Here is a 57,671-nt window from a genome sequence, read left to right as displayed (position 1 = left end):
CAGTTCTGTCGATTTTTCAAAGTAATTCTTGATTACAACTTCAAGAGCATTTGTTGTTTTTCCCATAGCCGAAACTACAAGAATCACGTCTTCGTAACCTACTTTTTGTAAAACGTCGTATACGTTTTTAATTCCATCTGCATCTTTTACAGATGCTCCTCCAAATTTAAATACTCTCATTATTAATTTATAGATTTTTAGATTTTAGATTTCAGATTGGGGCGAAATCTTATGTTTTTTATTTTTATAATTTTTCTAGAAATGCATTAACGCCTGCTTCATCCATATGAACAACTCTCCATTCGTCAAGAATTTTGGCACCCGAATTTTCATAGAATTTTACTGCCGGTGTGTTCCAGTCCAAAACATTCCATTCAACTCTTCTTACGTTATCTCTTTTTCCTTGTTTCATGATTTCAGCATAAAGTGCAGAACCCAAACCTGTTCCTCGCATCTTTTCTTTTACAATCAAATCTTCAAGATGGATTGTTTTTCCTTTCCAGGTAGAATAGCGATAGTAATACAATGCAATTCCAACAATTTCTTTTTGTTTTTCTTCGTTTTCAATCTCTGCTACAAAAACGTGAAACAATGGTTTTTCTCCAAAACCGTCACGTACTAAATCTTCCTCTGTAATGACAACCGCATCAGGTTCTTTTTCGAATATTGCCAGCTCCTGAATAAGCCCTAACACCGATTTCATGTCTTCAGGATTTCCTTTTCTAATATTCATATAGATAAACTTTAATTTTTTTTGGTCCTATATGGTATTGCCTTTTCTTTTATGGAATTTGCTTCGCAAAAGTTTATTGTGGCAATTTCATATATTCCTATTTTTAACTATTTAATATCTAAAAAAGCTTCATTTTATGAGATGCTTTTTACAGATTATTAGCAAATATACAATAGTAACAAACTAACAAAATAATTTTTGAATCATTCTCACAAAATAAGCGATATTTGTGACTTAAAAATAAAACTATAACGATTTAGAAATGGAAGAACGCAATAAAACACTGGGAGAGTTTATTATTGAGAACCAAAAAGCATTTCAGTATTCGTCGGGAGAACTCTCGCGAATTATCAACTCTATACGTTTGGCGGCCAAGGTCGTCAACTATAAAGTAAACAAAGCAGGTTTAGTAGACATTATTGGCGCCGCAGGCGAACAGAATGTTCAAGGAGAAGACCAGCAAAAATTGGATGTCTATGCCAACGAAGTATTTATCCAGACGTTAATAAACCGTGAGATTGTCTGTGGTATTGCTTCTGAAGAAAACGACGATTTTATAACTGTTCAGGGGAGCGACAACAGTCATAATAATAAGTACGTGATCTTAATGGATCCGCTTGACGGATCTTCAAACATTGATGTGAATGTTTCTGTCGGAACTATTTTTTCTGTTTTCAGAAGAATTACTCCAATAGGAACCCCGGTAACTAGCGAGGATTTTTTACAGCCGGGAATCAATCAAGTGGCAGCAGGCTATGTAATTTATGGCACTTCAACTATGCTTGTGTACACGACTGGACATGGGGTAAATGGTTTTACACTAAATCCGGCGATTGGTACATTTTACCTTTCGCACCCCAACATGAGATTTCCAGAAAATGGAAATATTTACTCAGTAAACGAGGGAAATTATGTTCATTTTCCGCAGGGAGTAAAAAATTACATCAAATACTGTCAGCGTGAAGAAGAAGATAGACCTTATACTTCAAGATACATTGGAAGTTTGGTAGCCGATTTTCATCGAAATATGATTAAAGGCGGAATTTATATTTATCCAACAAGCTCAAAAGCACCAAAAGGAAAATTGCGTTTGCTTTACGAATGCAGTCCAATGGCGTTTATAGCAGAACAGGCGGGAGGAAAAGCCACAGATGGTTTCAACCGAATTATGGAAATCCAACCGACAGAATTGCATCAAAGAGTGCCATTTTTCTGTGGAAGTTATAAAATGGTAGAAAAAGCCGAAGAATTTATGGCTGAAGCGAATTAATTTTTTTGTTTCAAGTTTTAAGTTTCAGGTTTGTTTAACCTATAAAAATAAAAACCCGACAGTTTTTCAAAAACTTGTCGGGTTTATAATTTTAGTTAAGTTTCAATTTTTTGAGTTTCAGTGAAAACTGACCACTAAAAATCTGACCACTGAATACTATTTATGCATATTCTGCATTTCGTAGATAAAAGTATCAGCATCTACTTTTTTATCCACTAATGATAAAGCTTTTGCAATAATATAATCTACGTTGCTAGGTGTAAATCCAAGGGCAACACTTATCTTTTTTAGAAGCACTTCTTGTTTGTCTTCTAGATGATGGTCAACATGTACCATACGAGTTAGGTCATATAAACGCTCCAAACGCTGTACATAAGAGTAAGGCGGATTAATAGGATATTTTAAAGGATCGCTAAGAATTTCTTCGTACTCAGACTCTGTAATTTCTAAACGAGAAGCCAATTTGTCTAAGAACTCTTTTTCCTCTGGATATACAACACCGTCGGCCAATGCTACACGAACAATAGCAGAAAAGTGTCCTTTGTTTCTTTGTTTAAATTCGCTATCAAATAATTCTGAAAATGACATAATTGTAAAGTTTTTGTTAAACAAATATAGCCTTATTTTTAAATTATCAATTTTAAAATTCTCATAAAATTTAACTTATTTTTATTGCAGGATTTAGTATCACGAATCTTTAAGTATGAAAATTAATCGTAAGTTTACAACCCCTAATTATTTAATTGCAATACACCTATGTCACAATTTTGGATTTATTTTCAAATAGGATTAAAACACGTTTTAGATATCAATGCTTACGATCACGTTCTTTTTTTAATCGCCTTAACTGTTCCGTATCTTTTTAAAGACTGGAAAAGGATTTTCTTATTGGTTTCTCTTTTTACAATTGGCCATACCTTGGCTTTAATTCTTTCCGTTTATGGAATTATTGCCATAAAAGTAAATATTGTAGAATTCCTGATTCCGATAACAATTCTCATAACAGCTCTTTATCATCTGTTTACGGCAGGGAAGACCTCAAAAAATGATGGCGTAAATCTGGTATTTTTCATAACTTTATTCTTTGGAATTATTCACGGACTAGGTTTTTCCAATTATTTCAAAACAATTTTAGGAGGTTCTGCAACCTCAAAATTGTTACCTTTGGGAGAGTTTGCCTTAGGAATAGAAGCTGCTCAGCTAGTAGTGGTTTTTGTTGTCCTGGTAATTTCATATATAGTGCAGACCGTTTTTCGTTTTTCAAAACGTGACTGGGCACTTGTAATGTCGGCTTTTATTATTGGAGTTGTAATTCCGATGATTATTGAAAGCCCAATTTGGAACAGATAAATTTAAATGGAAGTAAAAAAGCTGAATAAATACGATAAAGCATATCTGCGAATTGCAAAAGAGTGGAGTCTGCTTTCCTATTGTAAACGTAAACAGGTTGGTGCCATTATTGTAAAAGATAGGATGATCATTTCTGATGGCTACAATGGAACTCCATCGGGATTTGAAAATTGCTGCGAAGACGAAGATGGGCTAACGCGCTGGGATGTTTTGCACGCTGAAGCGAATGCTATCCTGAAAGTGGCCAGATCAACGCAATCTTGTGAAGGCGCGACATTGTACATCACGCTTTCGCCTTGCAAAGAATGCAGTAAATTAATCCATCAGTCTGGAATAAAAAGAGTGGTTTATCATAACGGATACCGTGACGATTCGGGAATTCAATTTTTAATAAAAGCAGGTGTAGAAGTAGAACATATTCCTGTTTTAGAAGAGTAATGAAATTTAATTCAAAATATTTGCCAATAGTAATAGGAGCGACTTTTGCTCTTGGAACAATTGCCGGAAGCTTTATGAATGCTCCCGCAAGTGACCAGCTTTTGGCTAAAAATTACTCAAAAACCAAACTTAATAAACTGATTGATTTTATCAATACCGAATATGTTGATAGTGTCAATACCGATTCGATTGTAAATCTTACGGTCGATAATATTCTTTCCAAACTAGATCCGCATTCTGTTTATATTCCGCCAAGCGAGCAAGCTGAGGTTGCCGAAAGCATGAAAGGTGATTTCGTCGGAATCGGAATCAATTTCTACATGTATAAAGATTCGGTGGCGATTATAAAACCAGTTGAAAACGGACCTTCAGCAAAAGCGGGAATAAAATCTGGCGATCGCATTTTATTCGCAGGAAAAACTAAATTATACGGGCGAAAACTGCCTTCAGATAGTTTGTTTTCTAAATTAAAAGGGCTTCAAGGTTCAGAAATCGAGTTGACTGTATTTAGAAAATCAGAACAAAAGAAATTAAAGTTTAAAGTAAAGAGAGATATTATTCCAATTAAAAGCGTTGACGCTTCCTTATTAATTGGGAATAATGTTGGCTACATCAAAATAAACCGTTTTGCAGAAACGACTTTTAACGAATTTAAAACCGGTTTAACGAGACTAAAACAAAAAGGAATTCAGTCGCTTGTAATTGACCTTCGCGATAATGGAGGCGGTTATATGGAAGAAGCGATTGCTATTGCCGATGAATTTTTGAAAGACAAACAATTAATCGTTTTCACCAAAAGCAAAAACGGTTCTACTGAAAAAACATACGCAACAAAAGCAGGAAGTTTTGAAACTGGAAAAGTGTATGTTTTAATTAACGAAAACAGCGCTTCAGCGAGCGAAATTTTAGCTGGAGCCATTCAAGATAATGACCGCGGAACTATTGTTGGAAGACGTTCTTTTGGAAAAGGTTTGGTTCAGCGTGAAATGGATTTTAATGACGGATCTGCAGTGCGATTAACTGTGGCGCGTTATTATACTCCGACTGGAAGATCAATTCAAAAACCGTATAAGAAAGGAAATGAAGAGTATTTTAAAGAATCAGAATCTAGAATTGCTACTGGCGAATTGTATGCAAAAGACAGCATCAAAGTGGCCGATTCATTAAAATTTAAAACTCCAAAAGGTAAGATTGTGTACGGAGGAGGCGGAATCGTTCCTGATGTTTTTGTGCCGATGGAAGCGGAGCATGGAAATGAAAATGTGGCCTATTTACTGCAAACAGGAATTGTGGGACATTTTGTTTTTGAAGAATTAGATAAAAATAGAAATGCTTTTGCAGGCGATAGTTTTGCTGCATTTTTGGCCAAAATGAAAACCTCAGATTTATATTTCAAGAAATTCAAGAATTACATCTTGATGACAGGTTTAGATTTGAAATTGGATAAAACAAAAGCGCTTGTCAATCGTTATATCATGGCTGAATTTGCCCGACAGCTTTATGGAGAATTGTATTATTATGATGTAATCTTAAAAGAAGATGCCATGATAAAAACAATTCTGACTCCGAAGAAATAACTTCAATCTTTATATCATGAAAATAGAAACCGTTGTTGATGCAGAAATCGAACTTTTAACTGCCATTAAAAAATCGGATGTTTTGGCTTTGGAAACCATCCTTCATGATGATTTATTATTCAACATGCCAGATGGACAAACGATAACCAAAGAATTTGATTTGCAATCGTATCGTTCAGGAAAACTGAAAATAAATTCCTTGGAAGCATCAGATCAAATTGTGAATATAATTGAAGATTCGGCTGTGGTTGCTGTTACAGTAGCTTTAAAAGGAGCTTATGACAATAATCCTATTGAAGGAGTTTTCAAATACATCAGAGTTTGGAAAAAGGCAGGCAAAAATTTGAAAGTGATTGCAGGAAGCTGCGTTCAGCTGGCATAAAGTTTGACGCTGAAAAAATAATATTAACTTAAAACAAAATTGAGCTATAACTATTAAAGTGAGCTTAATTTGCGCTTCAAATCAAATCATATGAAAAATTTAAAAAGAATAAGTCTGCTAGCAATTTTAATGGCTTTTGTAATCTCTTGTAAAACGATGAAAAACGATGTGAACGCTGTAGTTTCTGGTAAAGTAGATGCTATTGAAGCAGGAAAAGACGGTTACACGGCAAAAATTACTACAGACGCTAAAGAAGTCTATTTTGCTACAATAAGTATTGTAAACGTTGGCGGACCTCAAAACTACAAACAATTAAAAATTGGAGATGTAGTATCTGTAAAAGGAGAAAAATGGAAAAGTGAGGACGAAAATCACATTAAGGTAACAGAAATCGTTTCGGTTAAATAGAAACCAAACTGTATAAAAAATAAACCATATAAGTAATGTAAGTTCATATATGCTTTGCGCATAGATTAAATGAACTTATATCACTTATATGGTTTAATAATTTTATGTGGTAATCTCTTATCGAATACTATCGTGAGAGTGAGTTTGCACTCCGTTATTCCATAAAGTAAGAATATCTGTGGCTACGGCAGCGCCGCTTCCGGCAGCAATGGCCAATTGACTTCTCCATCCAGCCAAAGTTCCGATTACATAAATGCCGTCAGCAACTTTATGATCTTCGTTTTTAAGCTGAATTCGTTGTTTTTCTGGAAGTGCTTTTTTGTGAGGCTCAACAAATTGCATTAAGCCTTCAATGTCAAAAGTATTGGCAGAACCAATTCCGACCACGATATTTTTTGTTTTGTATGAGTTTTTGTTGGTCACTACGGTAAATTCAGGATAACTGCCCTCAATTTTCATTACTTTCTCATTTGGAATTTGAGTAATATGGGGGTATGTTGCGGCTAAATCCTGTGTGCTTTCAGTTAAAAGTTCAGAGCCTAATTTTCCTGGAGTAATTCCGTAAGCGTTATAAAAGATTGCTTCTTGTAAAGAAGAATTTTTCTGATGGGTAAAAATTCCGATTTTTTTGTCAGTAACAAAAGTTTTGTTTTTTGCGGATCCTAAGACAAGAGCACAAGACATTCCAGATACTCCTCCGCCAATAATTAAAACATCAAACATATTATCTGTTGTCATTCATTTTTTCTTCAATTCTTTTTGAAATTCTAAAAATCAAAAGAATCAAAACAGCGCAAAATGAAGCGGCGATTCCAATAAAAGCTACCATACTATCACCTTGAAAAGGGTTTTTGAAGTCTAATAGCGTAATATTAAAAACGATTAAAGCTAATGCCAAAAGCACTAAGATTGAAGTGAAAATTTTCATACGATTGTTTTTGTTTTTGTCTAAAATAATAAAGTAAAACTTTATGGGGAAATAGCCTAAAGTTGTATTTTAGAAATTTTACGGGGTAAATGTATAAAAATAAATTTTAGACAAACAAACCTTTAACATTAGCAGCGAATAATTTAACAGCAATTGCTAAAAGTATTACTCCAAATGTCTTGCGAACTACTCCAAGTCCGTTTTCTCCTAGCAGATTTTCAATTTTTTTAGAAGACTTTAAAACAATGTAAACCAAGATAATATTTAGCAATATTGCGATAATAATATTAATGGTATGAAACTGAGATCGAAGGGATAATAAAGTCGTCATTGTTCCTGCTCCAGCGATTAAAGGAAAAGCTAAAGGCACAATTGATGCAGATCCTGGTTCTTCGTCACGGTAGATTCTGATTCCTAAAATCATTTCTAAAGCAAGGAAAAATAAAACGAAAGATCCCGCAACGGCAAACGAGTGAACGTCGATACCAATTAAGTTCAGTAAACCTTCTCCAACAAAAAGAAAAACAATCATTATGGCACCAGCAACAATAGAAGCTTTTTCAGATTCGATGTGTCCGACTTTAGCTCGTAAATTCACAATAATCGGAATCGAGCCAACAATATCAATTACGGCAAAAAGCACCATACTAACGGTAATGATTTCTTTAAAATCGATTTCTAACATATCGCTTTGATTTTTAGGGTTTAAAAAACTGCTGCAAAAGTAGTTAATAAAGTTAGGTGTTTTTTCGTTACAATGTATTTTTGTTATAAAAACATGTTTTATTGGTTAAAAAAGTGATATTTGTAACAATTGTGTTTTTTGACGCCGAGTTTCACAAAGATCTACCGCAAAGATTCACGAAGTAATATTTTTTAAAATGCTTAAAAATCTTTGCGAAACTTTGTGTTTACTCTGCGAATCTTTGCGGTATATTTTTTATGTCTATTCTTTGACTATCTTTGCACTTTAAAAACAACAGTATTAGAATATCATGTTTCAGTTAGGTAAAACTATTATTTCAGAGGACATTCTGGAAAAAGAATTTGTGTGCAACTTGTCTGCTTGTAAAGGAGCTTGTTGTGTTGATGGAGATGCGGGTGCGCCTTTGAATGAGGCTGAAACTAAAATCTTAGAAGAAATCTATCCTAAAGTAAAGCCTTTTTTAAGAAAAGAAGGTATAGAAGCAATCGAAGCGCAGGGAACTTGGGTAAAAGGAACCGATGGAGATCTTGAAACGCCGCTTATTGACAATAAGGATTGTGCTTATGTAATTTTTGACGGAAAAACGGCGCTTTGCGGAATCGAGCAAGCTTACAACCAAGGAGTGGTTGATTGGAAAAAACCTGTTTCTTGTCATTTATATCCAATTCGAGTAAAAGACTTCACAGAATTTGCTGCGGTTAATTATGACAAATGGGATATTTGCGATGATGCTTGTTCGTTAGGAAAAGAATTAGAAGTTCCGGTTTACAAATTTGTGAAAGAGGCGCTTATTAGACGCTTTGGCGAAGATTGGTATTTGGAACTCGAAAAAGTAGCAGAAGAGCATAAAAATTCATAAAAAAAATCAGCCTATTTAGTAGGCTTTTTTTATGCGCTTTTTTGACTCAAAAGAATAAAGTTTTGACCCAAAAAAAACTTTGTAAAACTATTCAAAATTTCTTGTTTTTTATATTAAAAAGTCTATATTTTACGGGCTGTTAGATTTAATTATTTGATATAAATAATTCATTTACAGGAAATTGATTATTGTATGAAAAATGTTTCAAAAAATTAGCGTTGTTAAAAACTACAGCAAATTGTGAATAAGTTTGACTTTCATTTTTGGCGTTAATTGACAATCTTTGTAGTCTATTGAATTAGCAAAAAATTCGGTATAAAAATTAAATAAAAATTGTCATGTCTCAAGTAGAACCAATCTTACAAGAAAATAAAAATCGTTTCGTTATTTTTCCTATCAAACATCATGATATTTGGGAATGGTATAAAAAAATGGAAGCTAGTTTCTGGACTGCTGAAGAAATCGATTTGCACCAAGATTTGACAGATTGGAATAATAAATTGAATGACGATGAAAGATATTTCATTAAGCATATTTTAGCTTTTTTTGCGGCTTCTGACGGAATCGTAAATGAAAACCTTGCAGAGAACTTTGTAAACGAAGTGCAATATGCTGAAGCTAAATTTTTCTATGGTTTCCAAATCATGATGGAAAACATTCATAGTGAAACCTATTCTTTATTAATTGATACTTACGTTAAAGACGAAGCAGAAAAAACAGAATTGTTTAATGCTTTGGAAGTATTTCCTGCAATTGCTAAAAAAGGAGAGTGGGCTTTAAAATGGATCGAGTCAGATTCGTTTGCTGAAAGACTTATTGCTTTTGCTGCAGTTGAAGGAATCTTTTTCTCAGGAGCTTTCTGTTCAATTTATTGGTTGAAAAAACGTGGATTAATGCCAGGTTTGACATTCTCTAATGAGCTGATTTCTCGTGACGAAGGCGTACATTGTGATTTTGCTGTTCACTTGCACAATCACCACTTGGTAAACAAAGTGCCAAAAGACAGAATTAAAGAAATCATCGTTGATGCTTTAGACATCGAAAGACAATTTGTTACAGAGTCTCTTCCGGTAAGTTTAATTGGTATGAACGCTGCTTTAATGACCCAGTATTTAGAATTTGTTGCCGACAGATTATTAGTAGAATTAGGTTGCGAGCGTGTTTATGGATCAGCGAATCCGTTTGATTTCATGGATATGATTTCTCTTCAAGGAAAAACTAATTTCTTTGAAAAACGTGTTGCAGAGTATCAAAAGTCAGGTGTGATGAACAATGACAGCGATGCTCAAAAAATTTCATTCGATGCAGATTTTTAGACAACAAAAATACTTTTAGTGTCTATCTTCAAGAGACACTAAAAAAAGATTACAAGAATATTTTAAGGTTGAATCTCTTTCCCCAAGTCGCAGATTCAATAGCAATTTTTGACGCATTTAAATTCGATTTTCGAATTTGAAACCAGTAACTATTGAGAATTTGGTAATTCTCTAAAATTAATTTAAAAACACGCAATGTTTAAGTGCTAGAATTCGTTTTCTAGTTACTTTCATTTTTTCAATAACTATAAAAGGTAAGCTTATGTATGTAGTAAAAAGAGATGGCCACAGAGAGCCCGTAATGTTTGATAAGATTACAGAAAGAATCAAAAAATTGTGTTACGGCTTAAATGAGCTTGTAGATCCAGTGAAGGTAGCCATGAGAGTTATCGAAGGATTGTATGATGGGGTTTCGACTTCTGAGTTGGATAATCTTGCGGCAGAAACAGCGGCTTCTATGACAATTGCGCATCCTGATTATGCTCAATTAGCAGCTCGTATAGCTATTTCTAATCTACATTCAAATACTAAAAAATCTTTCTCAGAAACGATGAAAGATATGTATCACTATGTAAATCCGAGAAATGGACAAGATGCTCCATTAATTGCAGATGATGTTTACAAAGTGATTCAGGATAATGCTGCTTTTTTAGATTCTCATATTATTTATACAAGAGATTTTAATTACGATTACTTTGGTTTCAAAACCTTGGAGCGTTCTTATCTTCTTAAAATAAACGGAAAAATCGTTGAGCGTCCGCAGCACATGTTAATGCGTGTTTCTGTTGGTATTCACTTAGATGATTTAAAATCAGTTATTGAAACTTACGATTTAATGTCTAAAAAGTTCTTTACGCATGCAACGCCAACGTTGTTCAATGCAGGAACTCCAAAACCTCAAATGTCTTCTTGTTTCCTTTTGGCAATGCAAGACGATAGTATTGACGGTATTTATGATACATTAAAACAAACAGCAAAAATCTCGCAATCAGCAGGAGGAATTGGACTTTCTATTCATAACGTTCGTGCAACGGGATCTTATATTCGTGGTACAAACGGAACTTCAAACGGAATTGTTCCGATGTTGCGTGTGTTTAACGATACAGCTCGTTACGTAGATCAAGGCGGAGGGAAACGTAAAGGTAGTTTTGCGATTTACATCGAAACTTGGCATGCTGATATTTTTGATTTCTTGGATTTAAAGAAAAACCACGGAAAAGAAGAAATGCGTGCAAGAGATTTATTCTTTGCGATGTGGACTTCAGATTTATTCATGAAACGTGTTCAGGAAGATTCAACTTGGACTTTAATGTGTCCAAACGAATGTCCAGGATTATATGACGTTTATGGAGATGAATTTGAAGCTTTATATACTGATTACGAATTTCAAGGAAAAGGAAGAAAAACAATCCGTGCTCGTGAATTATGGGAGAAAATCCTAGAATCTCAAATCGAGACTGGAACACCGTATATGTTGTACAAAGATGCAGCAAACCGTAAATCGAACCACAAGAATTTAGGAACTATCCGTTCTTCAAACTTGTGTACAGAGATTATGGAGTTTACCTCTAAAGATGAAATTGCAGTTTGTAACTTAGCTTCAATCTCATTACCGATGTTCATCGAAAACGGAAAATTCGATCACCAAGCACTTTACAATGTTACAAAACGTGTAACTCGTAACTTGAATAAAGTAATCGATAGAAACTACTATCCCGTACAAGAGGCTGAAAATTCTAACATGCGCCACCGTCCAGTTGGATTAGGAGTACAAGGTTTGGCAGATGCGTTCATTATGCTTCGCATGCCATTTACAAGTGACGAAGCTAAAGCTTTGAACCAAGAAATCTTCGAAACATTATACTTCGCAGCTGTAACGGCTTCTATGGAAATGGCTAAAGAAGAAGGACCATATTCAACTTTTGCAGGTTCACCAATGTCACAAGGAGAGTTCCAATACAACATGTGGGGATTAAAAGATGAGGAATTATCAGGTCGTTGGGACTGGGCTTCTTTAAGAAAAGAAGTAATGGAACATGGAGTTCGTAACTCGTTGTTAGTTGCGCCAATGCCAACAGCTTCAACTTCTCAAATTTTAGGAAACAACGAAGCTTTCGAACCATATACTTCAAACATTTACACGCGTCGTGTACTGTCTGGAGAGTTCATTGTAGTAAACAAACATTTACTAGAAGATTTAGTAAAATTAGGTTTATGGAACGAGTCATTGAAACAGGAAATTATGCGCCATAACGGATCTGTCCAAAACATTGACATTATTCCACAAAACTTAAAAGATCTTTACAAAACAGTTTGGGAAATGTCAATGAAAGATATTATCGATATGTCTCGCCAAAGAGGTTACTTCATTGACCAGTCTCAATCGTTGAACTTGTTCATGCAAGATGCAAACTATTCTAAATTAACGTCAATGCACTTCTACGCTTGGCAATCTGGTTTAAAAACAGGAATGTATTACCTAAGAACAAAAGCGGCTGTAGATGCGATTAAATTCACATTAAACAACGATAAGAAAGAGGAAACAGCACCTTCTTTAGTTCAGGAAAGTGAAGCAATTAGTGTTGAAGATTACAAAGCAATGTTGTTAAAAGCACAAGCAGCAGATCCTGAGGATTGTGAAATGTGTGGATCTTAATTATTTTAGATTTTTGATCTGAGATTTTAGATTTTAGATTTGATATAGAAAGCAGTTATCGTTGATAGCTGCTTTTTTTGTGGTTTTTAATGGCATCGAATTTAAACATAGCCCACGGTTTCAACCGTGGGAGACGTATGATGACCCTCTTTGCGTTCCCACGGTTGAAACCGTGGGCTATGATTGATTATGATTGTTTAATTTTGTAAACAATATCCACAAAAAATCTCCGTTCTAATTAATACCAACCAACATATTTCAGACTTAGAATCTTAGTGACTCAGAATCTCAGAATCTAAAAATTAAACCTTTACAGTAAACACAAGTCTTATTGTAATACTTTCTGAATTATGAAAAAAAGCAATCTTTGGTCATTACGATTAGGTTTTTCAGGAAAACAAGCAAATCAAATTGAAAAGTTAGGATTAGAAAAGTTTCTAAAGCATTCTTATAACTCCAAATTTGAGAAACAACTTCCAGATTTTCTTCAGGATCAGCCTAAAACTACTTTAGAATTAAAGGAAATTAGAGAACAAATAAAAATCTCAGATCCCGAAACCAAAAAAGAATTTCAGAAAAAAGAAAACCAGGCAAACGCCGAATTTAAAAAATGGTGGATTGCCAAAATGCGTACAGATGAATTTCCTCTACGCGAAAATATGGTTTGTTTTTGGCACAATCATTTTGTGTCGACTTCACAAAAAGTAAAAATCAACTATTGGATTTATCAGCACAACATGATTTTGCGAGAAAATGCTTTTGGCAACTTTAAAGAATTGACCAAACAGATTCTGAAATCAAATGCTATGGTTCGGTATCTGGATAATGGCGATAATAAAAAGGGGAAAGTCAACGAAAATTTAAGCCGTGAATTACTCGAACTTTTCACCATCGGAATTGGGAATTATACTGAAGGCGATATTAAAAATGGTGCAAAAGCTTTAGCAGGTTTAAATATTGGCGATGACGGAGCAGTTTACCGAAACAATTTAGAAGACAACAGTGATAAAATCTATTTCGGAAAGACGGGAAACTGGAAAGTAGATGATTTGGTCGATATTATTTTCGAACAAAAAAACATTCCGTACCTCATTACCCGAAAAATTTTGAAATGGTTTATTTATGATAATCCGCCTGAAGATTTAGTGGTGTATTACGGAGATTATCTTCGAAAGCAAAAATTTGAAATCGAACCTTTATTGACTAAAATTTTTACGGAAGAATTTAAAAAAGAGAATTCAGGAAATAAAATCAAAAATCCGCTGGTTTATATTTTACAGCTTTATGATGAATTGCAGATCGATAATGTTGATGATGCTGCGATTATGGCATTCATAAAACAGCAGGGAATGGATTTGTACAATCAGGTAAACGTGAAAGGATGGGACGGAGGAAATTCTTGGCTGACTTCGCAAATCTATCTACAAAGGAATAATACAGCCGATTTATTATGCAGTGGAAAAAGCCTAACTCGAAAGGTTTTGAAAACGATGATGAATGGAGTGGAAAAAGAAAAATCAGAATATGAAAAAGTTGAAGTAAAAGTCGTTTTTGATTCCAATGGAAATAATAAAACCATTATTTCTGAATTGTCAAACAGATTGTTATTCGCGGTAAGCGACTCTGCTCAAAAAGACATGGAAAATCTTTTGAAATACGATTTCGATCCGAAGGAACCTCACGCTGATTTTGCAGTTGTCCGCGTATTTAATTACATCACAAAACTGCCCGAATATCAATTAATTTAGAAAACAAGCACCATGAATAGAAGACATTTTCTAACATTGACAGGAACTTTTACAGGTGGGATGCTTTTATTGCCTGATTTTTTACACGCTTTTGGTTCGCAAACCAATTTAGTTGTTGGTGAACAATGCGTTGTTTTTGTGCAATTGAATGGCGGAAATGACGGATTGAATACTTTTATTCCATACGATGATCCGTTGTATTATGATTTGCGAACTAAAATTGCTTTAAATAAAGACGCTGTTGTTGGGAAAAATAAAGGAATGGCTTTTCACCCTTCGTTGAAAGATTTTGCCCAAATGCAGCAAAATGGAGATTTAACAGTAATTCAGAATGTCGGTTATCCAGAACCTATTCGGTCGCATTTTAGAAGTCAGGAAATCTGGCAGACCGCAACCGATTCTAATAAATATATTAATGAAGGCTGGTTAGGAAGGTTTCTGGATGTGCAATGCAACGGACATCAAGCAACTGCTGGAATAAATTTGGATTCGATTGACAATTTGGCTTTAAAAGGTGTTGAACCTAATTTTATTACGATAAAAGATCCAGATCGATTTAAGGTGAAGTCAAAAGAAGAGAATGTGACTTTGTCGCAGAATCCGCATTTAGATTTTGTTCGAAAAATTGCCAATTCGGTAACAGAAGGTTCAGATGAAATCCAGAAAGCATTAGCCAAATCGAAAAACGAAATCAGTTATCCGAAAACAGAATTATCTAAAAACCTAGAATGGATTTCAAGATTGATAAAAGGAAACTTAAATTCAAAAATCTACTATACTTCTCTAGGCGGATTTGATACTCACGATAATCAGCTTGCCATTCACGAAAAAAGATTGGGAGACTTAAATGATGCGTTATACAGTTTTTACAGCGATTTAAAACAAGCTCAATTACTACAAAACGTAACGATAGTAGTTTTCTCAGAATTCGGACGACGTGTAAAAGACAACGGAAACGGAACAGATCACGGAACCGCTGCGCCAATGTTCATTATTGGAGGAAATAATAAAGGAACCATTTTAGGGAAAAATCCAAATTTATCCGACTTAGACAACGGAGATTTAAAATACGAAATAGATTTTAGAAGTGTGTACGCCTCATTATTAAAACAAAAAATGGATTTTGATTATTCTAAAATCGGAATTTCGAATAAACCAGTTTCTGGATTGTTTTAAAGATAGCCACGAATTCACGAATTTATTTTTGATAATCTATACGGTTAATTAGTGCAATTTGAATTGAATTATCACAACAATTTGGGCTAATTCGTGAATTCGTGGCAAAAAAACTTAGACGCTTAGCATCTCAGAACCTCAGAACCTCGATTTAATATTCTCATTTTAGGCCGATTTTTTTATATTATCATACAAAACCTGCCAAATTTGTTAAGAAATCCTTTTTTGTTTCATAAAATGCAATCTTTTTTTTGGTGCAGTAAAAATAATTTATACATTCGCAAAGAATTTACAAAATAACACAAACAAAATGGCAACTAACCGTTTTTATTTTAGCAACAATTTTTATTTCTTCTTTAGTAGAAGTCAGGATTGTGCTATGGTTATTTGAGATCGAATTTTAAGACAAATAAAACTAATATACAATCCTGATGCAAATCAGGATTTTTTTTTGACTATATGACAACGAAAATTGCAATACAAGGTATTAAAGGATCATTTCATCATCAGGTTGTAAAAGAGTATTTCTCTGAAAATGTGGAAATTGATGAGTGCTTATCTTTTGAAGAATTGATCGACAGCCTTATTGCCGGAAAATCTGACCAGGCTGTAATGGCGATCGAAAACTCGATTGCGGGCCCGATTATCCCAAATTATGCCTTGATCGACAAGAATAATTTGCACATTATTGGAGAGCATTATTTAAATATTCAGCAGAATTTAATGGCTTTAAAAGGTCAGAAAATTGAAGATATTAGAGAAGTTCATTCGCACCCAATGGCACTTTTACAGTGTATGGATTTCTTGAAACAATATCCAAATATCAAATTGGTTGAGGATAAAGATACAGCAGAAACAGCAAGAAGAATTCAGGAAAAACAATTAACAGGAATTGCGGCAATTGCAAGTGAAACAGCAGCTGAAATGTACGATCTTGATATTATTGCACCATCGATTCAAACGATCAAAAACAATATGACTCGTTTTGTAATCATTAAAAAACAAAATTCATTTTTGCCAGAAAGCGAAATCAATAGAGCTTCGGTAAAATTTGAATTAGATCATAAAAGAGGAAGCTTAGCAGCGGTTTTGAATGTAATGAGCGACTGCAAATTGAATTTGACAAAAATTCAGTCGCTTCCAAAAATTGAAACACCTTGGAAATATTCATTCTTTGTTGACGTAACATTCGAGAAATACGAAGATTTTGCAAAAGCCAAAGCGTTATTAAACATAATGGCAGAATATTTTAAAGTGTTGGGAGAATATAAAAATACTAGACCATAAAGGAATTATAAGTTAAGAGTTATAAATTATAAGTGAAGGCTTAAAGCTTACGGCATAAAGCCTAAAGCAAAAAAATAAAAAAATGATTACAACAGCAAAACGATTAGACACAGTTGAAGAATACTACTTCTCATCAAAACTAAGAGAAGTGAGACAACTGATGTCTGAAGGAAAATCGATCATCAACATGGGAATTGGAAGCCCTGATTTGAGTCCGTCGAAAGCAGTAATTGAAGCGGTAGCTTCAGCAATTCAGGACGAGAATGGGCATGGTTATCAGAGCTATCAGGGATTACCAGAAATGAGGCAGGCGATGGCAGATTTTTATCAAAATCAGTTTGGTGTTGAAGTGAATCCGAATAACGAGATTTTACCGCTCATGGGTTCAAAAGAAGGAATTATGCATATTTCGCTGGCATTTTTAAACCCGGGCGATCACGTTTTAATTCCGAATCCAGGTTATCCAACTTATACTTCGGTAACCAATTTGGTAGAAGCATTTCCGGTTTATTATGACTTGAAAGAAGAAAATGCATGGGAACCAGACTTCGAAGCTTTAGAAAAATTGGATCTTTCGAAAGTAAAATTAATGTGGCTGGGCTATCCGCATATGCCAACAGGAGCTAGAGGAAGTTTAGCGTTATTTGAAAAATTGGTCGCTTTTGCTAAAAAACACAACATATTATTGATTAATGACAATCCGTATAGTTTTGTTTTGAATGATAATCCGATGAGTTTATTGCAAGTTGAAGGTGCGAAAGATGTGGCTTTAGAATTGAATTCATTGAGCAAAACTTTCAACATGGCAGGCTGGAGAGTCGGAATGGTTTTGGGAAATCCTGAAATTATCGATGCGGTTTTAAAAGTAAAAAGCAATATGGACAGCGGGATGTTCTACGGAATCCAAAAAGGAGCAATTGCAGCTTTAAAATGTGATAAATCTTGGTTTGAAGATCAAAACAAAATTTATAAACGCCGTAGAGAATTGACTGAAAAACTTGCAGAAAAATTAAACTGCAAAGTGTATAAAGAAGGAGTTGGATTATTCGTTTGGGCGAAACTTCCAGAAGGAATAGAATCAGCAGAGAAGTTCATTGACGAAATATTATATGAGAAACATATTTTCATTACACCGGGAACCATTTTTGGAAGCAACGGCGAAGGATATATCAGATTCTCATTGTGTGTAAAAGAAGAAAAAGTACAAGAAGCGATAGATCGATTTTAGAAGTCATTGCGAGGAACGAAGCAATCTCAGTTGCTGAATCATTGTTAGTGTGGTTGCTTCGTTCCTCGCAATGACATAGCTTAATAAAAAAATTATGAAAGTATACGTAATAGGAATAGGGTTAATAGGCGGTTCGATGGTGTTAGACATCAAAGGACGTTATCCTGATGCGACTATTTTAGGAATTGACAGTAATGAAAAGCATTTGCAGGAAGCACTTGATCTTGGAGTTATCGACGAAGCCGGAAGTTTTGAAGATTTACAAAAAGCAGATTTTGTAATTGTTTCGGTTCCTGTAGATGTAGCGCTGACGGTTTTACCTAAAGTTTTGGATGCAGTAGGAGACAAAACGATTGTTTTTGAAGTAGGCTCTACTAAAAAGCCAATTTGTGAAGCAGTAGCCAATCACCCGAAAAGAAGAAATTTTATTGCAACGCACCCAATCGCGGGAACAGAGTTTTCGGGACCATCGGCGGCAATAAGAGGTTTGTTTCAAGGAAAGACAAACATTATATGCGAAGTAGAAAAGACCGCTTTTAAATTACAGGAAAAAGCATTGAATCTTTTTACTTCAATCGGAATGAGAATTCGATACATGGATCCTATTTCACACGATAAACACATTGCTTATGTTTCGCATTTATCGCACATTAGTTCGTTTATGCTTGGAAAAACGGTAATGAATAAAGAAAAAGACGAACAGGATATTTTTGATATGGCGGGAAGTGGATTTGAAAGCACCGTTCGTTTGGCAAAAAGTTCGCCAGCAATGTGGACGCCAATTTTTAAACAAAACAAAGAATACGTCCTAGAAACATTAGAAGCATACATTTCGAACCTAAGTCGGTTTAGAGATTTGCTGAAGGAAGAAGATTATAACGCCATTTTTGAAGAAATGGAAAGCACAAATAAAATAAAAGAAATACTAAACGGATTAACAACAACTAAAAAGTAAATTAGAATAAAAATGGAAAATAAAAAAGAAATGAGAAAGTGGTTAGAAGATTTCAATTTAAATCACCCACTTGTGATAGCTGGACCTTGTAGTGCAGAAACTGAAGATCAAGTTTTGAAAATCGCTCACGAATTAAAAGATTCAAAAGTTAGCGTATTCAGAGCTGGAATCTGGAAACCAAGAACGCGTCCAGGAGGATTTGAAGGTGTTGGTGAAATTGGTTTAAAATGGTTACAAAAAGCAAAAGCTGAAACTGGTTTATTAATGGGAACTGAAGTTGCAACAGCAGCTCACTGTAAATTAGCTTTAGAACATGATATCGACGTATTATGGGTTGGTGCACGTACAACTGCAAACCCTTTCGCAGTGCAAGAAATTGCTGATACATTAAAAGGAACTGATAAAATTGTTTTGGTGAAAAACCCAGTAAACCCAGATTTAGCTTTATGGTTAGGTGGTGTTGAACGTTTACACATGGCAGGTATCGAGAAGTTAGGTGTTATTCACAGAGGTTTCTCTACTTACGAAAAAACAAAATACAGAAACATTCCAGAGTGGCAAATCGCGATCGAATTGCAAAATAAATTCCCTGATTTACCATTAATCATCGATCCATCTCACATTACTGGAGATCGTAAAATGATTTTTGAAGTAACTCAAGAGGCTTTAGACTTGAATTACGATGGTATGATTATCGAAACGCACTTCGATCCAGACAACGCTTGGTCTGATGCTGCTCAGCAAGTAACTCCAGATGCTTTGAAACAAATCATTAAAGATTTGACGATTAGAAAAACGGATGATACTACAGATGAGTACAGCCAAAAAATGAAAAAACTAAGAGCAAACATCGACGTTTTGGATGCTAACTTATTAGAGTTGTTAGGAAAACGTATGAAAGTAGCTGACGAAATTGGTCAAGTTAAAAAAGATGCAAACGTTGCCATTCTTCAAAACAACCGTTGGAACGAAATCTTAGGAAAAATGATTTTAGAAGGTGAGAAAAAAGGTCTTACAGAAGAGTTTGTTTTGAAATTATTCAAAGCAATTCACCAAGAAAGTATTGGGCACCAAGAGAAAATTTTCAATGCATAATTTTTTCTAAATCATATAAGTGATATAAGTTAATTTAAGTTTTTATAAACTGCATTTTAAAGTTTTCTTATAGCATTAATTGAAAATAGATTGTTTTTTAAAATCCTCATCACTTTGTAAAAGAAGTGTTGGGGATTTTTGTTTTTTTAAAACATAGCCCACGGTTTCAACCTTGGGAACGCTATCCATATCCCAATCTTTGTCTCCCACGGTTGAAACCGTGGGCTATGTTTAAAAATATTCATTTATCTTTGCAGAGATTTAGGCTAAAATCTAAAATCAGAAATCTAAAATCAACAATTTGAATTGAATGACAGGAACCGTTTATAAATCTACAGGAAGCTGGTATACCGTAAAATCTGAAAATGGAGATTTTGTGGAATGCCGTATGAAAGGGAAATTCAGAATAAAAGGTATTAAAAGTACCAATCCTATTGCTGTAGGCGATATAGTCGATTATGAATTGGATGAAACTTCAGATGCCGTTACGGGAACGATTCATAATATTCACGAAAGGAAAAATTATATTGTTCGTAAATCGGTTAACTTGTCTAAGCAGATTCACATTATTGCTTCTAATATCGATCAGGTTTTCTTGTTGATTACAATTGATAATCCGCCTACAACTACCAGTTTTATTGATCGTTTTTTGGTTACCGCCGAGGCTTACGGAATTGAAGCAATCCTTGTTTTTAATAAAATTGATACTTTAACAGAACAGACTTTAGACGATCAGCTTTATCTGCAGCACATTTATTCTGAAATTGGATATAAATGCCTTCGAATTTCTTCGACAGAAAATAAAGGTGTTGACAAACTGAAAGAAATGATGATTGGTAAAGTGAGTATGTTTTCCGGACATTCTGGTGTTGGAAAATCAACTTTAGTAAATGCTCTTGAGCCGAGTCTCCATTTAAAAACTTCGATAATTTCAGAACAAAGCAAACAAGGTCAGCACACAACTACTTTTGCCGAAATGTACGATTTGTCTTTTGATGCCCGAATTATTGATACTCCAGGAATTAAAGGTTTCGGAATCGTAGATATGGAGCCATCAGAAATAAGCGGTTACTTTCCAGAATTTTTCAGACTGAAAGATCAATGTAAGTTTAACAACTGTTTACATAAAGAAGAACCTCATTGCGCCATAAAAGCAGCTCTCGAAAAAGATGAAATTGCTTGGTCACGTTACAATAGTTATCTCAAAATCCTAGAAGGAGACGAAGAACATTATCGTACCGATATTTATGGCGAAGATCGTGCGGCGAGTGATGAAACAAGGAAGTAAAAAAAATAAATTCCAATTTTTTTAAATTCCAAATTCCAATTTCAACCTTTGTCTAAAAAAACAAATACCAATTGAATCGTGCAACGTTTAGATTGTAGAGATGCACTGCATTGCATTTAACGCATCGTAAAAAATCTTTAAAATCCTTTAATCGGTGGCAATAAACCACAATTCTCATCATAATGAAAGTAGTAATCCAAAGAGTTTCAGAAGCATCCGTTACCGTAGAAGGCCGAAAAACAGCAGATATTAAAAAAGGTTTACTAGTATTAGTCGGGATAGAAGATGCTGATACGCAAGAGGATATTGATTGGCTTGCTGGGAAAATCGTAAAAATGAGAATTTTTGGAGACGAAAATGATGTGATGAACTGCTCTATTCAAGATATCGACGGCGATATTATTGTTGTAAGCCAGTTTACGCTTCATGCTTCAACTAAAAAAGGAAATCGTCCTTCTTACATAAAAGCTTCAAAACCAGACTTCGCAATTCCGACTTACGAGAAATTTGTTCAAGCAATAGAAAAAGAACTTGGAAAGAAAGTGCAAACGGGAATTTTTGGTGCCGATATGAAAGTCAGCCTGTTAAATGATGGTCCTGTTACTATTGTAATGGACAGTAAAAACAGGGAGTAAAATATTATTAAACATTTGTTAAGGATTTCGCAAAATAATATATATTTGGCGAAAATACCTACTAATGAAAAACCTCTTTATTGCATTATTTTTACTCACAACCTGCCTTAATTCATTTGCCCAAGAAAGTACTTACGCTATACTTTCTATTCCTGATAGTTTAAAACAGAATGCTAATACTGTTCTTCGTTTAGACCAAATGGATATTGTTATTGCTTCACAAAGAAGTATGAATATCAAAACTCAAAGAGTCGTTTCTGTTTTAAATGAAAAAGGCTTAAATAATATCGATGCCTTTCAGCATTACGATAAAACAACTTCCATAAAAAATATCGAAGCCGTTGTTTATGATGCATTAGGAAATGAGATAAAAAAAATCAAAAGAAAAGACTTTAGAGATCAAAGTGCTGTAGGAGGAAGTACTCTTTTTTCAGACAGCCGAGTTCTTTATTTAGACTATACTCCAATTTCATATCCTTTCACGATTGCTTACACAAGCGAAATTGAGACCTCGAATACAGCATTTATACCAAAATGGTATTTTATCGGAGGGTATAACGTGAGTGTAGAAAAATGCGTTCTCAATGTTACTTTTCCAAAAGGATTGGGCTTTAAGAAAAAAGAGTTCCAATTTGCTAACTTCAACATAAAGAAGACAGCGGATACCGATACCAATTTAAGCTATACGGCAACAAACATCGTTGCGCAAAAGCAAGAAGATCTTAGTCCTTCTCCTTCAGATCTTTTTCCTAAAGTTATGATGGGATTAGAAAACTTCCACTTAGAAGGAGTAGACGGAAATGCTACTACCTGGGAAGCATTCGGTAAATGGTATGGAGATAAAATCTTAACAGGTACAACTGTTTTGCCCGAAGAGACAAAAATAAAAATCAAAGCTCTTGTTGGAGATGAGAAAGATCCCGTAAAGAAAGCCAAAATAATTTATGATTATGTGCAGAAAAAATCTAGATATGTAAATATTGCGATTGGAATTGGAGGCTGGAAACCTATGCTAGCCAATGATGTTGATCGTTTAGGATACGGAGACTGCAAAGCTTTGTCTAATTATACAAAAGCACTTTTGCAGGTGGTAGATGTTCCATCATACAATACTATTTTATATGGAGATCGTTACAAAGAAGACATTCAGTCTGATTTTGTTTCGATGCAGGGAAATCACATGATTTTGGCAATTCCCAATAAAGATAATTTTATCTGGTTGGAATGTACGAGTCAAGACGATCCGTTTGGCTATCAAGGCACCTTTACCGATGATCGTGATGTTTTAGTTGTAAAACCAGAAGGTGGAGAAATTGTACGCACTAAAATTTACGATGACAAAGGAAATACGCAAGACGGTAAAGGAACTTATACGATTGACGAAAATGGCAACTTTTCAGGCATTTTAAAAATAGCTTCGCAAGGAAGTCGGTATGCTTCTAAATCTCGAGTGGAGAATATGCAACCCAATGAAAAAGAAGAGCACTACAAAGAGTATTGGGGTAATATTAACAATCTGAAATTGGGCAAAATTACTTTTACCAATGATAAGGAGAATATCCGTTTTACCGAAGATGTTCAGCTAAGTGCTGTAAATTACGGAGCACTTTCTGGAAACAAAATGATTTTTGTAGTAGATGCTTTCAATCAATATACAGGAAGTGTAAAGCGAATTAGAAATCGTAAAAATCCATTTCAAATTCAACGTGGTTATTTAGATACCGACGAAACTGAGATCAACCTTCCTGCTGGATATAACATCGAATTTGTGCCTTCAAATTATGAATTAAAAGGAAAGTTTGGCGAGTACAAAACCGAAATCATAAAAAAAGACAATAATAAATTGACTTATAAAAGGTCTATGTTTCTTAATAAAGGAAAATATTCGAACAAAGAATATGATGAATACCGCTTGTTTATGGAACAAGTTTCTAGAAATGATAACGCCAAAATAATATTGACCAAAAACTAACCAATTATAACCTAAAATAAACCAAAAATTACCAATGAAAATTATTAAACTATTTAGTCTGTCTGTGATTTTATTAATCGCTCCCAAAGCGGTTTCACAGGAATTTAAATTAGGAAAAGTTTCTGTTGCAGAATTAGAGCAGAAAGTGCATCCGAAAGATACTTCTGCAGTAGCGGCAGTTCTTTATAAGAAAGGAGTGTCTAGAATGGAGTTTGATCAAAATGATGGTTTTTATATGATGACCGATGTAGAAACCCGTATTAAAATTTACAAAAAAGAAGGTTACGACTGGGCCAACCAGCAAGTTTGGTACCGAAACACTACAAACTTAAAAGAACGTGTATTTTTTTCAGATGCAGTTACTTACAATTTGGTTAATGGCAAAATAGAAAAAACCAAATTAAAAAGTGATGGAACTTTTGATGAAATTATTTCTAAATATAGAGGCCAAAAAAAGATTGCAATGCCAAATGTAAAAGAAGGATCTGTAATCGAATTTCGCTATACCATAAAATGTCCAAATCCAGGAATAATTCGTGATTGGGATTTTCAAATGTCAATACCTGTAAATTATTCTGAACTAAAAGTGGCGTACCCAGAATATTATGTTTTTAAACCAAGACAAAAAGGATACATTTTTCCAAAATTTACAACTTTAAAGAATCCTAAATCGATAACTATAAATAGTAAAGAAAGAAGTTCAGGACGTGTTTCTCAAACTGAATTTTCTTCAGATAAAATAGATTATATAGAGACAGAAGTGACTTATGTTGCACAAGATTTTCCGGCTTTGAAAGATGAGAACTATGTAAATAACATTGACAACTATACTTCTAGCATTCAGCATGAATTGTCATTGACTCATTTTCCAAATAGTCCAATGAAAGAATATTCTACAGATTGGAATTCGGTTGTAAAAACAATCTACGAATATGATGATTTTGGTCCTGAGTTGAACAAAACAGGATATTTTGAAGACGATTTGAAGAAGGTTCTAGCTGGACTAAATGGGCAGGATGAAAGAATTTTGGCTATTTTAAATTACGTAAAAGCTAACATCAAATGGAATAGCTACACAGGTTATAGCTGTGATAATGGGGTTAAAAAAGCGTATAAAGAAAAAACGGGAAATATCGCTGATATCAATTTGATGCTTACAGCAATGCTTCGTTATTCAGGCCTAACAGCAAATCCAGTTTTAGTAAGCACACGTTCTAACGGAATTGCATTATTTCCAAATAGAAACGCTTTTGACTATGTGATTGCCGCTGTCGAAACGCCAAACGGATATATTTTATTAGATGCAACCGATAAATATTCAATTCCAAACGTTCTTCCTTTTAGAACATTAAATTGGCTTGGAAGATTAATCAGAAAAGACGGTTCTTCTGAAGAAATAGATTTAATGCCTAAAAAGACATCTAATGATTTTGTTTTTATGAACTATGATATTAGTCCTGAAGGAAAAGTTACAGGAAAAACAAGAAGACAATGCACCGATTACAATGCAATGATTAGCAGAGGAAACTTCGAAAAACTTAAAGAAGAAGAATATTTGGAGAAATTAGAAAATAACTATGGTAAAATTGAAGTAAGCGAATATTCTAGAACAAACGAAAAAGAGTTGCTTTCTCCAACCATTGAAACTTATTCATTTACAGGAAACGATTTGTGTGAAATGATTGGCGGAAAAATTTATGTGAGTCCAATGTTGTTTTTTACTCAAAACAAAAATCCATTTAAGCAGGAATCACGCGAGTATCCAGTAGATTTCGGATATCCGTTTATGGATAAATACAATATCACAATTAAAATTCCAGAGGGTTTTGCTGTAGAAACATTGCCAGCAGCTGTTGCTTATAGCATGGAAAATAACTTGGGCAGCTTCAAGTTTAATATCGCGGCAAATGACAATGTTTTGCAATTGATGATCATTAATCAGATTAATGAAGCTATTGTGAATACAGAACAATATGAAATGCTTAAAGAATACTACAAAGGAATGATCGCAAAAGAAACAGAAAAAATTGTTTTAAAAAGAATATAGTAAAATTAAGTTTGCCTTATTTTTGCCTAAAAATAGAATCATGGATTTAAAAAATGCACAGCTAGCTGTTGATACTTGGATAAAAGAACACGGAGTTCGTTACTTTAACGAATTGACCAATATGGCACAGCTTACAGAAGAAGTTGGCGAGGTTGCCAGAATCATTGCGCGCCGTTACGGAGAACAATCTGAAAAAGAAAGCGATAAAAACAAAGATTTAGGAGAAGAATTGGCAGATGTTGTTTTTGTTGTACTGTGTTTAGCTAATCAAACAGGAATCGATTTGCAGGCTGCTTTTGACAAAAAAATGGATCTAAAATCGGTTAGAGATAAAGATCGCCATAAAAACAATGATAAATTGAAATAATTGTGAAATATCAATGGTGAATTTTGATTTACGGGCAAGGAGTGGTAAATTGCGCGATCGAATTTAGAAACTCGTAATTCGCTAATCCTATTTACTATCATGAATTTAAAATTAAGCACGAATTCACAATTCACCATTGATAATTCGCAACTAAATATTACCGGTTCTAAAAGTGAAACGAACCGTTTACTGTTATTAAAAGCATTATTCCCAAATATTACTTTAGCCAATACGTCAAACTCAGACGACAGCGAAGTAATGCAAAAAGCGCTGGTTGGAAATGATGAAATTGTAGATATTCACCACGCGGGAACAGCAATGCGTTTCTTAACGGCTTATTTTTCGGTTAACGAAGGCAGAGAAGTAGTCTTGACAGGTTCTAACAGAATGCAGGAACGTCCGATTAAAATTTTGGTTGAAGCTTTAGCGCAATTAGGTGTTGAGATTTCATACGAAAAACAAGAAGGATATCCGCCAATTCGAATTAAAGGAAAAAAAGTTACCGCTTCAAAAGTAACTTTGGCAGCCAATGTGAGTAGCCAATATATTTCGGCACTTTTATTAGTGGCTTCAAAACTAGATAACGGTTTAGAGCTTACTTTAGAAGGAGAGATTACTTCAATTCCGTATATCAAAATGACTTTGGCTTTGCTTAATGATCTTGATATTAAAACAAGTTTTGAAGGAAATGTAATCAAAGTATTCCCTAAAGAAGCAGTTGAAAGTAAAGAAATGGTGGTAGAATCAGATTGGAGTTCGGCTTCTTATTTCTTTAGTCTTGTTGCTTTGTCAGATGCAGCAAAAATTACGTTAAGCAGTTATAAAGAAAACAGCCTTCAAGGAGATTCAGAATTAGTTTCGCTGTATGAAAAAATGGGAGTGAAAACAACTTTCCAAAACAATAAAATGACTTTAGAGAAAGTTGCTGGATTCAACTACGAAGATGTGAATTTCGAATTGAATAATACACCAGATATTGCTCAAACTATCGTAGTGACTTGTTTAGGTTTAGGAATCGGATGCCATTTAACAGGACTTCATACTTTAAAAATTAAAGAAACAGATCGTTTAGAAGCTTTAAGAATTGAGTTGACAAAATTGGGAGCTAATATTTCTGTGACCAATGACAGCTTGACTTTATTGCGTTCTGGAGCTATTAATCATGATGTGCATATTGCAACATACAACGATCACCGTATGGCAATGGCATTTGCTCCCTTAGCAATCAAAGTGCCAATTATTATTGACGATGCAGAAGTAGTTTCAAAATCGTACCCAGATTTCTGGAATGATTTAAAAGCGTTAAACTTCCAGATCTCAGAATTATAATTTTTTTTGAACCATATAAGTTATATAAGTTCATTTAATTAAAGCTTAACGCAATGTTTATAAAATATAGCCTCTGGTTTCAACCAGAGGTTTTTTTTATGGATTAGTTTTAATCGCAAAGTAAACCCGACAGGTTTTTAAAACCTGTCGGGTTTAAACATTACGTCAATATTCCCGTTTTAAATGAACTTATATGACTTATATGGTTAAAAAGATAGTTTTAATGGTCTTTCAAGCCTCAGTAAATCAAGGACTTTTGAAAATAATAGCCAAAACACTTGACAACGCCTATCTCACAATCGTATATTTGCAATCGATTTAAAATTTTAGATAAGTAAATCTAAAATCTACACGCTAAAATCTACAATTCAAATATGAAATTATCACACTTCAATTTCAACTTACCGAAAGAACTTTTGGCTGAATTCCCAGCAGAAAATAGAGATGAATCTCGTTTAATGGTAATTGACCGTAAAAAAAATACTATCGAACATAAAATGTTTAAAGACGTAATCAACTATTTTGATGACGGAGACGTTTTAATTCTAAATAATACAAAAGTTTTCCCTGCGCGTTTGTACGGAAACAAAGAAAAAACAGGAGCTAGAATTGAAGTTTTCTTATTAAGAGAATTAAATTCTGAGCAACGTTTATGGGACGTTTTAGTAGATCCAGCTAGAAAAATCCGTATTGGTAACAAACTTTATTTTGGTGATGACGATTCATTAGTTGCTGAGGTAATTGACAATACAACTTCTCGTGGTAGAACTTTACGTTTCTTGTACGACGGATCTTACGAAGAATTCAGAAACAAATTGACAGAACTTGGAGAAACTCCAATTCCTAAATACATCAACAGAGAGGTTACTCCAGAAGATGCTGAAAGATACCAAACGATCTACGCAAAAGAAGAAGGAGCTGTAGCGGCACCAACTGCTGGTTTACACTTCTCTAAACACCTTTTGAAAAAATTAGAAATCAAAGGAGTGAACTTTGCTGAGGTAACTTTACACGTTGGTTTAGGAACTTTTAACCCAGTTGAGGTTGAAGATTTGTCTAAACACAAAATGGATTCTGAAGAATTGATCATCACACAAAAAGCTTGTGATATTGTAAATGAAGGAAAAGCAAAGAAAAAACGTATTTGTGCTGTTGGAACAACTTCTATGCGTGCAATTGAAAGTTCAGTTTCTTCTGCTAATACTTTAAATCCTTACGAAGGATGGACAAATAAGTTTATTTTCCCTCCTCACGATTTCAGTATTGCAAACTGTATGATTACAAACTTCCACACACCAAAATCAACATTATTAATGATGATTTCTGCTTTCTGTGGACACGATTTAATGAAAAAAGCATACGAAGAAGCAATCAAAGAAGGGTACAAATTCTACTCTTACGGAGATGCAATGTTAATTCTTTAATCGGAATTAATTTTCAATATAAGAACCCGATAGTTTTTAAGAACTGTCGGGTTTTCTGGTTTTTAATGGTTTCAAGTTTCATGTTCCAAGTTTCATGTTTTACATTCTTTGTGAAATTTTTTACCGCAAAGTTCGCAAAGATTTCATTTTGCAAAGATTATGCAGATTAATATAGATTTAAAAATCCCCTTAATCTTTTAATCTGTGGCTAACTTTTCATATGTCATTTCGCAATATATTCAGAACATAGCCCAAGGTTTCAACCTTGGGTACACAAAGATTGGAACACGATACGTGTCCAAGGTTGAAACCTTGGGCTATGTTTTATATAGAGCTCACAAAAATGTTTTTAAGACAAAGCTTTGCGAACTTAATAATAGCTTCTGCTTAAGTCTCGCATTTAAAATTTCTTAGCGAACTTTGCGATAAATCAAGTACAGAATATCAACATGAAACTTGAAACTTGAAACCTGAAACAAAACAAACAAAATTTGTTATTTTAGCAAGCAAAATAAAAAACAATGATTTTTCAAAATACACGCGAATTTGCACGAGAGCTAGATTCGAAAGACGCATTAAAACAGTATCAAGAACAATTTATCTTTCCTAAAGTAAATGATAAACGAGTTATCTATTTTACAGGAAATTCATTAGGCTTACAGCCAAAACGCACCAAAGCTTATGTTGATGAAGTAATGAACGATTGGGCCGAATTGGCAGTTGAAGGTCATTTTTATGCCGAAAAACCATGGTGGGATTATCAAGAAAGATTTGCCGAACCGTTGAGCAAAATTGTTGGCGCGCTTCCGTCAGAAGTTACGGTGATGAATACTTTGACTGTAAATCTTCATTTGCTGATGGTTTCTTTCTATCAGCCAACAAAAACACGTTATAAAATTATCTGCGAAGAAAAAGCTTTCCCGTCAGATCAATATATGTTTCAGAGTCAGGTAAATTTTCACGGTTACAAACCTGAAGATGCTATTGTAGAAATCAAACGTAGAGAAGGAGAGCACAATATTCGCTTAGAAGATATTTTAGCAAAAATAGAAGAAGTTGGCGATGAGTTGGCTTTGGTTTTAATTGGCGGAGTTAACTATTACACAGGACAAGTTTTTGATATTAAAACTATAACTGCTGCTGGACAAAAAGCAGGAGCAAAAGTAGGCTGGGACTTAGCGCACGCCGTTGGAAATATTAAACTAGAACTTCACGATTGGAATGTAGATTTTGCCGCTTGGTGCAGTTATAAATATATGAATTCGGGTCCAGGAAATGCTTCTGGATGTTTCGTTCACGAAAAACATCATAATTCAAATCTGCCAAGATTTGCAGGATGGTGGGGACATAATAAAGAACGCCGTTTTAAAATGGAACCCAACTTCGATCCGGTTCATGGTGCAGATGGCTGGCAGATTAGTAATCTTCCTGTTTTATCTCTAGCGCCATATTTGGCTTCTGTAGAAATGTTTGCTGAGGTGGGCATGGATGCTTTAATCGCAAAACGTGATCATATTACTTCTTATCTAGAATTTGTGCTTCACGAAATTGATAAAGAAGTAGAAAGTACTTTTGAAATCATCACACCTTCAAATCCAGAAGAAAGAGCTTCGCAATTATCTGTGTTTTTGCACGGAGAAGGAAGAGCCTTATTTGATTATTTAATGAAAAACGGAGTAATTACAGATTGGCGTGAACCAAACGTGATTCGTCTGGCACCAGTTCCGTTATATTGCTCTTATGAAGATATGTATGACTTCGGACAAATTCTGAAAAAAGGAATTTTAGGGAAATAGAAAATAATCTCTCGCAAAGGCGCTAAGCGCAATTTTTTTGAACCATATAAGTAATATAAGATATTTAAGTTTTTTCTTAATTGAACTTATATTACTTATATGGTTGTTTTTTATTAAACCTTGCGTCTTAGCGACTTTGCGAGATTTTTTTTTGGGCGGAGATAATGGTAAAACTGGCATGAAAGAATATTCCTTAGCGTAATTTTATAAACTTTCAAAAAAATTCTGTAACAACTATCCTAACAGATATTGCTTATTTTGTAATGTATAATTCTAAAATTACAAGATCATGAAAGGCTTATATATTTTATTGACCGTGATATTTTTAACTTCTTGCCAACAGCAAAACAAAGAAGATATAAATAAAGCCAAACAAGCCAGCATTGATTCAATGAAAGTTGAGATTAACAAACAGCGAGTTATCGATTCAATGAAGACAGAAATGGCCAAATTAAACGAAGAAAAGATCGAAGCTCAAAAAGAGAAAGTCGTTGTTGTGCATCAGCAAGACGCAACAGCCGCTGCACCTGCTAAAAAGAAAGGTTGGAGTGCAACTGCTAAAGGTGCTGTCATTGGTGCGGGAGTAGGTGCTGCCACTGGAGCAATTGTCAGTAAGAAAAAAGGCGAAGGTGCTATTATTGGTGGTTTAGCCGGTGCTGCAGTCGGAACGGGAACTGGAGCTGTTATTGATAGCAAAAACAAGAAAAAAGAATAATTTTCTATAAATAAAAACAAACCCCAAATTAGAAATAATTTGGGGTTTTCAATTTTAAACCAACTCTGAAACGGGAATTTTTATACCAACTAATTCTGATTTACAAGAATCGAGTTGATTTAAGTCGCCTTTAAAGACTGTCGTCGATTCAAATAAATTTTTATAATACTCAATTCCATCTAAGAGATTAGATTTAAAAGAATTCCATTTTTTAAGCTGAGCCGTTGTAAATTCTCCAGAAACAGATTGAATTTCGTTTCTAAAGTATTCAATATACATTTTAAGCTCTTTTATAAACAAGTTTGGGCGTTCGGTTCTAATAATCGATTTGCCGTGATAAATATGATGAATCATATCTTTCAGAGAAACTTCCTGATCAAAATACGCCAAGTTTGGTCCTGGGCAAATTACAACACCTTGCGCTTGGCCTTTTACTTTTATATCATTTTCCAGATACGAAGCATTGGCTAAACCAACACACAAACATGATTTTTCGGTAATTTTGATTTTGCTTTTTTCAAATTCGTCAATAGATAAAGAATCTTTTTTTGCTTCTAATTCTTCCAGTTTTATATCCTGATATTTTTTAGAAGCTGTACAAATTCCGTGCGGGTCGTATTCTTTGCTCAACGCTAAAAATTTCTTTGGGCAAGAACTACCGGCTTTATTTTCATGAATTCGTTTTTGCTTTAAGAATTCATTTGTAGTTCCTTTCAAAGTATTAAACGGAATTCCCAAAGGTGAAATATTACTTAAGTAAAAATCATCTTCTTTGGCTTTCATCAATAAATTGCGAGTTTCTTGGTCTACAGAAGTAGCTTCGGGAACCAATAAAAACGGAGAACCCCAACCCACAGAATCAACATTGTATTTGTCTAATAAAAACTCATGTTCTGCCGCCGTTCCAACGCCACCTTGAACGGTAATTTTTAATTCTAAAGGATTTTTTGGAAAATGCTGATTTTTTGCCCGTAAAGCTTTAATCATTAATTCGTGGGCAGATTGTATCAGTTGCTCTTTTTTCTGCTTGAATTCCTCTAAAATAGTGCCCAAAAGTAATCCGTCAGTTGCAAAGGCATGCCCACCGCAGTTTAGTCCCGACTCAATTCGATATTCAGAAACCCAAAGCCCTTTTTTAGCCAAGAAATTGCCCTGAATCATGGCCGATCTAAAATCGCTAACTTTCAAGATAATTTTTTTCTTCAGCTCATCATTTTCATTCGGAAAAAAATCTTTGAAGTTTTCGAAATATCCAAACAATCTCGGATTCATTCCTGCAGAAAGTACAATAGAAGATTCTAGATTACTTTTGGCAAAACCTCTTAAAGCAGCGTGAGCATCATTAAATTCAATCGGAAGTTGTTCATTTTTAATGAAATTATCTTTGTCTAATTTCGTCATGATGTTCACGTCGATTTCTCCTGGAAAAAGATGCGATTCGATATAATTCTGAATGTTTTCTTTAAAAGCAATTCCATCATCCAGTAAATTTTGAAATCCTTTTTTAATATCAGACGTATTTGGCAGCATCGACATAAAATTTTCTAAAGCGGTTTTGCTTTCTGCCAATTCTGTTTTGAAGTTTTCAAATTTTTCTTTTACAATTTTATCGACTAAATTTAAATAAGAGGTAATTCTTTCAGCACGGTAATCATGAAATTTTTGAGTAATCTCTTCGTATGGAATGTTGAATTTCGTGCTGTAAAAATTACGCATCTTTTCAATCAAATCATCATCGGCAAGAGCAATAACTGATGAAATTCCGTACTGCGCCACACGAATCGGACTGTCTATGGTATAAGCCAATCCCATTACCGGAATATGAAAAGTATGCAGATTTTTGTTTGTCATTTGTATTCGGATTAAAATAGAAACAAATGAAAAAAAATATTTTCTCCTAAAACCTGATAAATGTCAGGTTCGGCATTGGGGAGATGTTTTTCCGCCACGAATTCACGAATTTTATTCTTTTAATTTGTGTAATTTGAATTAAATTGCCAAAAAGATTTGAGCTAATTCGTGAATTGCTTCGCCATTTCGCTGTCGCTCGGGTTTTGGCGAAAAAAAAAACTAAATCAAAATCTTCTTCAAAGATTCTACAATACTTCTCCACGATTTTTATTCTTTCAATTTGTGTAATTTGATTTAAATAACGACAAAGATTTGAGCTAATTCGTGAATTCGTGGCGAAAAAAAATTATATCAAAATCTTCTTCAAAGACTCCGCAATACTTCTCCATAAAAGATTGTAGAATGATCTGTCTTGAAGTCGTTCGACTTCGATTTCTGCGGTTTTGGCTCCGTCTTTTGAATCGTTTTTAACTAATAAATTGGCGACGGCCGTTTTAAGTTTGGCTTCTTTTTCAGGCTTTTTCTTTTGGTATAATTTCACTTTGAGATCATCATAATCTAAAGAAGCATTTCCTTTTGAACCATTATCGTTTCCGTAGAAATTAAAACGATATTTATGAAAAGTCCCAGTAAAGGTAGTGTTGATATAGGGTTTCGTGAATCTTGTCATTCCTTGCACATTAAAATTAGAAATCACACCTTGAATATGAAATCCGTCACTTTTATCCAAAACATTAAAACTCCAATCGACATCGAGAGGAGAGCTTTTCATGAAAATGCATTTGACTTTGATTTTCACATCATTCGTTTTTTTCAAACCAAAACCGCTTCTCAAATTAGTTGCCTGTAGATTGAATTTATCAAAAGTTAAAACTCCTGGTCCTTTAGAAAAGTCGAGTTCTTCTTCGTAAACCAATTTGGATTTCAAAACCTGCAAAGTGTCGATTTGAAGCGGAAATTTCAAGTTTCGCAATAAATGATTGTAAAGGTATTTTTTGCTCGGATCATCCTTCAACATTTTTCCGCGGTAAATATTGGCATCAAAATGATTAATGACCAAAGAATTTGCTTTAAAATAGAATTGATTGTTTTTAAAACCCCAATCCATTTTTGCAACCTGAGCAGAGTCGAATTTTAAATGGTAAATATCTTTTTCTTTGTCTAGACGTTTTACAAAATCATATCGCTCAAATTGAGGCAGATTAGAGAAATTATTAATCTTTAAAAAATTCTTTTCGGTACTAATTTTTCCAATGTTGATGTAGTAAAAACCATTGGGTCTGTAAAATAAACTATCGCAAACGAGCGCATATTTTTCATATCGAAGAGGAATTTTTTCTTTCAGTGTAGCATCGGTAATTAAAATGCCTTCTAGTTTTAAAAGGATTTTTTTAATGCTGAAAATAGGTTTTTCGGTGTCTAAAGAAACCACATCAACCGATCCTTCGTTGAGGTAAATATTAGAAACGGCAATAATTTTTCGAAACGGATCAACAATTTCTTTTTCGATGCTTTTGCTATTATTGATTAATTTTTCGCCTTTTTTATATAAAATAATTTTCGGCTTATTAATAATAATACTTTCTGCCTGAATGATATCCCGAAAAGCCAAATCCCAAATATTGAAATGTTTTATAGTGATGGATTCGATTTTTGAGAAAAGTCCATTTTTGCTGTCTTTAGGTGCATTTTTCGGACTTACCAATAAAGTCTGTGCATTGATATTTCTGGAAAAAAGAGAGACTTCAATTTTTTCGTAATTGATATTGTAAGCGGTTTTGTTTTTTTCGTGAATAATAATCGGAAGCTGTTTTTTTATCCAGTAATTCAAACCAATATTGGCAAGAATTACAATGGCAAGCAGAGAAATTACTGCAATCGCTATTTTTTTATAGATTGACATTTATAGTATTAATTTTAAATACATAAATTTAGACTTTTAAAGAGTGTTTTCTTTTATAAGATTTTAGAGAAAAATTATATCATTTTGAATTTTATCCTTTTTTAAAATATGAGAATAATTAAAAAAATCCTGCTGGCACTGCTGGTTCTTATTGTGATACTTGCGATTGGTTTGTGCGCTTATATTTTTCATTTAAAGCCGAAATATGAAGGTTCATTAGAACTAAAAAATCTCGAGAAGGAAACGACAGTCTATTTTGACGATTTTGGAGTTCCCCATATTTATGCAGATTCTGAAAAAGATGCTATGACTGCACTTGGTTATGTTCATGCACAGGAGAGACTATGGCAAATGGAGTTGTTGCGCCGAATTGCTCCTGGACGCTTGTCTGAAATTTTTGGCGGCGTTGCGCTAAAAAATGATAAGTTTTTTGCTGGAATCGGAATTGAAGAAGCTTCGGCAAAAGCCATTGCAAAATTGGATAAAAACAGTGAAAGCTATAAATTGACTCAAGCGTATCTGGACGGAATTAACCAATATTTGGAGGAAGGAGTAACGCCAATAGAATTTACTTTGGTTGGCGTAAAAAAACAAAAATTTACGATAAAAGACGTGTATAATATTTTCGGATATATGTCTTTCAGCTTTGCGATGGCGCAGAAAACAGATCCGTTGTTGAGTGATATAAAAAATAAATATGGTGTTGCTTATTTGAAAGATTTAGGCATTGAAGGAGAATTCAATAACACCAGAATTAAAATCTCGAAAGAGAAAACCGAAGAATATACAGAGATTTCAAAATCTATTTCAGCAATGTTGGATCAATCTCCGATTCCGCCATTTGTTGGAAGTAACAGCTGGGTTGTTGGTCCACATAAATCGAAAACAGGAAAAGTTATTTTTGCCAATGATCCGCATATCGGATTTTCGCAGCCAGCAACTTGGTACGAAGCTCATTTGGTAACACCACAACACGAATTGTACGGCTGTTATTTGGCTGGAACTCCGTTTCCGCTTTTGGCGCACAATAGAGATTATGCTTATGGCTTGACTATGTTTGAAAATGATGATATCGATTTTTACCAAGAAAAAAATAAGGCAGATGATACTTCTCAATATCAGACGCCAACAGGTTTCAGCAAATATGAAATCAGAAAAAAAACGATAAAAGTAAAAGATTCTTCAGATGTTGTGTTGACAGTTAAAATTACGCGTCACGGACCAATTATGAATGATTTTATAGATCGTTTAGATAAGAAAAATCCAATTGCGATGTCTTGGACATACACAAGAGAACCAATCTTAATTCTAGATGCTGCTTATGGACTTTCGCATGCTACAAATACAACCGACTTTAAAAAAGCTGTTTCTTTAATTGCTGCGCCAGGACTAAATGTAATGTATGGCGATGCAAAAGGAAATGTAGGCTGGTGGGCGAGTGGTAAATTGTACCGACACAATGAAGGCGTTAATACGCATTTGATTTTAGACGGCATAAGCGGAAAAGATGATATTACCAAGTTTTTAGATTTCGAACAAAATCCATCAGCCGAAAATCCGTCATGGGGATATGTTTATTCTGCCAATAATCAGCCAGAAGCTATAGACAATGGATATTTGTATCCAGGATATTATCTGCCAGAAGATCGCGCTAAGAGAATTTCGGGAATTCTAGATGCCAAATCAGATTGGGATAAAGAAGCTATCAGTAAAATGATTTATGATAATACTTCTGATGTTGCGGTTGAAACGACCAAAAACTTAATGGCAAGTTTAGATAATAAACCGCTTTCTAATAACGAAAAAGAGGTTTTGGGAGTTTTAAAATCTTGGAAGGGCACCACCAATCTTGAAGATGTTGCTCCAACGATTTACAACAAATGGATTTATTTGTATCTAAAAAATACTTTTGAAGATGAAATGGGAAAAGATAATTTTAATTTGTTTTTAGGAATTTCTCTTGGAAAACAAGTTATCGCCAATCAGATAAAAAATGAAAATTCGGTTTGGTGGGATAATTTCAAAACCAAAAATGTAAAAGAAACGAGAACCGATGTTATTTCAAAATCGTTTCATGATGCAGTTGTTGCTTTACAAAATCAGTTAGGGCAAAATATTTCAGATTGGAATTGGGGGAAAGTGCATACTGTAGAACATGAACATCCATTAGGGAAAGTGGCTGCGCTTCGTAGATTATTCAATGTTGGGCCATTTAATTCGCCAGGTTCAAATGAAGTAATCAATAATTTATTCTTTGGATTTAATGACGAAGGAAAATACTATGTTAAAGGCGGACCTTCAACCAGAAGAGTAATTGATTTTGCTGATGTAGAAAATAGTTGGAGCATTTTGCCAACAGGTCAATCTGGAAATCCTTTTAGCAAACATTACAGCGATCAAGCCGAAATGTACAACGCAGGAAAGTTCAGAAAAATGAAACTAAACAAAGAAGAAATCATAAAGACTTCTACAAAGTTGGTTTTGAAACCGAAAAAATAGTTTTTGTTTCAAGTTTCAGGTTTCAGGTTTCAAGTTATTGCAGTTAGTGTAATCTTTGTCAAAGTTTGAAACTTTGACAAAGAAAAGCTTAGGGCCTTAGCATCTTAGCAACTCAGAACCTTACTTAAAAACATATTTCCCTTTCACAATATCATCAGCAAAAATGCTCAGATTATTAATAAGTACTTTGTTGTTAGTCATGACATTTTTGGTCTGATAGGCAGTGTCTTTTTCGTAAGCTTTCAATAAAGTTTCCAGTTCTACTTCGTCAAAAACAACGAAGCTATTGTAAATGGCATCCCTGAAATTTTTATAATTGATGCTTTGCGTAATTTCCATAGCTTTTTGCTCGTTCCAGCCTTCTTTTGCCGAAGCTTCGTTTATTTTAGATAAGCAAAAATCAATTACATAGTTTTTATAATTGGTAGCTTCTACAATTTTGTCGATTATAATTTTGTTTTGCTGGGTTGGCATTAACGGCTGATTGTTTTGCGATGCAGCTTTAGAAGAAATTAAAAAGCATAATAATGCCAGTAAACTGTAATTTTTTAGATTTTTCATAGGTTATTCAGTTGTTATGGGAAAAGCTAAAATAGTATTTTAGAAAAATAATTTCCCAAATTTGAATGTCCTAAGTTGTAACAAAAAACTCCGATAAAATAGACTTTGCGTCTACCTTATCAGAGTCGTTTTTTAAAGTTTTCTAAAAAAATCTCGATTTATTTCTTAGAAAGTTCTTCTAATACTTTTTTACCGTTTTCATTTGTCGGATCCAATTCAACCGATTTTTTATAATTCGCAATCGCCAATTTTTTGTCTCCGTCTGCCAAATAAGCTTCGCCCAAACTATCATAAACATTTCCAGATTTAGGGAAAGCTTCTACATTGATTTTGAAAACTTCAATAGCTTCTTTCTTTTTTCCTGTTTGAAGCAATTGATATCCAACTTGATTCATATCGTTTTCTTTAATGGCATATGTTGGATCATTTTTTAGCTTTTTAAAAGCATCAGTTCCTGCAACGGCACCTTTTTCTGCGTAAACATCTAATAAGTCAAGAGCTAATGATTTTTTCGGCTGATTAAAAGGCTGATTGTATAAAATATTACGAATTGCAGTATTCATTTCGCCCAAAATAGTTCCTCCAGTATTGTTCAGTAAAACAATAAGGTTTTTGTCTGCAGGAATGCGGGAAATGACAGTATTAAATCCGTTGATGCCTCCGCCATGTTCAATAATAGTTAATTTATCGTTTCCGTTTGGTACCTCATAAGTCGACCATCCGTATCCGTAAAAACCATCCCAAGCTTTGATATAAGGTTTGTATAAAGATTCCGTACTTTTTGCAGAAAGCAATTTATTGGCGTAAAGAGCCTGATCCCATAAGTACAAATCTTCTACAGTAGAATACAAAGATCCTGCAGCATACGGAATGCTCATATCAATGTAAGAAGCATTGACAATTTTCTTTCCTTCTTTCTCATAACCGGCAGCTCTGTTTTTTATAATTAAATCACTGTGATCGTAGCCAGAATTAACCATTTTTAGCGGTGTGAAAATGGTTTCCTGCAAATTCTGCTTATATGTTTTTCCTGTGATTTTTTCGATAATATAGCCTAGCAAGAAATAACCCGAATTGCTGTAATTGAACTTTTCGCCAGGAGTAAATTCAAGCGGCAAACTCCAAAATGTCTTTATAAAAGCTTCCGGAGTATAAGGATTTTTTGCTTTGTCTCTCAGGAAATTAGGCGTATTAGTATAATTTGGAATTCCAGAAGTGTGAGTCAGCAAATGATGAATCGTGATTTTGCTGCCATTTTCTTTCGGATAATCTGGAAGATAAGTCGTAATAGGAACATCTAGTTTTATTTTTCCTTCTTCAGCTAATTTTACAATTAAAAGCGCTGTAAACTGTTTGCTGATAGAACCCAATCTGAATTTGGTGTCTGGCTGATTCGGAATGTCCCATTCCATATTAGCAGAGCCAAAACCTTTTTTGAAGATTACCTTTCCGTTTTCGGCTACCAAAGCAGAACCATTAAATTGTCCATATTCGTTGTATTTGCTTAAAAGCTGTTCAATTTGTTTCGCTTTGTCTTGCGCAAAAGTGCTGAATGCTGAAAGTTGAAAAGCAACAAAGAGTGCAATAAGTTTGATGGATTTTTTCATAATGGATTGATTTGGTTTTAAGATTAATGAAATGATTCGTTTTTTGATTGATGATTGAAACTTTGGTAACAAAAAGATATTCAGAAAGTTAAATCGAAAGTACGATTTTTTAATGAAATAAATTGATGCTCTTAAAATCTTAGACGATTGATTCTCGATTTGGTTTCACGAATAATCCATTTTTTTTAGAATATAAAAAAGCAGAGCATAAACCATAACTTTAAAAGTAGGCCTATGCTCATAACTAACAAATATTTTTGAGTACTATTAAGCTGTTAAAACTTTACTGATATATAGTAATAGAAGGATGAATAATTTTAACATGTTTTCAGATTAACGTTAATATCCGATTGAAGTGGAAATCATTTGGTTTCGATATCGACTATTTTTCTGCCATTTTCTCCAAGATAATGAACTACAATGTTTTCATAGATTTTATAACCATCATCTACATTTGTAAAAATGACTAAACCTTGTTTTGTTTTTGGAAGTAAAATAAAAATAGTCTGAACACCTTGGTCTGCGCCACCGTGAGAAAGAGCGTAGTTGCCATTTCCTAGGTCATAAATTTCAAAGCCTAAACCAAAATATTTGTTCTTTTTGGTCTGAACTTGATGGGAACTCATTTCTTCGAAAACCTTTTTACTTAACCCTTCGCCATTTATAACACTCGATAAAAAATTGCTATAATCTTCAATAGTAGTCAATAAGTCATCAGCTGCATTTGCAGATTTGTTTTTGGTTGGTTCGTAAGCATTTCCGTCTTTGTCATAATTAACCGCATACCTCGAAAGATCAATTTTATCATTCCAGATTAATTGAGAGTCAGTCATTTTCAACGGTTCAAAAACCAATTCTGCCGCCAATTGATCCAATGATTTATGGAATTTTTTCTCCAAAGCTCTTCGCAGATATTCAAAACCTTCTCCAGAATATTGGTATTGTGTTCCTGGCTTAAACTTAAAATCCAATTTTTTAGACTCGTTGAGAGACCCCCAGTTTGGGAAACCGGTTTGATGACTCAGAATAATTCTAGTTGTCAATAATTTATGATTCGGATCTTTAGCAATGTCTGGATCAATCCAATATTTATCTAGTGGTTCGTCCAGATTCCATTTTCCTTGAGAAACCAATTTCAGGGTGATTATGGCGGTCACAGGTTTTGTTAGCGAAGCAACATTCCAAATCGTATTATAAGGAGCAGACACGTCTCTTTTTAATTTGCCAAAAGTCTTGATTTGTTTCAGTTTTCCATCTGAAATAATACCCAATCCTAAAGCTGGAATATTATTTTGTTTTAGCCATTTTTCAGTTTCTTGATCATTGTCAAAAAGGTTCGTGATGCCTGCTGTAGAACTTGTCATTTGATGATTGTAGCTTAACGATCTTGCTAGTTTCCAATCTTTATTTTTTAGAAGCCAAAGATGTGTGAATTTGGCAAAGCTTCCTGCCTGTTCAGTATTTCCAGCAGAACTTTCGTAAAAACGATGTGTTCCCATTTGAATCGCGCCATACAAAGTTCCATTTTTGTATAAAGGATAAATTTCGGTGCTTCCATCAATTAATTCTCTGCGATAATTATATTTTCTGGTGGGAGAACAGATGCCGCTTTTAAAAGTTTTTAGAAATCGCGCTTTATCCGAAATGCTGTCTTTATCATGATAAAACTCAAAATCTTCAGTATATAAGTTTTCGAATTGAGTGATATCGCAAGTATTAAAACCAATATTAAAAAGAAGACTGTCCTTTGCCATAATGGTTTTGTACAATTGCGAGCCTTTTTCTTCTTGAGAAAATCCAGATTGGATTTGAAAAAGTAAAATTCCAACCAAAATAATTTTGAATTGAAACGAAATGCGATTGATAATTTTCATGTTGATGATTGATTGATGATTATTGATTCCGCAATAGTAGTTCAATCGATAGTGTCAAAATTGTACAAAAGCGAAAATTTATCTTTTTTGTGAAAGAAAATACAAATCAGGATTGAACATTTTGGGAGTTGTTTTGGTCACATCTTTAAACTTTCTGATAAAATGCGATTGATCGAAATACTTGTTGTAAAGTGCAATTTCTGTTAGGCTTAGTTTTCCTAAATCGGCATTGAGCATTTGATCAACCGATTTTCTGAATTTTAAAATCTGAATATATTTTTTGATGGTAAGTCCGGTAGCGGTTTTAAATTTCATTTGAAGCAAACGCTGCGAAGAATTTAATAGCTTGCTTATTTCCGAAACCGAAATCTCATCTTCGTGAAGCCTTATTACTTCGCAGATTTTTTCAATTGTATTTTCTTTCGAATTTAAATTAGATAATCCTTCAAAGTAAACATTAATAATTTGTAATAAGGTTTCAATATCAAATGGAATCTCGACTTTAAAAGGCAACTCAGCAGCATCAATTTTGATAATCGAATCGGAAAAATTGCTCAAATCATATTTCAGAAACATAGAAAGTGTCCAAGCGTGGAGCTGTATTATGGTAATTTTTGTTTTTGGCCGAATATTCACCAGAACCTTATTGGTCATTTGAGAGCAGAAGTAAATTCCGTTATTCATTTCATATTTATTTTGGCTCGTATGAACTTCAATTGAATTGCCGCTCACAATTGCCAAATTAAAACAGCCATTTGGTAGAACCAGTTTGTTTTCAATTACACTTTCGCCAATACTATTATCCAGACACCAGATTTTATTGACAAACCGCTCCGATTTTTGACTAACGTAATGTTCTGAGTATAGTTGCATTTTTGAGTTAACTGAATAGTATTTTAAAATCTTAAATTATAGACTAAATTAAGATTTTTTCAATTACTATTAAATATATAGGAACTCGCCAAAATATTCTTTTTTAGTTTTTTTCCATTCTTCTGATATAATGCTAAAGTAAACATCGGTTTTACTTTTTCCTTCAGAATCGACGTAATTATTTCTAAAAAAACCTTCTTTTATAGCCCCTAATTTTTTAATGGCTTTTTGGGATCTTATATTTTCAAAGTCTGCACTGAATTGTATTCTTCTAAATTGAATTTGTTCGAACCCAAAATTCAAGAGCTCAAATTTGCATGCTTGGTTTAATCCTGTTCCCTGAAATGCTTTTCCGTACCAAGTCCATCCAATTTCGCATTTTTGGCTTGCGTGATTTAAATAGCCATAACGGGTACTTCCGGCAACTTTATTGGTCGCTTTATCAATAATTAGGAACGGATAACAAATTCCGTCTGTTTTTTGTTTTAGTGTACTTTTTATATAGTTTTCGAAATCTTGATCACTTCGAATATACATTCCCATATATTTCCAGATCTCATCATCAAAAATAATTTCTTTGAGTTCTATATTTCTTTGACTTTCAAAAGGAATCAAAAGTACTTTTTCGTTTTCTAATATAATATCTGATTGTAAAATTTCGCTATTCATAAAATTTTTATTTAACTAATGAAGTAAATCTTAAGCAAAGCTAATTGTTTAATTTCTGTAAATAAATCAAATAAAATAACAATTTGTTATAATTTTAAAACAGTGAAAATTCCAATAATTCTTTCGAATCACTATTTGCAAACAATTTGTTCATTTATTTTACAGCTCATGTACAATTATTAGTTATTTTTACGACCCAATATTAGATTATCCCTCGATGCAAACTTCATTAAAAATTGCTGTTGTTGGTTCAGGACTTGTAGGGTCACTTCTGGCAATTTATCTTAAAAAAGCGGGTCATGCTGTACATGTTTATGATCGTAGCCCCGATATTCGAAAAATAAATTTTTCTGGACGTTCTATTAACTTAGCAATGTCCAACCGTGGCTGGAAAGCTTTAGATGCAGTTGGCGTTGGTGATTCAGTTCGAGAAATCGCAATTCCGATGGATAAGCGCGCCATTCATTTGGTCGATAAATTGAATTTTCAAAACTACGGTCAGGAAGGAGAATCTATTTATTCTATTTCGAGAGGAAAACTAAACAGAAAAATGATCGATCTTGCCGAAGAAGCTGGAGCCGAGTTTCATTTTGAACAGAAAGTTTGGGACGTTACTTTGAACGATGCAACGCTTCACATTGGAGAAAGCGAAAGAGGTGAGTGGGAAGAAAGAAAATTCGATATGGTTTTTGGTGCCGATGGCGCTTTTTCGAGAATCCGACACAGAATGCAGCGTCAGAGCATGTTCAATTATTCTCAGGAATTCTTGAATATGGGATATAAAGAATTGAATATTCCAGCAAATCCAGACGGAACGCATAAATTGGATAAAAATTCATTTCATATTTGGCCAAGGGGCGAGTACATGTTAATTGCGCTTCCTAATCTTGATGGAAGTTTTACCTGTACCTTATTTATGCCTTTTGAAGGAAATAATTCGTTTGAATCATTAACAGATCGCAAAATGGTTGAAGATTTCTTTGAGAAAAACTTCCCAGATTCGATTGAGGTAATTCCAGAATTAGCAAATGATTTCTTTAAAAATCCGACAAGTACTTTGGTAACCATGAAATGCTTTCCTTGGACTTACGAAAACAAAATTGCCCTTATTGGAGACGCTTGTCATGCCATAGTTCCGTTTTACGGACAAGGAATGAATGCGGGTTTTGAAGATATCACCGTTTTGAGTGAAATGATTGAAAAGTACCAAGACGACTGGAAAAAAATATTTACCGAATATCAAATCTCCAGAAAACCAAATGCAGATGCCATTGCAGAGCTTTCTTATCGAAATTTCTTAGAGATGAGCACCAAAACAGCAGATGAAAAATTCTTGCTGCAAAAGAAAATAGAAAAGGTTTTCTCAGACAAACATCCAGATAAATGGATTCCGCTTTACAGCCGAGTTACTTTCAGCGATCGTCCGTATGCTGAAGCCTTAGCAATCGGAGATTATCAAAATGTAATTATGGAAGAAGTTCTTCGTATGGAAAATATAGAAAACATTTGGGATGGCCCAGAAGTAGAAAACAAAATTTTAGCTTTGTTAGAAAAGGCCTAATTTTTTACCATATAAGTTATATAAGTAAATATAACTTTTCTTAAATAGAAAACCCGACAGGTTTTTAAAACCTGTCGGGTTTATTTTTTTAAGACAAGTTCAGTATACCTATATTAAATGAACTTATATGACTTACATGGTTTAAAATAGTAGTTTATTTTTTTAAGAATTTTGATAAAACTCCAAAAACACCTCTTATAAAAGTAGCGCTTGTTACAACTTTCAAAACAGATTTGGTAACAACCTCTGTAGTGCTTGGTTCAGATTTTGATGATTTTGCTGGAGCTTGTTCTTCTTGTTGCGCCGCAACTTCCGCAGCTTCTGATAGTTTTTTGTTCAAAATTTCAAAAGCACTTTCACGGTCAATTTCTTCAGCGTATTTCTTAACCAGCTTTGATTTACCGTTTATTTCATCAATTTCAGATTGAGATAAAACGTCCATTCGGCTCGTTGGCGCACGCATCATTGTGGCAACAAGAGGAGTTGGAATACCTTTTTCGTTAAGAGCTGTAACCAAAGCTTCCCCAATTCCTAAACTCGTTAATAGTTCGTCGGTTTTATAATAAGGAGAAGTTGGATAGTTGTCAGCAGTCTTTTTAATAGCCTGACGGTCATTTGCGGTAAAAGCTCTAAGAGCATGCTGAATCTTTAATCCTAACTGAGCTAAAACTCCGCTTGGAACATCCATCGGATTTTGTGTAACAAAATAAATTCCCACACCTTTAGAACGGATTAATTTGACAATCGTTTCAATTTGTTCTAAAAGCGCTTTGCTAGCTTCATTAAAAATTAAATGCGCTTCGTCAATAAAGATAACCAATTCAGGCTGTTCCGCATCTCCTTTTTCTGGCATCTTCTGGTAAATTTCAGCCAAAAGACTTAACATGAAAGTCGAAAATAACTTCGGTTTATCTTGAATATCCGTCAAGCGCATGATGTTAACGTAACCTTTTCCGTTTTCATCAATACGCATCAAATCATCGGTTTCAAAAGATAATTCGCCAAAAAACAAATCACCGCCTTGCTGTTCCAATTCTATAATTTTTCTAAGGATTGTTCCAGTTGTCGCAGTTGATATTTTCCCGTAGCTAGCTGCAATTTCATCTTTTCCTTCCTCAGTAATATAATTGATTACCTTTTTTATGTCCTTCAAATCCAATAAAGGCATTTGATTATCATCGCAATATTTAAAGATTACTGCCACCACTCCAGCCTGTGTGTCATTCAAATCTAAAATTCGAGAAAATAAAACGGGACCAAACTCAGAAACAGTAGCGCGCAGACGTACCCCATTCTGTTTAGAAAGAGACATCAATTCAACAGGAAATGCGGCTACATTATAAGGTACATTTATTTTAGCATGACGTTCTGTAATAAAACCTTCTTCTTTACCTTCTTTGGCTATACCACTAAAATCACCTTTAATATCCATCATTAAAACAGGAATTCCAGCATTAGAAAGCTGCTCCGAAAAAACCTGGATTGTTTTGGTTTTTCCCGTTCCAGTCGCCCCAGCGATTAATCCGTGTCGGTTTAAAGTTTTCAGCGGAATTTTGACATGTGCTTCTGCAATTGGCTCACCGTCAAGTATTGCCCCTCCAAGTACAATGCTGTCTCCCTTCGAAGAATACCCTGTATTTATATCTGCAATAAAATTCTCTTTTTTATTCATGTTTTTATTTGTAATTTAGATTGTTATATGAGTATTTGTTTGTTTTTGGACGTTATTTATGTGGTTTTTTTTAGTAAGAAAAAGCTTTTTTTGATTGAAAATTTAATAAAAAAAAAATTCTCAGCTTTTTAAGAAGATATCAAAGGAATCTTTGAATATTTACTAAAACGTTGTAATTTTTCTAATTATCGTCCTTTTTTTTGTTTTATTTAAAAAATGATGTCGGCAATTTAATGAGATATTTTTTAAATTGAAGTTAAATTTCGGTCAATTAAATTAAAAAAAGTTTTTTTATTTAAACTAAACGTATAAATTTGCTCCTCTACAAGTTAAATATAACTAAAAAATAAAAATTATTTAAAACTATTAAAATTAAAAAAAATGGCAAACGTTAAAGTTAAAAAAGAAAGCACTTCAAATGGGGGAGGAATGATTACTGGAATCATTATTGTTGCGTGTATCTTAGTAGGGGTGTTTATTTGGAAAGTAATCATGGGGGACTCTGCGAACTTCGAAGGAGGTAATCCAGAAACTGGACATCCAATCAATACATTAGGACAAGTTTATAAAGGAGGTTTCATTGTACCTGTATTATTAGGTATGTTTTTAATGGTTGTTGTTTTTTCTATTGAAAGATTTATTGTTATTGGTAAAGCTGCTGGAAAAACTAACCTTGACAAATTCATGAAAAGCGTTCAAGGAAGTATTAAAGAAGGAAACATCGAAGCTGCTATCGCTTCTTGCGACAAACAACAAGGTTCAGTTGCAAATGCAATTAAATCTGCTTTGGTAAAATACCAAGATGTTAAAAAAGAAGGATTCAACAGCGAAGAAGCTTCAGAAGTAATCCACAAAGAAATTGAAGAGGCAACTTCATTAGAAATGCCAATGTTAGAGAAAAACATGACTATTATCTCTACTTTAGTATCTTTAGGTACATTAGGAGGATTATTAGGAACTGTATCTGGTATGATTAAAGCGTTTGGTGCGTTAGCTTCTGCTGGTACTCCTGACCAAGCTGCTCTTGCAACAGGGATCTCTGAAGCACTTATCAACACTGCTACAGGTATCTCTACTTCTATCTTAGCAATTGTTTCTTACAACTTCTTTACTGCTAAAATTGACGATTTAACTTACTCTATCGATGAGGCTGGTACTACAATCGTGAATACTTACAGAAAATTCAGAGGAAGTTTAAGACAATAATTAATTTTTGATTTTATATCAAAAAAATAAAATAAAAGATAATGGCTAAAATAAAAATGAAAAAAAAGTCTACATCGACAGATATGACTGCGATGTGTGATGTAGCGTTCCTTTTGCTAACGTTCTTTATTTTGACCGCTACTGCTAAAGTGCCTGAGGCATTGCCTGTAGATATGCCTGCTTCTGTTGCGATAAGTAAACTGCCAGATACTGATTTGGCTATTATTACAGTAGGAAAAGGGAAAGTGTTTTTTGACATCAAAGGAAGAGAAGTTCGTAAAAGAACTCTTGAAGGAATGGGCGCAAAATATGGTATTGAATTTTCGGAAGAAGATAAAACCAAATTTGCTCTTATGGATGATTTTGGTGTGCCAATTACAGGTTTAAAGCAAATCATTGATATGAAAGCGGCGGACAGAACCAAAGCAAACCAGCCTGGAATTCCTTTGGATTCATTAGATAATCAATTGAAAGAATGGCTTCTAATTTCTAGAAGAGCGACAATTGATTTGGATGACAAAGAATTGCAGATTGCGATTAAAGGAGATGCTAAAGAAGAATATCCAAGAATTAAAAAAATTATGGATATTTTGCAAGATCAGAAAATCAATTCCTTTAACTTAGTTACAGGTAAGAGAGGAAGAGACTTTTAATTAAAAAATATACACTAAGATGGCTGAATTAAATACCGGCGACGGCGGTGGTGGTAAAGGTGGTAAAGTAAGAAGTAAAAAGCAGAATTCGAAAGTCGATTTAACAGCGATGGTGGATTTGGCATTCTTATTGATCACATTCTTTATGTTAACTACTTCGTTGTCAAAACCTCAATCGATGGATTTGTCATTGCCAAATAAAGATGATGATCCGAATAAGAAAACTGAGGATACCAAAGTAGACGAGAATCGTACTATGACAGTAATGTTAGGTGCTGATAATAAAATGGTTTACTATATGGGGTTATTGGCGACACCAAAAGTGGGGCCAAAAGATATTGCATATGGTAAAGATGGTATTCGTAGAGAATTGTTAAAACAAAAGAAAAATGTTTTGGCTTATTCTGCAGCTTTAGGGAAACCTAAAAACGGAATCATTGTGATCATTAAACCAACTAAAAAATCAAATTACCGTAATTTGGTTGATATCTTGGACGAAATGGCTATCACTGGAGTTGATACGTATGCGATTGTTCCTGAGTTTACACCAGAAGAAACAAAAGTGATAGATAAAAAATAAGAGCAATCTTAGATTTTATCGACTTAAAAATCAAGAAGTATGAAATTAGATATTATAAAAAATCAGTGGCTTGATATCGTATTCGAAGGACGTAATAAGATATATGGAGCATACGAGCTGAGAAAATCAAACGGAAAAACAACTGTGAAAGCACTTGTTATTGGTTCTCTTATCTTTAGTGCTGCTGTTGCTGCTCCTCTTATCGCGAGTTTGATACCGGACTCTGCAGATGAAGAAGAGGTTAAAGAGGTTAAGATGGCTGCGGTAAAATTACCTCCGAAAAAAGAGGAAGTTAAGCCTAACATGCCACCGCCACCGCCACCGCCACCAAAAGTGGATCAGGTTAAATTCGTTAAGCCTGTGGTTGCAAAAGCGGAAGAAGTAACTGAAGACCCACCAAAAATTGTTGATTTAAAAGACAAAAAAGTTGGTGCTGAGACTATCAAAGGAGATCCAGATGCAGTTTTAACTGTTGATGAGCCAGTTGGAAAAGGACCAGTAGCAGAGGTGGTACAAGAAGATAACACTGTATATAATACAGCTGGTATCGAAGTAAAACCAGATTTCCCAGGAGGTATTGATAAGTTCTACAAATTCGTAGGAAACAATTATAAAACTCCAGAAGAAGAAGGTTTAAAAGGTAAAGTTTACGTTACGTTTGTAGTTGAAAAAGACGGGTCGTTAACAGATATTAAAGTATTAAGAGATATCGGTTACGGTACAGGAGCAGAAGCAATTCGTGTTCTTAAAAAATGTCCAAAATGGATTCCCGGCGAGCAAAATGGTAAAAAAGTTAGGGTATTATACTCTCTACCTATTACTATTCAATCTGCAGAATAATGTTAAAAGATATGCTTAATAATATTCAGAAGAAATCGCTCAAAGAGCGATTTCTTCTTGTTTTAGGAATACTGTTTTTTTTAATTTATCTTGTGCTCGGTTTAATGATTATGTTCTGGGAAAAACTCCCGCTTAATATGGAACCTAAATACAGATATGCCTTTGGTGGATTGCTAATCGTGTATTCTGGAATAAGATTTTTAAGATTAATTAATTCAAAAGAAGAATAAAATTATGTTGAAATATAGTAAGGCTTTAGGTTTGGTTGTTTTTGTCTTTTTGTTTGCCATGTGCAACCAAAAAAGCAAGAGTGAAACTGAGAAAGAAACCATTTTGAAAGGATCACTTGATATTGCAGTTGACGAAACGGTAAAGCAAATTGTAGACGATCAGGTTGCTGTTTTTGAAGGCACTTACTATGATGCAAAAATTACAGTAAAACCAAAATCAGAAGCTGAAGTAATTAATGATTTATTAAATCAAAAAGCTAAAGTTGCAATTACAACTCGAGATCTTACTGCAGAAGAAGTAGCTCGTTTTGACAAAAGTAAAATTAAGCCAAGGGTAACTCCTTTTGCTCATGACGCTATTGCTTTTATTTCTAACAAAAGCAATAATGATACGTTAATTGCGTTGAAAAGTGTGATTGATTTCATGCAGGGTAAAACAGATGGTAAGATTAAAGGTCTTGTTTTTGATAATCCAAATTCTAGTACGGTTCGTTACATGAAGGGATTAGCGAAGGTAAACGAAATACCTAAATCTGGAGTTTTCTCATTTAAAACGAATAATGAAGTGATCAAATTTGTTTCGGAAAACGATGGAATGATTGGTGTTATTGGTGTTAATTGGTTTTATCAGCCAACTCCTGATATGACGGAAACTATTAAGAAGATCAATGTGCTTTATGTTAAAGGTTTGGACAGTAATGAATATTATAGTCCTACTCAAAATGACCTAGAAATTGGCAAATATCCTTTGGCACGTGATTTGTTTATTATAAATTGTCAAGGTTATTCAGGACTTGGAATGGGCTTTGCTTCATTCATAGCTGGAGATATCGGACAACGTATTGTTTTGAAATCTGGATTACTGCCATACAAGACTCCAGGAAGAAAACTTAAAATTAGAAGTGAAATAATAAAAGATAAAGAATAAATTAATTACAATAAAGATGAATAAATTTAAAATTTTTAGTCTTGCAATAGTTGTCTCGGCTACGGCGGCAAAAGCGCAAGATATCAACCAAGCAAAGAAGGCAATCGATGCCGAACAATTTGATAAAGCAAAAAACATCCTTAAATCAATCATCAAAGCTAAACCTTCAGATGGAGAAGCAAATTTTGTTTTAGGAAATGTTTATTTGAATCAATCTGTTGTCGATTCTGCAAAAATCTATTACAATAATGGATTGCAAGCTTCAGATAAGAAAAACTTAAACTATATTGGTTTAGGTCAATTAGATCTTGATGCAAAGAATACAGCAGCTGCTCAAGCTAATTTTGCTTTGGCAACTAAAGACATGAAGAAAAAGGATGTAAATGAATTTATTTACATCGCTAGAGCTTACATGAATTCTGAAAATCCAGATTATAAAAATGCTATCGAAGTTTTGAAAAGAGCTTTATTAGTAGATCCTCAAAATGCACAGGCATTACTTGCAATTGGAGATGCTTACTACGGAGCAAACAACCAAAATGATGCTTACAAAGCGTATCGTGATGCTTTTACAGCTGACAACACTTTGTTAAGAGCTAAAATGCAATTAGGTGTTTTATTAAAAGGAGCTAAATCTTACGATGAAGCAATTAAATCTTTTAATGAAGTTATTGCTCTAGATGCTAACTACGGACCTGTTTACAGAGAGCTTGCTGAAACATACTACAAATGGGCTAGAAATAAACCTTCTACAGCTAAAGTTAATTTGCAAAATGCAATTACAAACTATGAGAAGTATTTAAGTTTGACAGATTACTCTCTTGATTCTAAAATGCGTCATGCAGATTTCTTGATCTTAGTGAAAGATTACAAGCAATTAGAAACAGTTGCAAACAAAATGATTGCTCAAGATAAAGTAAATCCTAGAATCTACAGATATTTAGGATATGCAGCTTACGAAAATGGAAATGTTGATGTTGCAATTAAATCTATCGAAGATTATATCAAAGCTCCAGGAAATAAAGTTATTGGTAGAGATTACTACTACTTAGGATTAGCTAAGATTAAAAAAGGAACTGCAGCTGACGGTAAAGTAGATCAAGCAGCTTTTGACGCTGGTTTAGCTGATATCAAAAAAGCAATTGAATTAGAGCCTCTTGTAGTTGAAGAATTTGCTGACTTTGGAAAAGATTTGTTTGGTAAAAAACAATATGCACAAGCAGCAGCTATTTTTGAACTTGGAGCAGGAAATCCTGAATCTAAAAATTACTTAGACGACAGTGTTTATTATGGAATTTCTTTATACTACGGTAACGCTAGTAAGCCAAAAGAAAGCCGTGATGCAGCTGCTTTAGGAAAAGCGGATGCAGTTTTTGATAAAATTTTAACTACTGCTCCTAACTATGATGAAGCATACTTGTATAAAGCAAGAATCAACTCTTTATTAGAGAAAGATGATTTGATCATTAAAAATTATGAAGAGTATGTTACTAAAATTTCAGCAAAAGGTGCAGAAGAAGTAGCTAAGCCAGCTGTAGCTAAGAAATTTGTTGAAGCTTACAATGGTATAGGTGCAGCTTATGCTAATACAGATAAAGCGAAAGCTATTGAGTATTTCAATAAAACTTTAGTATTAGATCCTGCAAATTCATATGCTACACAATCTATAAAAGCTTTAAAATAATCTAGATTCTAGAAAATAATAGAAAGCCGATAGTTCAAAAAACTATCGGTTTTTTTTGTTCCGTATATTATTGACTATCTTTGCACTCTTAAAATATTAAAATGTTACCAAAAGAAATACAATTAGAAGTAAATAAAGGAGCAATGCTTCCTTTGATGGAAGAATTTTATACCATTCAAGGAGAAGGTTCGCATACAGGAAGAGCTGCTTATTTTATTAGAATTGGTGGGTGCGATGTAGGATGCCATTGGTGTGATGTGAAAGAAAGTTGGAATGCAGAGCTTCATCCTCCAACAAGCGTAGATTTAATTGTTGAAAATGCTGCTAAATATGCCGATACAGTTGTTGTAACTGGAGGAGAACCTTTGTCTTGGGATATGACACTTTTGACCCAACGCTTAAAAGAGAAAAATTTAAAAGTACATATTGAAACTTCTGGAGCTTTCCCTTTATCAGGAACTTGGGACTGGATTTGTCTTTCGCCAAAAAAGAACAAACTGCCAACACAAACGGTATATGATAATGCGCACGAGTTAAAAGTAATTATTTATAATAAACACGATTTTATTTTTGCAGAAGAACAGGCGGAGTTGGTAAACGATAACGCAATTTTATTTCTCCAGCCAGAATGGAGTAAAAAAGAAGAAATGACGCCACTTATTGTAGATTATGTTATGAATAATCCAAAATGGAGAGTTTCATTACAAACACATAAATACCTTAATATTCCATAAAACAAAAAATCTCTTCAACCGAAGAGATTTTTTGTTTACAGAAGTATACAATATGTATAAAAAATATACGGATTTGAATTATTGCCAGTTTTTGTAATTTTTCAAAGCGGTAATGTGTGCCAAATGATGGTTTCCATGCCAAGCATACATTCCGATTATCTTTTTAAGTTTGTTTTCGGAATTATCTGAAGGATGTATAAACGTTTTCTCCAAATCAGATTCAGTTAAACTTCTCATAATATAGCCTAATCTAAAATGCAGTCCTTTCAATAAATCCAAAGTAGGCTGAATGGGCATTGTTAAATTATCATTCAAATCAGACCAAAGAACTTCATCATAAGCTTTAATAACGGGATTATTTTCTGTCAGTGCCCATTTAATTCTTATAAAACAGTGGATATGACTTTCGGCGCAATGGTGAATTACTTGTCTTATAGTCCAACCGTCAGGACGATATGGCGTATCTAATTGTTCATCGCTTAAATGAATGGTTTCTTTTGCCAGCTTTTCAGGAAGCGTTTCGATTTCTTTGATTTTTTCAGAAAGATATTCTGCCGAGTAATTATCTGGAGCAATAAATTTTCCAATGGGATATTTTAATTTCTCTAAATCCAATTCGTTCATAGTTTTTTATGGTTTGTTTTAAATGGAAAGTCTAGCTAAATAATCATAATGCTCGCCTTCTAAAATAAGCTCGCAGTTTAAACCGTTGGCATTTGCGGCATTTTGAAGTGTATTGTAATCTAAATACAGCCAATCAAAAGGTTCTTCTTTTTCTCCCTTATAGCTAATGTTGAAAACAAGTTCGCCATAATAATCATTTTCAGACGGAATCCATTTACCGCCATCTTCATCTTCATCAAACATATAAATGATGTCGGAACTGTCAATCAAAATTTGCCCGCCTGGATTTAATAGTGATTTCAATTTGGTTAAATAAGTATTGCAGTTTTTTAGCTGGCCAAAAATTCCCGTTCCATTCATTAAAAGTAGGATAGTGTCAAATTTTTCTCCTTCAAAAGTTAAAATATTTTCAACTGTAGCATTTTTAATTCCGCGAAGGCGACAAGTTTCAATGGCTTTTTCTGAAATATCGATAGCAGTTACTTCTAAGTTGCGTTCGTTTTGAAGTGATAAAGCATGACTTCCCGCTCCGCATCCAACATCCAAAATTTTTCCTTTTGCCAATTGTAACGCTTTCTGTTCAATTTTTGGCATTTCATTATAAGCGCGAAAAAGATACTCAACACTCATTTCATCTTCTTCAGAAATCGAAGTTTCAGTAATAATATCTTCAGGCGAATTTTTGGTGTAAAAATCAAATATCGCTTTTCCAAAAAGATCTTTCATTGTTTTAGTTCAAAGTTTAAGGTTTCAAGTTCAAAGTTGCTTAATTTTGCAGATCAACTTTAAAGATTGAACTTGAAACAGATTTTAAATAACTTAAGTAAGTTAGCCAAAGATAAGCATAACGAGAATAAAAAGTATTTCGATAAGCTTAAAAAGAAACCGCCAAAGAATTTAGATTATATTATGCAGGATTTGCATGATGCTGAATTTAAAAGAACGGATTGCTTAAAGTGTGCTAATTGCTGTAAAACGACAGGTCCGTTATTTACTTTGGCAGATATCGAGCGAATTTCAAAACATTTTAGGCAAAAGCCGCAGCAATTCATTGATCAATATCTGCGAATTGACGAAGATAAAGATTATGTTTTGCAAAGCGTTCCGTGTACTTTTTTGGATAATGAAAACTATTGTATGATTTATGATGTTCGTCCCAAAGCCTGTAGAGAGTTTCCGCATACAGACCGAAATAAATTTTACCAGATTTCGAACCTTACGTTGAAAAACGTTGAAATTTGTCCAGCTGCATTTAATATCGTTGAAGAAATGAAAAAGAAACTGCCATTATAATAAATTGGCAATTGTTTCTAGAGAAATCTTAATTTCCTTTTTTAAGATGTATTTTTGAGAAAGGAATAATAAAATAACCTATAGAAAACTCCTAATTTGAATTTAGAATATTTCATAGCCAAAAGACTTATTACTGCAAAAGATTACAAAAGCAGTATTTCGGCGCCTATAATAAAAATTGCTATTTCGGCGATTGCAATCGGTATTATCATGATGATGGTTTCTGTAGCAACTGGAATAGGATTGCAGAAAAAAATCAGAGAGAAAGTTTCTGCCTTTAATGGCCAGATTATAATTTCTAATTATGATAATAATAATTCAGAAGTTACAACAGTTCCTATTTCAAAGAAACAAGATTTCTATCCTAACTTTAAATCTGTTCCAGAGGTAAGCCATATTCAAGCAGTGGCTAGTAAAGCTGGAATAATTAGAACAGAAAATGCTTTTGAGGGAATTGTCTTCAAAGGAGTGGGTGCTGATTATGATTGGAATAATATTAAAGAATATATTGTTGAAGGCAAACTGCCTGATTTTACAAAAACATTAAATGAAGATGTTATTATCTCTAGATTTCTTGCAGATCGTTTAAACTTAAAAATCGGAGATCAATTCAATACCTTTTTTATAAAAGAAGAACAAGGAAAAATGCCAAATAGTCGTCGATTTAAAATTGCGGCCATATTTAATTCAGGTTTTCAAGATTTTGATGCGACATATATTATTGGTGACATCCGACATATTCAGAGAATTAACAAATGGAGTGAAAATCAAGTTGGAGCATTCGAGATTTTTGTCAAAGATTTTAATGAAATCAAATCGGTAGGAAATAAAATTTACGAAGAGACATCGTCAAATCTTGATACGAAAACCATTGTAGAAAAATACAGTTATATTTTCGATTGGCTTCAGCTGTTCGACTTTAATATTATAATCATTTTAGGAGTTATGATTCTAGTTGCTACAATTAATATGGTAGTAGCACTTTTGGTGCTTATTTTGGAGAGAACCCAAATGATCGGAATTTTAAAATCAATGGGAGCAAATAACTGGTCCGTCCGTAAAATATTTTTATATAATGCTTTCTATCTAATTTTGCGAGGATTATTCTGGGGGAATTTAATTGGGATTTCAATTCTATTAATCCAGCAACAATTCGGAGTAATTCAACTCAATCCTGAAAACTATTATGTAAATCAAGCGCCAGTCTATCTAAACTGGATGTATATACTCCTATTAAACTTGCTTACTATTGGTGTCTGTTTCTTGGTGTTATTAATTCCATCTTATATAATAACAAAGATATCCCCAGTAAAAGCAATTCGTTTCGACTAATTAAAAGAAAAGTCATATATCCAACCCGACGGTTTTCCAAAACCAGTCGGGTTTGTTTTTTTGTTACATATATACAAGTATAAAATGTCAGGTTTAAAAATAGCAAAGCAGAATCTAGGCGCCATAAAACCCGACAGGTTTTGAAAACCTGTCGGGTTTGCTTATATATAATAATATGTAAGGCTGAGCGCAGCGAAGCGCTACAGTTTTGGAATTTAAAAAATTGGAATTTAATAAATGTAAGGAGCTATTTCCCGCTATCCGCTCCAATCTTTTTGGGGCGAACCCCGCCCCAAAAAGGATTTCCGCTCCTATCGGGGCTATGGATTGCGTTTCCAAAAGAAAAATGGAAGTGAAACTCCGCGTCTTGGCGCCTCTGCGAGAGCAAAAGCGGAAGAAGGGAGGCTGTCGGATCTTAAATCCTTCCCGGAGAGCGGGCATAAAATGTGGAAATTCCGCAAAACCGCCGATCCAAAAGCGAGGCAAAATGGGAAAACTTCAATGGGATTCAGAAAAACCCCACACGGATGCAAAAATATTCCAATTGTAAATAAGCTGTTACCAGCAAGTTAAGGGAAAGATCAAGAAAAAGCGAAAAAAAGCCGGAAAAAAAGCTTGGAAAAGCGGAAAAAGGTTCTACTTTTGCACCCGCAACAGCGAAACGCTCATCGAAATACTGCAGGCAATTGAATCGAAAGAAAAGAGATTTTCTTAAAAAAAAGATTCGAAAAAGCTTGCGGGAATTGAAAAAGCTTTTTACATTTGCACCCCGCAAAACACGGAAAGTCCATTGAAATGCTGAAAGGAAAATG

53 protein-coding genes (1 of these 53 running past the window's edge) are annotated in these 57,671 nt (G+C 33.9%); 36 read left to right on the top strand and 17 right to left on the bottom strand.

The window, feature by feature from the left end:
- Positions 1–180, bottom strand: partial view of an aspartate kinase gene (locus J7574_RS00265; RefSeq protein ID WP_290962736.1) — the start only. The gene continues 1,080 nt to the left of window position 1, outside the view; only the first 180 of its 1,260 coding nucleotides appear in the window; its start codon is at positions 178–180; its stop codon lies beyond the left edge, outside the window.
- Between the two features lie 64 nt (positions 181–244).
- Positions 245–733: a GNAT family N-acetyltransferase gene (locus J7574_RS00260; protein ID WP_290962734.1), complete on the bottom strand. Its 489-nt coding sequence runs from the start codon at positions 731–733 to the stop codon at positions 245–247.
- 262 nt (positions 734–995) lie between these two features.
- Here J7574_RS00260 and fbp point away from each other — a divergent pair, with 262 nt between their 5' ends.
- Entirely contained in the window at positions 996–2,003 is a 1,008-nt protein-coding gene (fbp, locus tag J7574_RS00255) for a class 1 fructose-bisphosphatase (RefSeq protein ID WP_290962732.1), read from the top strand.
- A gap of 156 nt (positions 2,004–2,159) precedes the next feature.
- Here the strand turns inward: fbp and J7574_RS00250 are convergent, their stop codons facing one another.
- Positions 2,160–2,591: a TerB family tellurite resistance protein gene (locus tag J7574_RS00250; RefSeq protein WP_290962730.1), complete on the bottom strand. Its 432-nt coding sequence runs from the start codon at positions 2,589–2,591 to the stop codon at positions 2,160–2,162.
- Between the two features lie 168 nt (positions 2,592–2,759).
- Here J7574_RS00250 and J7574_RS00245 point away from each other — a divergent pair, with 168 nt between their 5' ends.
- The 5 genes from J7574_RS00245 to J7574_RS00225 all read left to right on the top strand — a co-directional run bounded on the left by J7574_RS00245 (position 2,760) and on the right by J7574_RS00225 (position 6,158).
- Complete coding sequence (locus tag J7574_RS00245; protein ID WP_129746527.1) at positions 2,760–3,353, top strand: HupE/UreJ family protein; 594 nt, start codon at positions 2,760–2,762, stop codon at positions 3,351–3,353.
- A gap of 6 nt (positions 3,354–3,359) precedes the next feature.
- Positions 3,360–3,791 (top strand): dCMP deaminase family protein, encoded by a 432-nt coding sequence (locus J7574_RS00240; RefSeq protein WP_089054282.1) that lies wholly within the window; start codon positions 3,360–3,362, stop codon positions 3,789–3,791.
- Positions 3,791–5,368 carry a S41 family peptidase gene (locus tag J7574_RS00235; protein ID WP_290962725.1) on the top strand — a complete coding sequence of 526 codons (1,578 nt, stop codon included), beginning with the start codon at positions 3,791–3,793 and terminating at the stop codon, positions 5,366–5,368. Before J7574_RS00240 ends, J7574_RS00235 begins: the two co-directional genes overlap by 1 nt.
- 16 nt (positions 5,369–5,384) lie before the next feature.
- Positions 5,385–5,750 carry a nuclear transport factor 2 family protein gene (locus J7574_RS00230; RefSeq protein ID WP_290962724.1) on the top strand — a complete coding sequence of 122 codons (366 nt, stop codon included), beginning with the start codon at positions 5,385–5,387 and terminating at the stop codon, positions 5,748–5,750.
- 90 nt (positions 5,751–5,840) lie between these two features.
- A complete protein-coding gene (locus J7574_RS00225) occupies positions 5,841–6,158 on the top strand; it encodes a hypothetical protein (protein ID WP_290962722.1) in 318 nt (105 codons plus the stop codon).
- A 117-nt stretch (positions 6,159–6,275) separates the two neighbouring features.
- On the opposite strand, the gene J7574_RS00220 is transcribed toward J7574_RS00225, so the two are convergent.
- The 3 genes from J7574_RS00220 to J7574_RS00210 form a co-directional block, all read right to left on the bottom strand.
- Complete coding sequence (locus tag J7574_RS00220; protein ID WP_290965389.1) at positions 6,276–6,881, bottom strand: FAD-dependent oxidoreductase; 606 nt, start codon at positions 6,879–6,881, stop codon at positions 6,276–6,278.
- A 1-nt stretch (position 6,882) separates the two neighbouring features.
- Positions 6,883–7,086 carry a hypothetical protein gene (locus tag J7574_RS00215; RefSeq protein WP_008465053.1) on the bottom strand — a complete coding sequence of 68 codons (204 nt, stop codon included), beginning with the start codon at positions 7,084–7,086 and terminating at the stop codon, positions 6,883–6,885.
- A 106-nt stretch (positions 7,087–7,192) separates the two neighbouring features.
- The gene (locus tag J7574_RS00210; protein WP_091494800.1) at positions 7,193–7,771 is read right to left on the bottom strand and encodes a MarC family protein; all 579 of its coding nucleotides are present in this window, start codon (positions 7,769–7,771) and stop codon (positions 7,193–7,195) included.
- 310 nt (positions 7,772–8,081) lie between these two features.
- On the opposite strand from J7574_RS00210, the gene J7574_RS00205 reads away from it, so the two are divergent.
- From J7574_RS00205 to J7574_RS00120, 18 genes are all read left to right on the top strand, one after another.
- The gene (locus J7574_RS00205; protein WP_198855470.1) at positions 8,082–8,651 is read left to right on the top strand and encodes a DUF3109 family protein; all 570 of its coding nucleotides are present in this window, start codon (positions 8,082–8,084) and stop codon (positions 8,649–8,651) included.
- A gap of 338 nt (positions 8,652–8,989) precedes the next feature.
- Positions 8,990–9,967: a ribonucleotide-diphosphate reductase subunit beta gene (locus J7574_RS00200; RefSeq protein ID WP_290962715.1), complete on the top strand. Its 978-nt coding sequence runs from the start codon at positions 8,990–8,992 to the stop codon at positions 9,965–9,967.
- Positions 9,968–10,229: 262 nt separating this feature from the next.
- Positions 10,230–12,623, top strand: coding sequence for a ribonucleoside-diphosphate reductase subunit alpha (locus tag J7574_RS00195; protein WP_290962714.1), 2,394 nt, complete (start codon positions 10,230–10,232; stop codon positions 12,621–12,623).
- 350 nt (positions 12,624–12,973) lie between these two features.
- Positions 12,974–14,371: a DUF1800 domain-containing protein gene (locus tag J7574_RS00190; protein ID WP_290962712.1), complete on the top strand. Its 1,398-nt coding sequence runs from the start codon at positions 12,974–12,976 to the stop codon at positions 14,369–14,371.
- A gap of 12 nt (positions 14,372–14,383) precedes the next feature.
- Entirely contained in the window at positions 14,384–15,547 is a 1,164-nt protein-coding gene (locus J7574_RS00185; RefSeq protein WP_290962710.1) for a DUF1501 domain-containing protein, read from the top strand.
- A 459-nt stretch (positions 15,548–16,006) separates the two neighbouring features.
- Positions 16,007–16,834 carry a prephenate dehydratase gene (locus J7574_RS00180; RefSeq protein ID WP_290962708.1) on the top strand — a complete coding sequence of 276 codons (828 nt, stop codon included), beginning with the start codon at positions 16,007–16,009 and terminating at the stop codon, positions 16,832–16,834.
- Positions 16,835–16,916: 82 nt separating this feature from the next.
- On the top strand, positions 16,917–18,062 hold the full coding sequence (locus tag J7574_RS00175) for an aminotransferase class I/II-fold pyridoxal phosphate-dependent enzyme (RefSeq protein ID WP_290962706.1): 1,146 nt from the start codon (positions 16,917–16,919) through the stop codon (positions 18,060–18,062).
- A gap of 94 nt (positions 18,063–18,156) precedes the next feature.
- Positions 18,157–19,017: a prephenate dehydrogenase gene (locus J7574_RS00170; protein ID WP_290962704.1), complete on the top strand. Its 861-nt coding sequence runs from the start codon at positions 18,157–18,159 to the stop codon at positions 19,015–19,017.
- A gap of 12 nt (positions 19,018–19,029) precedes the next feature.
- Positions 19,030–20,112: a bifunctional 3-deoxy-7-phosphoheptulonate synthase/chorismate mutase type II gene (locus J7574_RS00165; protein WP_290962702.1), complete on the top strand. Its 1,083-nt coding sequence runs from the start codon at positions 19,030–19,032 to the stop codon at positions 20,110–20,112.
- Positions 20,113–20,422: 310 nt separating this feature from the next.
- Positions 20,423–21,400, top strand: coding sequence for a ribosome small subunit-dependent GTPase A (rsgA, locus tag J7574_RS00160; RefSeq protein ID WP_290962701.1), 978 nt, complete (start codon positions 20,423–20,425; stop codon positions 21,398–21,400).
- Positions 21,401–21,582: 182 nt separating this feature from the next.
- Positions 21,583–22,035 carry a D-aminoacyl-tRNA deacylase gene (gene dtd / locus J7574_RS00155; RefSeq protein WP_290962699.1) on the top strand — a complete coding sequence of 151 codons (453 nt, stop codon included), beginning with the start codon at positions 21,583–21,585 and terminating at the stop codon, positions 22,033–22,035.
- 64 nt (positions 22,036–22,099) lie between these two features.
- A complete protein-coding gene (locus J7574_RS00150) occupies positions 22,100–24,007 on the top strand; it encodes a DUF3857 domain-containing protein (protein ID WP_290962697.1) in 1,908 nt (635 codons plus the stop codon).
- A 34-nt stretch (positions 24,008–24,041) separates the two neighbouring features.
- On the top strand, positions 24,042–26,054 hold the full coding sequence (locus tag J7574_RS00145; protein WP_290962696.1) for a DUF3857 domain-containing protein: 2,013 nt from the start codon (positions 24,042–24,044) through the stop codon (positions 26,052–26,054).
- Between the two features lie 40 nt (positions 26,055–26,094).
- The gene (locus tag J7574_RS00140; protein ID WP_008465007.1) at positions 26,095–26,421 is read left to right on the top strand and encodes a nucleotide pyrophosphohydrolase; all 327 of its coding nucleotides are present in this window, start codon (positions 26,095–26,097) and stop codon (positions 26,419–26,421) included.
- Between the two features lie 99 nt (positions 26,422–26,520).
- The gene (locus J7574_RS00135; RefSeq protein WP_290962693.1) at positions 26,521–27,750 is read left to right on the top strand and encodes a 3-phosphoshikimate 1-carboxyvinyltransferase; all 1,230 of its coding nucleotides are present in this window, start codon (positions 26,521–26,523) and stop codon (positions 27,748–27,750) included.
- 374 nt (positions 27,751–28,124) lie between these two features.
- Positions 28,125–29,174, top strand: coding sequence for a tRNA preQ1(34) S-adenosylmethionine ribosyltransferase-isomerase QueA (queA, locus tag J7574_RS00130; RefSeq protein WP_290962691.1), 1,050 nt, complete (start codon positions 28,125–28,127; stop codon positions 29,172–29,174).
- Positions 29,175–29,695: 521 nt separating this feature from the next.
- Positions 29,696–30,970 carry a kynureninase gene (kynU, locus tag J7574_RS00125; protein WP_290962689.1) on the top strand — a complete coding sequence of 425 codons (1,275 nt, stop codon included), beginning with the start codon at positions 29,696–29,698 and terminating at the stop codon, positions 30,968–30,970.
- 289 nt (positions 30,971–31,259) lie between these two features.
- Positions 31,260–31,685: a YMGG-like glycine zipper-containing protein gene (locus J7574_RS00120; protein ID WP_290962687.1), complete on the top strand. Its 426-nt coding sequence runs from the start codon at positions 31,260–31,262 to the stop codon at positions 31,683–31,685.
- A 54-nt stretch (positions 31,686–31,739) separates the two neighbouring features.
- Here the strand turns inward: J7574_RS00120 and J7574_RS00115 are convergent, their stop codons facing one another.
- Positions 31,740–33,536, bottom strand: a complete 1,797-nt coding sequence (locus tag J7574_RS00115; RefSeq protein WP_290962685.1) for a hypothetical protein — start codon at positions 33,534–33,536, stop codon at positions 31,740–31,742.
- 346 nt (positions 33,537–33,882) lie between these two features.
- Positions 33,883–35,439: a hypothetical protein gene (locus J7574_RS00110; protein ID WP_290962683.1), complete on the bottom strand. Its 1,557-nt coding sequence runs from the start codon at positions 35,437–35,439 to the stop codon at positions 33,883–33,885.
- Positions 35,440–35,547: 108 nt separating this feature from the next.
- Between J7574_RS00110 and J7574_RS00105 the strand changes: the two genes are divergently transcribed.
- On the top strand, positions 35,548–37,938 hold the full coding sequence (locus J7574_RS00105) for a penicillin acylase family protein (RefSeq protein WP_290962681.1): 2,391 nt from the start codon (positions 35,548–35,550) through the stop codon (positions 37,936–37,938).
- Positions 37,939–38,058: 120 nt separating this feature from the next.
- On the opposite strand, the gene J7574_RS00100 is transcribed toward J7574_RS00105, so the two are convergent.
- The 5 genes from J7574_RS00100 to J7574_RS00080 all read right to left on the bottom strand — a co-directional run bounded on the left by J7574_RS00100 (position 38,059) and on the right by J7574_RS00080 (position 43,522).
- A complete protein-coding gene (locus J7574_RS00100; RefSeq protein ID WP_290962679.1) occupies positions 38,059–38,499 on the bottom strand; it encodes a hypothetical protein in 441 nt (146 codons plus the stop codon).
- A gap of 158 nt (positions 38,500–38,657) precedes the next feature.
- Positions 38,658–40,106: a serine hydrolase gene (locus J7574_RS00095; protein ID WP_290962677.1), complete on the bottom strand. Its 1,449-nt coding sequence runs from the start codon at positions 40,104–40,106 to the stop codon at positions 38,658–38,660.
- 362 nt (positions 40,107–40,468) lie between these two features.
- A complete protein-coding gene (locus tag J7574_RS00090; protein ID WP_290962675.1) occupies positions 40,469–41,980 on the bottom strand; it encodes a class A beta-lactamase-related serine hydrolase in 1,512 nt (503 codons plus the stop codon).
- Between the two features lie 78 nt (positions 41,981–42,058).
- Positions 42,059–42,853, bottom strand: a complete 795-nt coding sequence (locus J7574_RS00085) for an AraC family transcriptional regulator (protein WP_290962673.1) — start codon at positions 42,851–42,853, stop codon at positions 42,059–42,061.
- 69 nt (positions 42,854–42,922) lie between these two features.
- Positions 42,923–43,522, bottom strand: a complete 600-nt coding sequence (locus J7574_RS00080) for a GNAT family protein (RefSeq protein ID WP_290962672.1) — start codon at positions 43,520–43,522, stop codon at positions 42,923–42,925.
- A gap of 217 nt (positions 43,523–43,739) precedes the next feature.
- Between J7574_RS00080 and J7574_RS00075 the strand changes: the two genes are divergently transcribed.
- Positions 43,740–45,083: an NAD(P)/FAD-dependent oxidoreductase gene (locus tag J7574_RS00075; RefSeq protein WP_290962670.1), complete on the top strand. Its 1,344-nt coding sequence runs from the start codon at positions 43,740–43,742 to the stop codon at positions 45,081–45,083.
- A 154-nt stretch (positions 45,084–45,237) separates the two neighbouring features.
- On the opposite strand, the gene J7574_RS00070 is transcribed toward J7574_RS00075, so the two are convergent.
- Entirely contained in the window at positions 45,238–46,755 is a 1,518-nt protein-coding gene (locus tag J7574_RS00070; protein WP_290962668.1) for a helicase HerA-like domain-containing protein, read from the bottom strand.
- Positions 46,756–47,136: 381 nt separating this feature from the next.
- Here J7574_RS00070 and J7574_RS00065 point away from each other — a divergent pair, with 381 nt between their 5' ends.
- From J7574_RS00065 to J7574_RS00030, 8 genes are all read left to right on the top strand, one after another.
- Positions 47,137–47,961 carry a MotA/TolQ/ExbB proton channel family protein gene (locus J7574_RS00065; RefSeq protein WP_008464979.1) on the top strand — a complete coding sequence of 275 codons (825 nt, stop codon included), beginning with the start codon at positions 47,137–47,139 and terminating at the stop codon, positions 47,959–47,961.
- A gap of 41 nt (positions 47,962–48,002) precedes the next feature.
- Entirely contained in the window at positions 48,003–48,614 is a 612-nt protein-coding gene (locus J7574_RS00060) for a biopolymer transporter ExbD (RefSeq protein WP_274254459.1), read from the top strand.
- 19 nt (positions 48,615–48,633) lie between these two features.
- Complete coding sequence (locus tag J7574_RS00055) at positions 48,634–49,194, top strand: biopolymer transporter ExbD (RefSeq protein WP_177211950.1); 561 nt, start codon at positions 48,634–48,636, stop codon at positions 49,192–49,194.
- A 39-nt stretch (positions 49,195–49,233) separates the two neighbouring features.
- On the top strand, positions 49,234–50,034 hold the full coding sequence (locus tag J7574_RS00050; protein WP_290962659.1) for an energy transducer TonB: 801 nt from the start codon (positions 49,234–49,236) through the stop codon (positions 50,032–50,034).
- Entirely contained in the window at positions 50,034–50,264 is a 231-nt protein-coding gene (locus J7574_RS00045) for a hypothetical protein (RefSeq protein ID WP_111286913.1), read from the top strand. Before J7574_RS00050 ends, J7574_RS00045 begins: the two co-directional genes overlap by 1 nt.
- A 4-nt stretch (positions 50,265–50,268) precedes the next feature.
- Positions 50,269–51,192: a PstS family phosphate ABC transporter substrate-binding protein gene (locus tag J7574_RS00040; protein WP_290962654.1), complete on the top strand. Its 924-nt coding sequence runs from the start codon at positions 50,269–50,271 to the stop codon at positions 51,190–51,192.
- Positions 51,193–51,208: 16 nt separating this feature from the next.
- Positions 51,209–52,876, top strand: a complete 1,668-nt coding sequence (locus J7574_RS00035) for a tetratricopeptide repeat protein (protein ID WP_290962652.1) — start codon at positions 51,209–51,211, stop codon at positions 52,874–52,876.
- A 101-nt stretch (positions 52,877–52,977) separates the two neighbouring features.
- Entirely contained in the window at positions 52,978–53,610 is a 633-nt protein-coding gene (locus tag J7574_RS00030; protein WP_290962650.1) for a 7-carboxy-7-deazaguanine synthase QueE, read from the top strand.
- Between the two features lie 78 nt (positions 53,611–53,688).
- On the opposite strand, the gene J7574_RS00025 is transcribed toward J7574_RS00030, so the two are convergent.
- Positions 53,689–54,234 carry a YfiT family bacillithiol transferase gene (locus tag J7574_RS00025; RefSeq protein ID WP_290962648.1) on the bottom strand — a complete coding sequence of 182 codons (546 nt, stop codon included), beginning with the start codon at positions 54,232–54,234 and terminating at the stop codon, positions 53,689–53,691.
- Between the two features lie 18 nt (positions 54,235–54,252).
- Positions 54,253–54,960 carry a methyltransferase domain-containing protein gene (locus tag J7574_RS00020; protein WP_290962646.1) on the bottom strand — a complete coding sequence of 236 codons (708 nt, stop codon included), beginning with the start codon at positions 54,958–54,960 and terminating at the stop codon, positions 54,253–54,255.
- Between the two features lie 72 nt (positions 54,961–55,032).
- On the opposite strand from J7574_RS00020, the gene J7574_RS00015 reads away from it, so the two are divergent.
- Together J7574_RS00015 and J7574_RS00010 are read left to right on the top strand one after the other, a co-directional pair.
- The gene (locus J7574_RS00015; RefSeq protein WP_198855503.1) at positions 55,033–55,527 is read left to right on the top strand and encodes a YkgJ family cysteine cluster protein; all 495 of its coding nucleotides are present in this window, start codon (positions 55,033–55,035) and stop codon (positions 55,525–55,527) included.
- Between the two features lie 96 nt (positions 55,528–55,623).
- On the top strand, positions 55,624–56,859 hold the full coding sequence (locus J7574_RS00010; protein WP_290962642.1) for an FtsX-like permease family protein: 1,236 nt from the start codon (positions 55,624–55,626) through the stop codon (positions 56,857–56,859).
- Between the two features lie 508 nt (positions 56,860–57,367).
- On the opposite strand, the gene J7574_RS00005 is transcribed toward J7574_RS00010, so the two are convergent.
- The coding region (locus tag J7574_RS00005; RefSeq protein ID WP_290962640.1) for a hypothetical protein at positions 57,368–57,671 on the bottom strand (304 nt) is incomplete at its 5' end.

The organism is Flavobacterium sp., assembly GCF_017744675.1.
GTDB lineage: Bacteria > Bacteroidota > Bacteroidia > Flavobacteriales > Flavobacteriaceae > Flavobacterium.
This window is presented reverse-complemented; position numbering and strand designations above follow the sequence as displayed.

Bases quoted from the DNA above. Each gene is read 5' to 3' on its own strand.
- J7574_RS00260 (WP_290962734.1), bottom strand. From the start codon at position 733: ATGAATATTAGAAAAGGAAATCCTGAAGACATGAAATCGGTGTTAGGG.
- fbp (WP_290962732.1), top strand. From the start codon at position 996: ATGGAAGAACGCAATAAAACACTGGGAGAGTTTATTATTGAGAACCAA.
- J7574_RS00250 (WP_290962730.1), bottom strand. From the start codon at position 2,591: ATGTCATTTTCAGAATTATTTGATAGCGAATTTAAACAAAGAAACAAA.
- J7574_RS00245 (WP_129746527.1), top strand. From the start codon at position 2,760: ATGTCACAATTTTGGATTTATTTTCAAATAGGATTAAAACACGTTTTA.
- J7574_RS00240 (WP_089054282.1), top strand. From the start codon at position 3,360: ATGGAAGTAAAAAAGCTGAATAAATACGATAAAGCATATCTGCGAATT.
- J7574_RS00235 (WP_290962725.1), top strand. From the start codon at position 3,791: ATGAAATTTAATTCAAAATATTTGCCAATAGTAATAGGAGCGACTTTT.
- J7574_RS00230 (WP_290962724.1), top strand. From the start codon at position 5,385: ATGAAAATAGAAACCGTTGTTGATGCAGAAATCGAACTTTTAACTGCC.
- J7574_RS00225 (WP_290962722.1), top strand. From the start codon at position 5,841: ATGAAAAATTTAAAAAGAATAAGTCTGCTAGCAATTTTAATGGCTTTT.
- J7574_RS00220 (WP_290965389.1), bottom strand. From the start codon at position 6,881: ATGTTTGATGTTTTAATTATTGGCGGAGGAGTATCTGGAATGTCTTGT.
- J7574_RS00215 (WP_008465053.1), bottom strand. From the start codon at position 7,086: ATGAAAATTTTCACTTCAATCTTAGTGCTTTTGGCATTAGCTTTAATC.
- J7574_RS00210 (WP_091494800.1), bottom strand. From the start codon at position 7,771: ATGTTAGAAATCGATTTTAAAGAAATCATTACCGTTAGTATGGTGCTT.
- J7574_RS00205 (WP_198855470.1), top strand. From the start codon at position 8,082: ATGTTTCAGTTAGGTAAAACTATTATTTCAGAGGACATTCTGGAAAAA.
- J7574_RS00200 (WP_290962715.1), top strand. From the start codon at position 8,990: ATGTCTCAAGTAGAACCAATCTTACAAGAAAATAAAAATCGTTTCGTT.
- J7574_RS00195 (WP_290962714.1), top strand. From the start codon at position 10,230: ATGTATGTAGTAAAAAGAGATGGCCACAGAGAGCCCGTAATGTTTGAT.
- J7574_RS00190 (WP_290962712.1), top strand. From the start codon at position 12,974: ATGAAAAAAAGCAATCTTTGGTCATTACGATTAGGTTTTTCAGGAAAA.
- J7574_RS00185 (WP_290962710.1), top strand. From the start codon at position 14,384: ATGAATAGAAGACATTTTCTAACATTGACAGGAACTTTTACAGGTGGG.
- J7574_RS00180 (WP_290962708.1), top strand. From the start codon at position 16,007: ATGACAACGAAAATTGCAATACAAGGTATTAAAGGATCATTTCATCAT.
- J7574_RS00175 (WP_290962706.1), top strand. From the start codon at position 16,917: ATGATTACAACAGCAAAACGATTAGACACAGTTGAAGAATACTACTTC.
- J7574_RS00170 (WP_290962704.1), top strand. From the start codon at position 18,157: ATGAAAGTATACGTAATAGGAATAGGGTTAATAGGCGGTTCGATGGTG.
- J7574_RS00165 (WP_290962702.1), top strand. From the start codon at position 19,030: ATGGAAAATAAAAAAGAAATGAGAAAGTGGTTAGAAGATTTCAATTTA.
- rsgA (WP_290962701.1), top strand. From the start codon at position 20,423: ATGACAGGAACCGTTTATAAATCTACAGGAAGCTGGTATACCGTAAAA.
- dtd (WP_290962699.1), top strand. From the start codon at position 21,583: ATGAAAGTAGTAATCCAAAGAGTTTCAGAAGCATCCGTTACCGTAGAA.
- J7574_RS00150 (WP_290962697.1), top strand. From the start codon at position 22,100: ATGAAAAACCTCTTTATTGCATTATTTTTACTCACAACCTGCCTTAAT.
- J7574_RS00145 (WP_290962696.1), top strand. From the start codon at position 24,042: ATGAAAATTATTAAACTATTTAGTCTGTCTGTGATTTTATTAATCGCT.
- J7574_RS00140 (WP_008465007.1), top strand. From the start codon at position 26,095: ATGGATTTAAAAAATGCACAGCTAGCTGTTGATACTTGGATAAAAGAA.
- J7574_RS00135 (WP_290962693.1), top strand. From the start codon at position 26,521: ATGAATTTAAAATTAAGCACGAATTCACAATTCACCATTGATAATTCG.
- queA (WP_290962691.1), top strand. From the start codon at position 28,125: ATGAAATTATCACACTTCAATTTCAACTTACCGAAAGAACTTTTGGCT.
- kynU (WP_290962689.1), top strand. From the start codon at position 29,696: ATGATTTTTCAAAATACACGCGAATTTGCACGAGAGCTAGATTCGAAA.
- J7574_RS00120 (WP_290962687.1), top strand. From the start codon at position 31,260: ATGAAAGGCTTATATATTTTATTGACCGTGATATTTTTAACTTCTTGC.
- J7574_RS00115 (WP_290962685.1), bottom strand. From the start codon at position 33,536: ATGACAAACAAAAATCTGCATACTTTTCATATTCCGGTAATGGGATTG.
- J7574_RS00110 (WP_290962683.1), bottom strand. From the start codon at position 35,439: ATGTCAATCTATAAAAAAATAGCGATTGCAGTAATTTCTCTGCTTGCC.
- J7574_RS00105 (WP_290962681.1), top strand. From the start codon at position 35,548: ATGAGAATAATTAAAAAAATCCTGCTGGCACTGCTGGTTCTTATTGTG.
- J7574_RS00100 (WP_290962679.1), bottom strand. From the start codon at position 38,499: ATGAAAAATCTAAAAAATTACAGTTTACTGGCATTATTATGCTTTTTA.
- J7574_RS00095 (WP_290962677.1), bottom strand. From the start codon at position 40,106: ATGAAAAAATCCATCAAACTTATTGCACTCTTTGTTGCTTTTCAACTT.
- J7574_RS00090 (WP_290962675.1), bottom strand. From the start codon at position 41,980: ATGAAAATTATCAATCGCATTTCGTTTCAATTCAAAATTATTTTGGTT.
- J7574_RS00085 (WP_290962673.1), bottom strand. From the start codon at position 42,853: ATGCAACTATACTCAGAACATTACGTTAGTCAAAAATCGGAGCGGTTT.
- J7574_RS00080 (WP_290962672.1), bottom strand. From the start codon at position 43,522: ATGAATAGCGAAATTTTACAATCAGATATTATATTAGAAAACGAAAAA.
- J7574_RS00075 (WP_290962670.1), top strand. From the start codon at position 43,740: ATGCAAACTTCATTAAAAATTGCTGTTGTTGGTTCAGGACTTGTAGGG.
- J7574_RS00070 (WP_290962668.1), bottom strand. From the start codon at position 46,755: ATGAATAAAAAAGAGAATTTTATTGCAGATATAAATACAGGGTATTCT.
- J7574_RS00065 (WP_008464979.1), top strand. From the start codon at position 47,137: ATGGCAAACGTTAAAGTTAAAAAAGAAAGCACTTCAAATGGGGGAGGA.
- J7574_RS00060 (WP_274254459.1), top strand. From the start codon at position 48,003: ATGGCTAAAATAAAAATGAAAAAAAAGTCTACATCGACAGATATGACT.
- J7574_RS00055 (WP_177211950.1), top strand. From the start codon at position 48,634: ATGGCTGAATTAAATACCGGCGACGGCGGTGGTGGTAAAGGTGGTAAA.
- J7574_RS00050 (WP_290962659.1), top strand. From the start codon at position 49,234: ATGAAATTAGATATTATAAAAAATCAGTGGCTTGATATCGTATTCGAA.
- J7574_RS00045 (WP_111286913.1), top strand. From the start codon at position 50,034: ATGTTAAAAGATATGCTTAATAATATTCAGAAGAAATCGCTCAAAGAG.
- J7574_RS00040 (WP_290962654.1), top strand. From the start codon at position 50,269: ATGTTGAAATATAGTAAGGCTTTAGGTTTGGTTGTTTTTGTCTTTTTG.
- J7574_RS00035 (WP_290962652.1), top strand. From the start codon at position 51,209: ATGAATAAATTTAAAATTTTTAGTCTTGCAATAGTTGTCTCGGCTACG.
- J7574_RS00030 (WP_290962650.1), top strand. From the start codon at position 52,978: ATGTTACCAAAAGAAATACAATTAGAAGTAAATAAAGGAGCAATGCTT.
- J7574_RS00025 (WP_290962648.1), bottom strand. From the start codon at position 54,234: ATGAACGAATTGGATTTAGAGAAATTAAAATATCCCATTGGAAAATTT.
- J7574_RS00020 (WP_290962646.1), bottom strand. From the start codon at position 54,960: ATGAAAGATCTTTTTGGAAAAGCGATATTTGATTTTTACACCAAAAAT.